Source organism: Myxococcus sp. AB036A, assembly GCF_006547355.1.
Taxonomy (GTDB): domain Bacteria; phylum Myxococcota; class Myxococcia; order Myxococcales; family Myxococcaceae; genus Myxococcus; species Myxococcus virescens.
The window spans coordinates 1-57,671 of record NZ_VHLC01000033.1 but is presented as its reverse complement, the minus strand read 5'-3'; the positions used below and the strand labels follow the sequence as shown (position 1 = coordinate 57,671).

44 protein-coding genes (1 of these 44 running past the window's edge) are annotated in these 57,671 nt (G+C 67.1%); 18 read left to right on the top strand and 26 right to left on the bottom strand.

What is annotated here, in order from left to right; genetic code table 11:
- From FL344_RS15955 to FL344_RS15945, 3 genes are all read right to left on the bottom strand, one after another.
- Positions 1 to 642, bottom strand: partial view of a hypothetical protein gene (locus tag FL344_RS15955; protein ID WP_141619132.1) — the 5' portion only. Its footprint begins 183 nt before the window's first position; the window shows 642 of its 825 coding nt (coding positions 1-642); it begins with the start codon at positions 640 to 642; the stop codon falls past the left edge of the window.
- A gap of 14 nt (positions 643 to 656) precedes the next feature.
- The gene (locus FL344_RS15950; RefSeq protein WP_228557881.1) at positions 657 to 1,460 is read right to left on the bottom strand and encodes a hypothetical protein; all 804 of its coding nucleotides are present in this window, start codon (positions 1,458 to 1,460) and stop codon (positions 657 to 659) included.
- Between the two features lie 61 nt (positions 1,461 to 1,521).
- Positions 1,522 to 3,570, bottom strand: a complete 2,049-nt coding sequence (locus FL344_RS15945) for a serine/threonine-protein kinase (RefSeq protein WP_141619131.1) — start codon at positions 3,568 to 3,570, stop codon at positions 1,522 to 1,524.
- 162 nt (positions 3,571 to 3,732) lie between these two features.
- On the opposite strand from FL344_RS15945, the gene FL344_RS15940 reads away from it, so the two are divergent.
- A complete protein-coding gene (locus FL344_RS15940; RefSeq protein ID WP_090493417.1) occupies positions 3,733 to 4,416 on the top strand; it encodes a GNAT family N-acetyltransferase in 684 nt (227 codons plus the stop codon).
- Positions 4,417 to 4,491: 75 nt separating this feature from the next.
- Here the strand turns inward: FL344_RS15940 and FL344_RS15935 are convergent, their stop codons facing one another.
- From FL344_RS15935 to FL344_RS15895, 9 genes are all read right to left on the bottom strand, one after another.
- On the bottom strand, positions 4,492 to 5,883 hold the full coding sequence (locus FL344_RS15935) for an ammonium transporter (protein ID WP_141619130.1): 1,392 nt from the start codon (positions 5,881 to 5,883) through the stop codon (positions 4,492 to 4,494).
- Between the two features lie 143 nt (positions 5,884 to 6,026).
- Positions 6,027 to 6,311: a hypothetical protein gene (locus FL344_RS15930; protein WP_140795161.1), complete on the bottom strand. Its 285-nt coding sequence runs from the start codon at positions 6,309 to 6,311 to the stop codon at positions 6,027 to 6,029.
- A gap of 619 nt (positions 6,312 to 6,930) precedes the next feature.
- A complete protein-coding gene (locus FL344_RS15925; RefSeq protein WP_228565092.1) occupies positions 6,931 to 8,115 on the bottom strand; it encodes a hypothetical protein in 1,185 nt (394 codons plus the stop codon).
- A gap of 646 nt (positions 8,116 to 8,761) precedes the next feature.
- Positions 8,762 to 9,865, bottom strand: coding sequence for an efflux RND transporter periplasmic adaptor subunit (locus tag FL344_RS15920; RefSeq protein WP_141619129.1), 1,104 nt, complete (start codon positions 9,863 to 9,865; stop codon positions 8,762 to 8,764).
- Between the two features lies 1 nt (position 9,866).
- Positions 9,867 to 13,010, bottom strand: coding sequence for an efflux RND transporter permease subunit (locus tag FL344_RS15915; protein WP_141619128.1), 3,144 nt, complete (start codon positions 13,008 to 13,010; stop codon positions 9,867 to 9,869).
- Positions 13,007 to 14,440, bottom strand: a complete 1,434-nt coding sequence (locus FL344_RS15910) for a TolC family protein (protein ID WP_228565091.1) — start codon at positions 14,438 to 14,440, stop codon at positions 13,007 to 13,009. The genes FL344_RS15915 and FL344_RS15910 overlap by 4 nt, the downstream gene beginning before the upstream one ends.
- Positions 14,441 to 14,663: 223 nt before the next feature.
- The gene (locus tag FL344_RS15905) at positions 14,664 to 15,089 is read right to left on the bottom strand and encodes a hypothetical protein (protein WP_228565090.1); all 426 of its coding nucleotides are present in this window, start codon (positions 15,087 to 15,089) and stop codon (positions 14,664 to 14,666) included.
- Between the two features lie 170 nt (positions 15,090 to 15,259).
- Positions 15,260 to 15,802: a hypothetical protein gene (locus tag FL344_RS15900; RefSeq protein ID WP_141619127.1), complete on the bottom strand. Its 543-nt coding sequence runs from the start codon at positions 15,800 to 15,802 to the stop codon at positions 15,260 to 15,262.
- Positions 15,789 to 16,322: an RNA polymerase sigma factor gene (locus FL344_RS15895; RefSeq protein WP_141619126.1), complete on the bottom strand. Its 534-nt coding sequence runs from the start codon at positions 16,320 to 16,322 to the stop codon at positions 15,789 to 15,791. Before FL344_RS15895 ends, FL344_RS15900 begins: the two co-directional genes overlap by 14 nt.
- Before the next feature lie 481 nt (positions 16,323 to 16,803).
- Between FL344_RS15895 and FL344_RS15890 the strand changes: the two genes are divergently transcribed.
- Positions 16,804 to 17,388 (top strand): hypothetical protein, encoded by a 585-nt coding sequence (locus FL344_RS15890; protein WP_228565089.1) that lies wholly within the window; start codon positions 16,804 to 16,806, stop codon positions 17,386 to 17,388.
- 195 nt (positions 17,389 to 17,583) lie between these two features.
- Here the strand turns inward: FL344_RS15890 and FL344_RS15885 are convergent, their stop codons facing one another.
- On the bottom strand, positions 17,584 to 18,609 hold the full coding sequence (locus FL344_RS15885; RefSeq protein ID WP_141589935.1) for an aldo/keto reductase: 1,026 nt from the start codon (positions 18,607 to 18,609) through the stop codon (positions 17,584 to 17,586).
- Positions 18,610 to 19,032: 423 nt separating this feature from the next.
- On the opposite strand from FL344_RS15885, the gene FL344_RS15880 reads away from it, so the two are divergent.
- Together FL344_RS15880 and FL344_RS15875 are read left to right on the top strand one after the other, a co-directional pair.
- Positions 19,033 to 20,118, top strand: a complete 1,086-nt coding sequence (locus tag FL344_RS15880; RefSeq protein ID WP_141619124.1) for a glucose 1-dehydrogenase — start codon at positions 19,033 to 19,035, stop codon at positions 20,116 to 20,118.
- Positions 20,119 to 20,270: 152 nt separating this feature from the next.
- A complete protein-coding gene (locus FL344_RS15875) occupies positions 20,271 to 22,115 on the top strand; it encodes a glycoside hydrolase family 15 protein (protein WP_141619123.1) in 1,845 nt (614 codons plus the stop codon).
- Positions 22,116 to 22,488: 373 nt separating this feature from the next.
- On the opposite strand, the gene FL344_RS15870 is transcribed toward FL344_RS15875, so the two are convergent.
- Positions 22,489 to 23,427: a LysR family transcriptional regulator gene (locus FL344_RS15870; protein ID WP_228565088.1), complete on the bottom strand. Its 939-nt coding sequence runs from the start codon at positions 23,425 to 23,427 to the stop codon at positions 22,489 to 22,491.
- Positions 23,428 to 23,532: 105 nt separating this feature from the next.
- On the opposite strand from FL344_RS15870, the gene FL344_RS15865 reads away from it, so the two are divergent.
- A complete protein-coding gene (locus FL344_RS15865) occupies positions 23,533 to 24,453 on the top strand; it encodes a pyridoxal-phosphate dependent enzyme (RefSeq protein ID WP_141619122.1) in 921 nt (306 codons plus the stop codon).
- A 147-nt stretch (positions 24,454 to 24,600) separates the two neighbouring features.
- On the opposite strand, the gene FL344_RS15860 is transcribed toward FL344_RS15865, so the two are convergent.
- Both FL344_RS15860 and FL344_RS15855 read right to left on the bottom strand, forming a co-directional pair.
- A complete protein-coding gene (locus FL344_RS15860) occupies positions 24,601 to 25,917 on the bottom strand; it encodes a hypothetical protein (RefSeq protein WP_141619121.1) in 1,317 nt (438 codons plus the stop codon).
- A 408-nt stretch (positions 25,918 to 26,325) separates the two neighbouring features.
- Positions 26,326 to 26,643 carry a hypothetical protein gene (locus FL344_RS15855; protein ID WP_194863126.1) on the bottom strand — a complete coding sequence of 106 codons (318 nt, stop codon included), beginning with the start codon at positions 26,641 to 26,643 and terminating at the stop codon, positions 26,326 to 26,328.
- A gap of 612 nt (positions 26,644 to 27,255) precedes the next feature.
- On the opposite strand from FL344_RS15855, the gene FL344_RS15850 reads away from it, so the two are divergent.
- Positions 27,256 to 27,831: a class I SAM-dependent methyltransferase gene (locus FL344_RS15850; RefSeq protein ID WP_141619119.1), complete on the top strand. Its 576-nt coding sequence runs from the start codon at positions 27,256 to 27,258 to the stop codon at positions 27,829 to 27,831.
- 93 nt (positions 27,832 to 27,924) lie between these two features.
- On the opposite strand, the gene FL344_RS15845 is transcribed toward FL344_RS15850, so the two are convergent.
- The 7 genes from FL344_RS15845 to FL344_RS15815 form a co-directional block, all read right to left on the bottom strand.
- Positions 27,925 to 28,242, bottom strand: coding sequence for a DUF1634 domain-containing protein (locus tag FL344_RS15845; RefSeq protein WP_141589946.1), 318 nt, complete (start codon positions 28,240 to 28,242; stop codon positions 27,925 to 27,927).
- Entirely contained in the window at positions 28,239 to 29,105 is an 867-nt protein-coding gene (locus FL344_RS15840; protein ID WP_141619118.1) for a sulfite exporter TauE/SafE family protein, read from the bottom strand. Before FL344_RS15840 ends, FL344_RS15845 begins: the two co-directional genes overlap by 4 nt.
- A 15-nt stretch (positions 29,106 to 29,120) precedes the next feature.
- Positions 29,121 to 29,867, bottom strand: coding sequence for a GntR family transcriptional regulator (locus FL344_RS15835; RefSeq protein ID WP_228557890.1), 747 nt, complete (start codon positions 29,865 to 29,867; stop codon positions 29,121 to 29,123).
- A gap of 216 nt (positions 29,868 to 30,083) precedes the next feature.
- Positions 30,084 to 31,064, bottom strand: a complete 981-nt coding sequence (locus FL344_RS15830) for a homocysteine S-methyltransferase family protein (protein ID WP_141619117.1) — start codon at positions 31,062 to 31,064, stop codon at positions 30,084 to 30,086.
- Positions 31,064 to 31,342, bottom strand: a complete 279-nt coding sequence (locus FL344_RS15825) for a cupin domain-containing protein (RefSeq protein ID WP_255508208.1) — start codon at positions 31,340 to 31,342, stop codon at positions 31,064 to 31,066. Before FL344_RS15825 ends, FL344_RS15830 begins: the two co-directional genes overlap by 1 nt.
- A 101-nt stretch (positions 31,343 to 31,443) precedes the next feature.
- A complete protein-coding gene (locus tag FL344_RS15820) occupies positions 31,444 to 32,226 on the bottom strand; it encodes an SDR family NAD(P)-dependent oxidoreductase (RefSeq protein ID WP_141619116.1) in 783 nt (260 codons plus the stop codon).
- 75 nt (positions 32,227 to 32,301) lie between these two features.
- On the bottom strand, positions 32,302 to 32,583 hold the full coding sequence (locus tag FL344_RS15815; RefSeq protein WP_194858356.1) for a hypothetical protein: 282 nt from the start codon (positions 32,581 to 32,583) through the stop codon (positions 32,302 to 32,304).
- Between the two features lie 209 nt (positions 32,584 to 32,792).
- Here FL344_RS15815 and gcvA point away from each other — a divergent pair, with 209 nt between their 5' ends.
- Both gcvA and FL344_RS15805 read left to right on the top strand, forming a co-directional pair.
- A complete protein-coding gene (gene gcvA, locus FL344_RS15810; protein WP_141589952.1) occupies positions 32,793 to 33,701 on the top strand; it encodes a transcriptional regulator GcvA in 909 nt (302 codons plus the stop codon).
- Between the two features lie 165 nt (positions 33,702 to 33,866).
- Positions 33,867 to 35,033 (top strand): cytochrome c biogenesis protein CcdA, encoded by a 1,167-nt coding sequence (locus tag FL344_RS15805; protein ID WP_141619115.1) that lies wholly within the window; start codon positions 33,867 to 33,869, stop codon positions 35,031 to 35,033.
- A gap of 10 nt (positions 35,034 to 35,043) precedes the next feature.
- Here FL344_RS15805 and FL344_RS15800 read toward each other — a convergent pair whose 3' ends face one another.
- Complete coding sequence (locus FL344_RS15800) at positions 35,044 to 35,547, bottom strand: TlpA disulfide reductase family protein (protein WP_141619114.1); 504 nt, start codon at positions 35,545 to 35,547, stop codon at positions 35,044 to 35,046.
- A 173-nt stretch (positions 35,548 to 35,720) separates the two neighbouring features.
- Between FL344_RS15800 and FL344_RS15795 the strand changes: the two genes are divergently transcribed.
- Together FL344_RS15795 and FL344_RS15790 are read left to right on the top strand one after the other, a co-directional pair.
- Positions 35,721 to 36,062, top strand: a complete 342-nt coding sequence (locus FL344_RS15795) for a zinc ribbon domain-containing protein YjdM (protein WP_090493369.1) — start codon at positions 35,721 to 35,723, stop codon at positions 36,060 to 36,062.
- A gap of 144 nt (positions 36,063 to 36,206) precedes the next feature.
- Entirely contained in the window at positions 36,207 to 36,575 is a 369-nt protein-coding gene (locus FL344_RS15790; RefSeq protein WP_228565086.1) for a hypothetical protein, read from the top strand.
- Positions 36,576 to 36,600: 25 nt separating this feature from the next.
- Here the strand turns inward: FL344_RS15790 and FL344_RS15785 are convergent, their stop codons facing one another.
- Both FL344_RS15785 and FL344_RS15780 read right to left on the bottom strand, forming a co-directional pair.
- Positions 36,601 to 37,620 (bottom strand): peptidylprolyl isomerase, encoded by a 1,020-nt coding sequence (locus FL344_RS15785; protein WP_228565085.1) that lies wholly within the window; start codon positions 37,618 to 37,620, stop codon positions 36,601 to 36,603.
- Positions 37,621 to 37,814: 194 nt separating this feature from the next.
- Complete coding sequence (locus FL344_RS15780; protein ID WP_141589957.1) at positions 37,815 to 38,861, bottom strand: hypothetical protein; 1,047 nt, start codon at positions 38,859 to 38,861, stop codon at positions 37,815 to 37,817.
- Between the two features lie 346 nt (positions 38,862 to 39,207).
- Here FL344_RS15780 and FL344_RS15775 point away from each other — a divergent pair, with 346 nt between their 5' ends.
- The 8 genes from FL344_RS15775 to FL344_RS15740 all read left to right on the top strand — a co-directional run.
- The gene (locus FL344_RS15775) at positions 39,208 to 40,695 is read left to right on the top strand and encodes a hypothetical protein (protein WP_194863125.1); all 1,488 of its coding nucleotides are present in this window, start codon (positions 39,208 to 39,210) and stop codon (positions 40,693 to 40,695) included.
- A 115-nt stretch (positions 40,696 to 40,810) separates the two neighbouring features.
- Complete coding sequence (locus tag FL344_RS40025) at positions 40,811 to 41,017, top strand: tetratricopeptide repeat protein (RefSeq protein WP_141619111.1); 207 nt, start codon at positions 40,811 to 40,813, stop codon at positions 41,015 to 41,017.
- A 312-nt stretch (positions 41,018 to 41,329) separates the two neighbouring features.
- Positions 41,330 to 44,515: a two-component regulator propeller domain-containing protein gene (locus FL344_RS15765; protein WP_228565084.1), complete on the top strand. Its 3,186-nt coding sequence runs from the start codon at positions 41,330 to 41,332 to the stop codon at positions 44,513 to 44,515.
- Positions 44,493 to 45,149 (top strand): response regulator transcription factor, encoded by a 657-nt coding sequence (locus FL344_RS15760; RefSeq protein ID WP_141619110.1) that lies wholly within the window; start codon positions 44,493 to 44,495, stop codon positions 45,147 to 45,149. Before FL344_RS15765 ends, FL344_RS15760 begins: the two co-directional genes overlap by 23 nt.
- A 107-nt stretch (positions 45,150 to 45,256) precedes the next feature.
- Positions 45,257 to 48,685, top strand: a complete 3,429-nt coding sequence (locus tag FL344_RS15755; RefSeq protein WP_228565083.1) for a hypothetical protein — start codon at positions 45,257 to 45,259, stop codon at positions 48,683 to 48,685.
- A gap of 159 nt (positions 48,686 to 48,844) precedes the next feature.
- Positions 48,845 to 51,448 (top strand): Ig-like domain-containing protein, encoded by a 2,604-nt coding sequence (locus FL344_RS15750; RefSeq protein WP_194863124.1) that lies wholly within the window; start codon positions 48,845 to 48,847, stop codon positions 51,446 to 51,448.
- 43 nt (positions 51,449 to 51,491) lie between these two features.
- On the top strand, positions 51,492 to 56,039 hold the full coding sequence (locus tag FL344_RS15745) for a myxosortase-dependent M36 family metallopeptidase (RefSeq protein ID WP_141619108.1): 4,548 nt from the start codon (positions 51,492 to 51,494) through the stop codon (positions 56,037 to 56,039).
- Between the two features lie 794 nt (positions 56,040 to 56,833).
- Positions 56,834 to 57,671: LppY/LpqO family protein (locus FL344_RS15740; RefSeq protein WP_228565082.1), on the top strand; the 838-nt coding region annotated here is incomplete at its 3' end.

Below are 57,671 nucleotides of genomic sequence, written 5' to 3'. Positions count from 1 at the left end.
GAAGATTTCGCCTTCGGAGTCGGAGATGACGTTGGTCATCTTCTGGGCCTTCAGGTTGCCGCGCGGCCCGATGAAGACGCGGTAGTTCTTCTTCTCCGCCTCGTGGAAGCCACGGTCCACGAAGTAGTAGGCGCCCTTGGTGTCGCGCAGCAGCGCGTAGGGCACGAACTTCTGCGGGTTGGGATGGAAGGTGGCCTTGCGCAGCAGCTCCGCAGCCGGCTCACCGTCCAGCATGGTGAGGGGAATCTTCTTCTCACCGCAGGTCAGGGAGCAGGTGCGCTCCTTGCGGTCAATCTCCACGCTCGACATCACCCGCCAGTCGATGCCGCGGAAGTTGGGGTTCGCGCCCTTGTTGAAGAAGCGCGGGTCCAGGAAGGACGTGGCCGACGTGTAGGGGCCGGGGCGGGGCACCTGGACGAGCTGCTTCTCATTGCCGTAGTAGAGGACGGCGTTGGTGTCCTCGTCGTCAGGCGTGAGTGCCACGAAGTGGCCCTTGCCGTCGGTGCACACCGACGTGGCCTCCAACATCATCTTCTCGCCGAGGTTGGACTCCTTGCCCCAGGGGGGCTGGATGGGCTCGGCCGCCATGACGGCGGTACACGCGAAAGACATCGCCGCGAAGGCGAAACGCTGGAATCGCATCGTGAAGGCTCCGACTACAGGTTCTGCTTGAAGTACTTGGTGGCGAACTTGTCCTGATTGGAGGCGTCGCGAGAGGTCGTCCAGATGACGCGGTCCGCCTCAATCTTGGGCTCCAACGCGGAGCCGAAGCGGCAGCTGACCTGCTTCACCTTCTCCTGGATGGTCTGCTTCGCGATGGCGGACGCCGTACACAGGTCCTTGAGGCTGGTCAGCGGGGTGCCACAGAAGCTGGAGATGCTCAGCTCCTTGAGCTGGTCCTCGTTGATGCTGCTCCAGTCGATGCGGGCGGCCACGGACGTGCCACACGCGTTGTTCATCTCCTGGAGGGTGGCGGCAAATTCCTTGTTGTGGCCGGACTCCTCGCCCTTGCGGTCGAAGGCCATCAGCTTCGCCAGGGTGCCGTCCTTCATCTGCTTCTGGTGCTGCGCGTAGACCTCCTCCGGCTTCAGCGCGGCGGTCTTCTTCTCGTCATAGGCCAGGCGGATGGAGCGCTGGCGGCCGGGCACGTAGAGCTCGTACTTCGTGTCGCGTACGTGCAGGGCCGTGTACTTCCGGCCGTGCCACTGGGTGCTGTAGTTGAACTGCTCGGTGCTGCGGGTGCTCCAGTCGTTCTGCTCGTAGGGGAACACCAGGCCGTCGAACTCCGAGCCCGTGCCCTTCACGCGCAGGATGAACTTCTTTTCGGAACGGGGCGTGAGCGGCACCACGGCCACCTCTTCGCCCTCCGTACCGGAGTACACCTTGCCAGCTTCCACCGGCGCGGCGGCCAGGGCTTGCGACGCCCCCAGCGCGACTGCCGTGACAATCACTGCGACCATGTTTCTCAAGCGAATCACCTCGTGTTGCATGAGGGCCCCCCAACCCGGATGGCCCGCTGTTTCAGAGCTCGATGTCGTGCTTCTGGCAGAACTTCTTGACCTTGGCACGCTCCGCTGACGCGACCTTGGGCCACTCGCTGACCGCACCGCCCAGGTCCTTCTGCTGGCAGTAGGCGCGGGTGAGCAGCGAATACGCCGCGATGGAGCGCTTCGTGCGCTGGCTGCTGCGTGCCAGCGCGATGGCGCGGCTGGCGTCACCCGAGGCCAACGCGCTTTCTCCTTCCTTCAACAGCTTGCGGACCTGCTCGGGAAGTTCTTCCTTGGGCTCGGGACGCGTCACCGGGCGAGAGGTCGGCTTGTCGGGCGGGGTGACAGTGGCCACCACCACCTGCTGCGGGTTCTCTGTGTCCGGCGGAGTCTGCGTGCCATTGGCCTGCTCAGTGCCATTGGCCTGCTCAGTGCCATTGGCCTGCTGCGTGCCGTTTGCCTGCGTGCCGTTGGGCTGCTGCGCATCGTTGGCCTGCTGGCCGTTGGGCTGCTGCGCATCGTTGGCCTGTCGCGCGTCCTGGGGCGTGCGGGCGTCCGCGATGGGCGTCGTGGGCGAGCCCGTGCCGGAGGTGCCACCCTTCATCCACCAGATGAGTCCCACGCTGGAGGCCAGCAGGACCGCCGCGGTGGCGCCGATGAATGCACCGCGCCCCTTTGCCGCGGGGGGCGGCGAGACCGGCGTGGACGGGGCGGACAACTGCGCCGCGGCGGCATCGGCCTCGGCGGCGCCCGGGATGGGAACGGGAACGCTCACGGCTGTGTGGTGCGGAGCGGGGCGTTCCGGCACGGGGATGGCCGGAAGCTGCTTCGAGATGAGCGTGGGCTCCAGGCCCGGCGGGTCGATGAGCGATGCGGCGGACAACTGCGCCACGCCCATCTGCCCCGTGGCGGATGGGCTGAAGCTTTGCGCCTGCACCACGCCCATCTGCCCCGTGGCGGATGGGCTGAATCCTTGCGCCTGCACCACGCCCATCTGCCCCGTGGCGGATGGACTGAAGCCCTGTTGTCCGGTGCCGGGCGTCATCGTGGAATCGAAGCCTTCGCGGTCCGTGTCCGGTGCCACCTTTAGGCTTCCGGGCGGGACGGTGGCGGAGAGTGAGTCCGGGCCCGTGGATGGCAGCGCGATTCCGGACGCCGGGGCCTGGGGACGCGGGGCGGGCTGGTTGCCCGCCGTGGTGGACAGCGAGTGCAGCGGCGTGCCCGTCAGGTCCTCGATGAAGGAGGAGACGTCCGGGTAGCGCTCGTCCACGCCCTTGGCGAGCGCGCGCATCACCGCGGAGATGGCCTCCGGCGTGGCCTCGGGACAGAGCGGGGCCAGGGGCTCGGGCGGCTCATAGACGACGCGGAAGATCATCTGGGCGAGGCTGCCTGAGCCGAACACGGGTTTGCCGGCCATCATCTCGTAGACGATGCACCCCAGCGCGAAGACGTCCGTGCGCGCGTCGATGTCCCGGTTCTTCCCCTGGGCCTGCTCCGGAGACATGTACTGAGGCGTCCCGATGATGGTCGCCTCCTGCGTCTGCACCGTCGTGGAGCTGAGGACCTTGGAGATGCCGAAGTCGAGCAACTTCACGCGCTCGCCCACCACGCCACCGGAGTCGGTGGGCACCAGGAACACGTTGGCCGGCTTGAGGTCGCGGTGGATGACGCCCGCGCCGTGCGCCGCCTGGAGCGCCGAGCCCATCTGCCGGGTGAAGGAGACCACGTCCTCCATGGGCAGGCGTCCGCGCGCCAGGCGCTCCTGGAGGCTCTCACCGCGCAGGTACTCCAGCACCAGGAACGGGTTGCCGTTCTCCAGGGTGTCGTAGTCGAGCACCTCGACGATGTTGGGGTGGCCCAGCCGCGAGGCAATCTCCGCCTCCCGGCGGAAGCGCGCGAAGATTTCGGGCGTCAGGTGGTCGCCGCCACGCAGCACCTTGACCGCCACCTGCTTGCCGGGAAGCCGCAGGTGCTGGGCCAGGTACACCGAGCCCATTCCTCCCCGTCCCAGTAGGGAGACAATCCTGTACGTATTCCGCAGGACCTCATCAATGCGGAGGTCACCGTCAGCGGGTAGGGTCATGGGGCTGGGACTCTCAGGCAGGGCATTCCGGGGAAACTTCGCCCATTCCATCCTCCCACCCCCCCATGAGGCAACCCTCCTGATGTCGCAGCACACCCAGCCGGGTCGTAGCACGCGACGAGACTGTGCGTCTCACCGGCAGCCTGCTAAGGAGGCGGGCGTATGCCGAAGGCCAAGACTCCCAAACCCCCGGACTCACTCGAAGTCCGAGTGCGCCGCATCCACAGGCGGGACCTGAACCGGACCTGGGAGTTCCTCAAGCTCGTCTTCCGGGACGTGAACCGGGAGACGGTGGAGTACCAGCGGCCTCGCTCCAAGCGGCGATTCCTGGAGGTCTACACCTCGGAGTGGATCGAACAGCTCCTCTATGAGGTGGACGGTAGCATCGTCGGTTACTCGGAGTGCGCCTTCGAGGCCACCGGGGACGACAACTGGGTGAACCCCCGCTGGTTCGAGAAGCGGGGCATGCGGCCGCTCTTCGTGGAGGAGCTGGCGGTGCACCCGGACTATCAGGGGCGGGGCGTGGGCAGCTTCATGTTGGATCAGCTCCAGCACCTGGCCCGGACGCGGGGCTGCACGCACCTAGTCCTGGAAGTGGCGGAGAACAACGAGTCCGCCCTGACGTGGTACCGGACGCGGAGCTTCTACAAGCTGGATGCCGCCATCTTCATGGCGCAGAAGGTGCCTGGCGAACCGGACCTGCTGCCGCCGCGCCGGTTGAAGCGCCGGCAGAAGCCCACCGCGGAGACGGGGACGCCCTCGACGGGCCCCATGCCGGAAACCGCGCCCACCCGAGCCGCGGCACGCAAGGGGCGCGCGCCCGCGGCGAGGAAGAAGAGCAGCTGAGGCTGCTCAGGCTTCGAACGGTACCGCCGCCCGGGACTCCGAGCGGCGGCACGCGACACAGGACTTCGGGGTCGTTCAGGCTGGCTGAGGCAGGCGCGAGGTGTCCGGCGCCGGCTCGGGGGCGACCGCCGTCGTCGTGGTGAGCGCGGGCTGTGGCGCGGGCGCGATGATGGACTCGCCCACAGTCTCGCCGTGCTGGCTCAGGTCCAGGCCTTCTTCCTCGTGCTCGCGGGTGACGCGCAGCGGGACGATGCGGTCCACCAACTTGTAGAGCAGGAACGCGCCGACGAAGGAGAACACCGACACCAGCACCAGCGCCAGCATGTGCATCATGAAGGTGCGCGTCTCGCCGTGGATGAGGCCCACGTCCTTGGCCAGCACACCCGTCAGCACCATGCCCACCACGCCGCCCAGTCCGTGGCAGGGGAAGACGTCCAGCGTGTCGTCAATGGAGGTGCGGTTCTTGAAGTGCACCGCCGCGTTGCTCACGAAGCTGGCGACCAGACCCACGAAGATGCTCTGCCCCACGGTGATGAAGCCGGCCGCGGGCGTCACCGCCACCAGGCCCACCACCGCGCCGATGCACGCGCCCATGGCGCTGGGCTTGCGGCCGCGCAGCCAGTCGAAGGCAATCCATCCCAGCATCGCCGCCGCGGACGCCGTGTTGGTGGTGGCGAAGGCCAGCGTGGCCAGCGACGAGGCCGACATCGCCGAGCCCGCGTTGAAGCCGAACCAGCCGAACCACAGCATGCCCGTGCCCAGCATCACGAAGGGGATGTTGGCGGGGGCGTGCGTCGTGTTCTCCACGTGCACCTTGCGGCGGCCCAGCACCAGCGCGCCGGCCAGCGCCGCGAAGCCCGCGGACATGTGCACCACCGTGCCGCCCGCGAAGTCGAGCACGCCCCACTGACGGAGGAAGCCCTCCGGGTGCCACGTCCAGTGCGCCAGCGGCGCGTAGATGACGAGCGTGAAGAGCACCATGAAGAGCACATACGCCTTGAAGCGCACGCGCTCCGCGAACGCGCCGGTGATGAGCGCCGGGGTGATGATGGCGAACTTGAGCTGGAACAGCGCGAACAGCATCAAGGGGATGGTGGGCGCCAGGTCCGGGTGCGTCTCACCACCCACGCCGCTGAACATGAAGAAGGTTCGCGGGTCGCCGATGAGCCCATGGAAGCTGTCGCCGAAGCACAGGCTGAAGCCCACCACCACCCAGATCAGGCTGATGACCGCCATGGCGATGAAGCTCTGCAGCAGCGTGGACACCACGTTCTTCAGCCGCACCATGCCGCCGTAGAAGAAGGACAGGCCTGGCGTCATCAGCAGCACCAGCGCGGTGGCTGTGAGGATCCACGCCGTGTCCGCGGTGTTGATGGGACCTCCTTGCTTCACCTGCGCCGCCGGTTCGACCAGCAACCCCGCCACACCCACACCCACGAGAAGGGCCATCGCCAACCACTTCTTCATTGCGCCTCCACTCGGAAGACTGACGCAATGCAGGATGTGGCGAGTTCGCGCTAGATTCAATCCGGCCTGAGATTATTCTGCGCCTAAGTAGGTTAAAATGGTCCGGATTTAGTCTAGGCTGATGCTTCCTGGCGGGCGGGGGCTCACTTCACCTGGATGCGCCCGTCCTTGATTTCCAGGTCTTCACCGCCCTTGAGGACCACGGTTCCCGCGTCCGTCTTCACGGAGCAGGGCCCGGAGCCCTGGATGGTGACGGAGGCCGTCTGGCTCTTGCCGAACGTCACCGACGTCTTCACGCCGCTACACACCACGGACCACGAGTGGTCGCGCGAATCGCGGTTGTAGTAGCGCACCGTCACCGCGGCCCACGCGGCGGACGACGCGAGCAGGGATGCAACCAGTGTCACCGCGGCGAGCTTCGTCTTCATGCCTTCTTCCCTGAGTCAGGAGCGTTGGTGCCGCGCACACTGGAGCACGGAGTTGGTGCTTGTCCATGCCTCGCACGTGACGGCAGGCCAAGTCATACGACGCATCCCTGACAGTCGCGCGGACAGGCAGATGCTTTGCCTACGTACAAAGTCGCGCTCGCGTAGCATTGACCCGAGGGGGAACGATGACCGTACGGGCCTCGTTCACTCGCGATGACGCCCTGCCCAGGGGGGCTTGGACGCACGCATGAGGCAGCGACCGAACGTGGGGTCGGCACGGGGAGGGCCTCACGCCGAACGGGGAGGCACACCCGGAGCAGGCTCGCGAAGGGGGGCTCGTGTGTGGGGCCGGTGAATCGCCGCAGCGGGTCCCAGACGTCGCGCTCGGTGGGGATGAGCTCCACGTTGGTCATCCCGTGCTCGGGGACGAGGCTGGCGATGTGCTCGGAGACCACCCTGACGCTGCGGGGTCGAAGAAGTCGTCGCCGTTCCAGCGCTTCGGCTCCAGGGTGAAGCCGTTGATGCCGTCCGTCCCCACTTCGCTTGAGACAAAGCAGAACAGTCAGCCTCAACGGAGTCGGTGCGGATGTACCAGCACCGACTCCGCCGAGCGCTGGCGTCAGTGAATGGAGTCGGGGAGGGTCAACGCTCCGCTGACCGTGGTCGCGCTGCCTCTCGGAACATGGTCATACGCGGTCATTGGCTGTCCGGAGCGCGCATAGCCTTCCGAGCGAATCGCGTCGATGTGGAGAAAGAAGGTGCCGGGTGGAAGCAGGTCCGGAGGAATGACGACGGAGGTCGCGTCCCCGGCGAGGTAGATGCGTTCGCCACCCACGCGAGAGGGGGCTCCGAATGACACGACATAGCCGTCGGGCGCGCCGTCCGCAGGCGCCTGCCAGGAGATGACCTGAGGTCTGCTGGTGAGCGTTCTCGGGAGGTATCCGTCGGCCCCATCCACCATCAAGGCACGGGGCGGTTGTACAAGGGGACGAATGGGCTGGCCCGAGAGGTTCGCAACACGGTCCACCCATGCAATTGAGCCGGTGGTGAAAAACTGATTCGCCCCGGGCGCGCGGGGAATGCGAAGGCTCAGGTAGGCACGAACCAGCACATCCCGGTTGGAGGGATAGGGGTTGCCATAGACGAGGGTGGTCTGGACATCCTCCGCCATGGAGGGTGGGCGCAACATCGCCGCGAGGATGGGGCCATTCGTGGGAACCCTCACATCCGCTTCCCCGGGGATGGTGGTGACGATGGAGAGCACGAGAGGACGCGCCTGGGCGCCTGGATGCGTTTGCTCGGCGAGGGCCTTGAAGTCGGAGACCTTCCAGTCCACGGAGAGTGAATGCGTGCTGGGCACAGCTTGGAGGCTTCCTTGGATGGGCATCAGGTGGGTGCCGTCGAAGTCGAGCGGGGCCAGCTGAGCGGAACGCACGATGGCGCTGTATCCGAGTGGAGTGCCATCGGGCAGCGCCTCGGCCTGTCGCGGGGCGTACTGGTGCACCCAAATCCTATCCCCGCGTTCTCGTTCGAAGATTGGAACAGTGTCCGCGTTGTCGACACTCCTACCCGAGTTGTTCCATGAGGTCTGGCCTTCGGCGAGTCCGTCAGACACCGCCAGAATCGCGGAGAGGGGAACTTCTTCGGACATGATTTCCAGCGAGGAGCCCGGCGCCTCGGGGGGCGTTGGGAAGGGGCTGTACTGCCAGGGTTCCAAGTGAGTCAGCGCGATGTCCGCATAGGCGAATGACCTGTCTTGCAGCCGAACATCGGGGCGTCCCATGAGGTTGATGCTCAGGTCCACGTCACGAGCGCGGGTGACGACGTAGTCCGTGCCCACCTTTACGTAATACGTTCCGTCCGGCACGTTCGAGAAGATGAACTCTCCAGGGCCACCGATTCTCCCCGGAACTTCGTTCAGCGAGGTTCCGTCCGCGACGAAGAGGGAGATGGGCGTCCTCTCAAAGTCCTCGGGGCGCATCTCGACTCCGCCGGGCGAGTGGTACCGTCGCATGCGTTGGATGCGCACCTGGAGGGCCGGGTCCTCGTCCGGCCCCGCATCCGGAGAAGGGCCCGCGTCCGGAGAAGGGCCCGCGTCGGGTAATGGGCCCGCATCAGGTAATGGGCCCGCGTCGGGAGTCGGAGAAGACGGTTCTGGGTCCGAGCATCCCAACGCGGTCAGGCAAAGCAATAGAGGTAATGCGAGTGAACGGCTCATCGACATGATTCGTCCAATGAGTGCCCAGAGGCCCGGCCGCCAGCGGGAGGTGTGCGTTGTCTTGCGGCCCCTCGCTTGGAGCGAGCAGCCCGCCGACAGGCGCGGTTGTACATGGCGGTCCTGGAAATATTCCAATCAAAGAGACGAATGATGGGTGTGCAGCTTTATGCACACCCTCCCATCCGCTTCCGGTGCCTGGCCAGTTGACGACTCAGGCCGACCTGGGCGGAGCTCAGCCACCGGCAACGGCCATTCCGTCCTTCATCTCCTCCGACGCCTTCAACACGAGCACGTCTCCAGTCTCAATCGCGCCGAACACCTCGACCTTCTCGCCGGCACGCATGCCGCGCGAGACAGGCACACGCTTCGCCGCGCCATCCTGCACCCGCAGGACGTAGGTGCCCATTCCGCTCTCCACCAGCGCCGTCCGGGGAATCACGACGGTGGGTCCCTGTGAGGAGAGCGCAATGCTCGCGTCGGCGACCATCAAGGGCAGGAGCGCCCCGTCCGGGTTGTCGACGTCTGCCTCGATTCGCTCCGCGCGGAGCTCCGCGTCGAGCGCCCGCGCCCTCCGGGTGATGCGCGCGGAGAACTCGCGCCCCGGGAGCGAGCGTACGGTGAACTTCACGGTCTCATCCAGGTGGACATAGGGGCTGTACGCCTCTGGAATCGACACGTGGAGCCGAAGCTTCTGGACGGCCCGCACCACCAGCATCGGCTTGTGCGAGCCCCGGCCCGAGGGGCCCACGTAGGTCCCGAGCTCCACGTTCCGTTCCGTCACGACGCCATCGAAGGGGGCCCGCATCACCAGGTAGCTCCGCATGGCCAGGAGCTCGTCGTAGTGCGCCTTGGCGGCGACCACCTGCGCGGCATCCGCCTGCTCCTTCGCCCGCGCCTGGTCGACCGCGTCGTGGGCCACGGCCCCCTCGGTCGCGCTGGTCCGCACGGTGCGCTCGTAGCTGGCCTTCGACGCGACATGGAGCGCCTCCATTGCGGCCCACCGCGCCCTGGCGGATGCGAGCTGCGCTTCAATCTCCGGCGCTTCGAGCGTCACCAGCAGGTCGCCCTTCTTGACGATGTCGCCGATATCCACTCGGAGGTGCTTCACGTAGCTGTTGACCTTCGCGTACACGTCCACCGTCTGGTCCGCGACCAGCTCGGCCGGCAGTCGCAGGTTCGACGCCAGCCGGGATGCCTCGACCCGGAAGGTCTCCGTGGCTGCGCGCGCGGTGGGCACGGTGGCCTCCATGGAGGGCTCCGCGGTCCGGCAGCCGCTCACACTCGCCAGCCCGCCGAGGGTCAGCAGGATGCACCAGCGGTTCGCTCGTGTACGCATTTCAGGCAGCTTCCATGGCATGGTGTTCACTCTCCACATCGGTAGGGTCAAGAGACCGGGACGTCGTAGGGACCGCGTCCTGCGCCCAGGCGAACGCGAGCGGCAGGCCGAACAGCACCATCAGCGTCGACGCGCTCAGGCCACCAATCACTGCTCGCGCCAGGGGAGCCATCTGGTCGCCGCCCTCCCCATGCCCGATGGCCATGGGCAGCATTCCCGCGAGCATTGCCAGCGTCGTCATCAAGATGGGGCGCACGCGCAGCGATACGCCTTCGAGCGCGGCGAGGGGCGCGTTCGAGCCCGCCTTCCGGCGCTGCTCGGAGCTCGCCACCAGCAACACGCCGTTGGCGATGGAGACACCGACGGCCATGATGATGCCCATGTAGGACTGGAGGTTGAGCGTGGAGCCGGTGAGTCGCAGGGAGATGACCGCGCCCAGCACGACGGCCGGCACCGCCGTCAGGACCACGGTGGCCAACCGGAACGACTGGAAGCTGGCCGCGAGCAGCAGGAAGACGACCAGGACCGCGACCACCAGTCCGTTTGCGAGGCTGCGCATGGTGTCGTCGAGGACGACGGAGAGTCCCGCCAGCTGCACGTTGACGCCCTTGGGCAGCTCGCCCATGGATGCAATCGCCGCCTGCACGTCGCGCCGGGCCTGCGCCAGGTCCTTGCCGTGGACATTCGCGGTCACCGAGGCGAACGCCATGGTCCCCAGGTTGTGCGTCTCCCCGTACGCGATGCCAGGGGTGATGGTGGCCACGTCCCCGAGCACGGGGCGGCTTGCGTTCTTCAACAGCGGCACCTGCGCCAGGTCCTGCTCGCTGTTCAGCTCGCTCGCGGGCGTCTGGACCTGCACGTCGTATGCGATGCCCATCATGCCTTCGACCCACATGTTCTTGGACGTGTAGCGCGAGGACGACGTGGACGCGGTCAGGGAGCGCGTGACGTCCTGCATGTCGATGCCCAGCTGGGCCGCGCGAATCCGGTCCACCTCCACGTTCAGAGCCGGGTAGCGCAGCGACTGCTGCACCTGCTGGTCTCGCAGATAGGAGATGCCCCGGAGCTTCTCGAGCAGCACCCCCGCGTATTTCTCGTTGACCTTCTTCTTCATCCCGGAGAACCGGACCTCGATGGGATACAGCGCGCCCTGACCGAGAATCTTCTCCGTGATTTCCACGGGCTCGAACGCGACCTGGACCTCTGGCATCGCCTCGCGCACGCGCTGCCGGATGCGGTCCTTCAACGCGTCGATGTCGCCGACGCCGCCCTCGAAGGCGACCTGCAGGAGCGCCTCGTGGGGGCCCGCGTTGTAGAGATAGATGGGGCTGATGGCGAACGATGAGGGGTGCTGGCCCACGTAGGCCGAGGAGATTCGGACCTTCCCGGCGCCCACGACTTCTTCGATGAGGCCCATTGCCTGGTGGACGACCTGCTCGGTCTTCTCGATTCGGGTTCCCTCCGCCGCGCGGAGTCGCAACTGGAGTTGGCTGGAGTCGACTCTTGGCAGCACGTCCTTGCCAATGCGCTGGAGCGACACCACCGCCAGGACGATGAGGCCTCCCACGCCTGCCGAGACGAGCAACCTCCTGTGCGGAAGCAGGCGTTCGATGACGCGACGCACGCGTCCTGGGGAGGGGCTGGCGCCCTCACCACCCGGGGGCGGACCGTGCTGCTTGAGCATCCAGTTCGCCAGCACCGGCACCAGTGACTGCGAGAGCAGGAAGGAGACGACCATCGAGCACCCGATGGCCAATGCGAGCGGCCGGAAGAGTGCCCCGGGGATTCCGCCCATCGTGAGGGCGGGCGCGAAGACAGAGAGGATGCACAGCAGGATGAGCAGCTTCGAGAAGGCAATCTCCAGGCACGCGTCCCACACCGCCACCGCCACTGCCTTACCGCGCTGGAGGTGCTGATGGATGTTCTCGATGGTCACCGTGCTCTCGTCCACCAGGATGCCAACTGCGAGCGCCAGGCCGGCCAGGGTCATGATGTTGATGGTCTGGCCAAAGAGCTTGAGGAACAGCACGCCGGAGATGATGGCGATGGGAATCGTGATGATGACGATGATGGCGGAGCGCACGTCACGCAGGAACAGCAGGACCATCAGCCCCGTCAGCACCGCGCCGAGCACGCCCTCCGCAATCAGCCCCTTCAGGGCCCCCACCACGTAGACGGACTGGTCGAACTCGTAGGAGATGTGCACGTCGTCGGGCAGGTTGCTCTGGATTCGGGGGATGGACTCCTTGAGCTGCTGCACCACGTGCACCGTCGAGGCATTCCCCGCCTTGGCGACGTTGAGATAGACGGAGCGCTTGCCGTTCACCAGGGCGTAGCCGGTGGCGATGTCGGCTCCGTCCTTCACGGTCGCGACATCCCGGACGTAGACGTTCGCCACCGAGCCCTTGAGGAGCGGGATGTTCCCGAAGTCCTCCACGGCGCGAAGGGTGCTGTTGGTCGGCGTGATGTAGGAGATGTCGCCGACGTGGACGTTCCCGGAGGGCGCCGTCACGTTCTGGTGCGCGATGGCCTCCACGACCTGTTCGGGCGTGAGGTTGTGCACGCGCAGCTTCTCCGGCTCGATGTTGATTTCAATCGTGCGCGGGCTGCCGCCGAACGGGGGCGCCGTCGTGAGGCCGGGGATGGAGATGAGGAACGGCCGTGCGGTGAAGTTGGCGATGTCCTGGAGCTGGTTGTTGGTCTTGCTCTCGCTGCGGAACACCAGCTGTCCCACCGGCTGCGAAGAGGCATCGAAGCGGATGATGAAGGGGGGAGGCGCGCCGGGGGGCAGGAACACCTGAGAGCGGTTCGAGAGCGCGTTGATCTCCGCGACCGCTTGCCCCATGTCGGTGCCTTCGTAGAACGAGAGCTTCATCAGGGTCAGGCCCTGGGAGTTCTTCGTCTCGATGTTCTTGATGCCGTTCGTGAACAGCATCATGTTCACGTACATCTTCGTGAAGTACCCCTCCATCTGTGCCGGCGTATACCCGTTGAAGGTATGCGCGATGTACACGACAGGGAGGTTCATCTCCGGCAGGACGTCGACCTTGATGTCTCCGGCCGCACGCACACCAAAGAAGACCATGGCGACGACCAGCACGAGTACGGTGATGGGCCTTCGTAAGGAGACCTTCAGGATGCTCATTGCTTCTTCACTCCACGGACCTGCTGCAGGAATTCGTTGAGGTCACCGGCCGCGGCCGACTTGAGGAGAAGGGCCTGCCAGATGCCGTTCTGGGCGAGCTCGAGGTCGACATCTGCCCGGGTCGCGGAGAACGTCGCCTGGGTGAGTTCGACAATCGTCCCGAGCCCACTGTCGTAGCGGGCCTTGCTCTGCCGGAACCCCTCCGTGGCGGCGTCCCGTTGCAACACGGCGTGCTGGGTCACCTCTCGCGCCAGGTCGAACTTGTGCTCGGCGAAGCGCGCCTGGGCAACCAGCTCCTGGGTGACCAGCTCCTGCTCCTGGTGGAGCGCGCGGGTACGCGCGTCCCGCGCTGCCTCGCTGGAGAAGCTGCGCAGCACGGAGGCCAGGTTCCAGCTCAATCCCAACCCGACAAGGGTGTTGCCCCGATCGATGCCTACCCCGCCGAGGTACCCGCTCGAGAACGCGCCCGGGTCCTGCGCGTAGTTGGAGCGAAAGCCCGAGCCGCGCCCCTGCAACATTCCGAAGGCGAAGAGCGTGGGACGGCCCTCGGCCGCGGCCACCTTCTTTTCCTGCTCGCTGCGGCGGACCTTCCCTTCGTGCTCCGCGAGGACGGGATGCCCGGGCGCGACGTGCGCTGGCGCGCCAGGCTCGGGCGTCGACTGGTGGAACGTCGGCTCGAGCTGGAACTCGCGAAACGGAACGCCCATCAGGACCGCAAGCTCCTTCGACGCCAGGAGCTCGGCGTCATAGGCCTTGAGCTGGAGGGCCCTGGCGTTGGCGAGTTCGGCGCGCGCGAAGGAGACATCCACCCCGGGGACCAATCCGTTCTCGGCGTGGCTCTGGACGGACTCGAGCACGACCTCGAAGCGCGCCACGCTCTGCTTCTGGATGTGGGTGATGCGCTGAGCGGTCGATAGGTTGAGGTACGCGCGGGTGACGCGAACCCCATGCTGGAACCGCGCGAGCTCGAGCTCGCGCTGTTTCAGTTCGTGCGTCCTCTCCGACAGCTCAATCTGCCGGTCGAGACGGCCGAAGGTGGAGACGTTCCAGTGGACGAGCACCGAGTACAAGGCGCCGAACGCCGCGTTCCAGTTCTGCTCCGGCAACGGGGGACTGGTCGATGCATTGGAGGGGCCGCCAGGAGAATAGAGCGTCCCATGCAGGGCATTCACGGTGCCGAACGTCTGCTGCGCCGACAGCACGACGTCGGGGAGGTAGGTCTTCCGGGTGTATGACACATCATGCTCGGCCGCGTCACGACGAGACTGTTTCGCGCGGATGTCGCCGTAGTTGTGAAGCGCGGTGTCCAATGACTCGCGCAGGGTCAACGTTTGTGCCAGGGCTTCGGCCGGAGATAAGGCAACGGCGAGCACGGCGCCGAAGCCTGAAATGGCGGCGGCGCCACGCGAGAGCAATGCAAACCCGTACACGACCTCTCCTTGATGATTCACGCACAGCGACGAGGTGCGCCGAGCCTGCCGTCCGCGGATGCGTGCGAGCGAACTGGCCGACTCGACGTGTTCCTAGGCGCGTCAGGCGTGGAGCGTGACACCTTGAGAGTCGTTGGGGGCCGACGGGGTCAACGCTGCGGGGCTCACGAGGCGGCCCGCACCATTCGTGGGCCGCGTCCGGGACTTCCCAGCGGAGGCAGACCTACCGGGACGCCCCCGCAGCCTGACGCGAGTAGGCGGCGAAGGTCTGGTCGTTCTCGAAGTAGAGCGCGGAGTTGTCCTGGGTGATGCCGATGACGGCCGTCGCCTTGTCCACGGGGCGCTGACTCACCGGGTCCGTCGCGGTCCGGAACGTCGCATCATTCGCGAGCCGGTCCTTGCACATCTCGCAACAGCCGTAATACGTGCGCCCGCTGACCTCGACCGGTATCTGCGGCTGGCCCATGTGCTGGTCGTTCACCATGCAGACAAGGCTGCGGTCCGTGACGAGGGTGAGGTGGCCTTGCTGTCCCGCACTCCGTTCAAGGACTGGAGGCGCTGGCGTCATCTTCATGGTGGGCGCGGCCTGCTGCGTACAGGCCCCCGCGAGCATCATCAGTCCTGCTACAGCCCAGAGATTGGCTCTCATCGTCATGTCTCCCTTTGAAGGGTCTCCGCCAAGTCGGAGTTCACGATTCTCGAGCGGCCGAACGCCTCATGACCTGGCGGAGGCCTGCGCTCCGAGGGAAGTTCGGGGCGATGGTGCGCCTCCGCGCATCGGCGAGCCTTCGAGAATCAAGAAGCGTTTGTTCAGGCGTCTTACTTGCCGAAAGCGCGACGCAAGAGGCCAGGAACAATCCCTGCTCCGAAGCCCATGCCAAGGCCGACGACACCCGATGCGCCCATGCACGCGCAGCCCATGGCGCCGGTAAGGAGCGCGAGTCCGGAGGCGGAGACCCAGAACCAGGGGCCCGCGCGGCGCTGGAGGCTGACCCCCGACACGGCCATGCCCGCGACCACACCGCCGAGCACACACGCAGGGATGCACAGGAAGGAGCAGTTGGCTGTGCCACAGGTGTGCAGGGCGCCGGTGCCGAGCGCGAGCGTGAGCGGGACGAGCCCTGCGATGACGCCAGGCAGGAACGCCTTCTGCGGATCGCGGCCGTGCCAGAGCATCATCGCTCCCATCAGCGCTGTCGCCAGGCCGAACGTGAGAGGTGGCGCGGGCCGGCTCGCGAGAAGGGCGGCAATCGCGGTGACGACGACAATCGGGAGCACGCCCACGAGCGCGCGTCGCAGCCTCGCGAGCTCGTAGGTTCGGCGCACCCGTCGTTGAAGCAGCTGGATGTCAGTCGAGCCCATAGAGCCTCCTGAAAGTCTTTCGGAGCCGGTCCAGTGCGCGCTCCCGGCGCTTTCGCAGCGTGGCGCCAGAGACCGACGCGGCCTCGTCCCAGAACGTGGCGATGAGCACCTCGCGGTCCAACTCGGAGAGCTCTCCCAGGGCGGCCATCGCGGCGGCGGTCAGGTCTCGCTGGAGGAACTCCTCCTCCGCGTGAGGTCCGGCACACGAGGGCATGGCGTCCGCGTGGGATTCGCGACGGCGATCTCGGCGGCGCGCCAGGGTCCGACACTCCCAGCCCGCGATGGCGAGGGCCCAGGGCATCGCCGGACGGGTCTTGTCGAAGTCGGAGGCGCGTTCGAGAATCTTGTGCATCGCTTCCTGGCCGGCGTCAGCGGCGTCTGCTTCGTTCCTGAGCAGGCTCAGGCATAGCTTCTGGATGGGGCCCCAGAGCAACTCGAAGACACGCGTGAACGCGACCCGGTCGCCCTCGGCGAGCCGTGCCATCAGCGCATCGAGTTCAGAGACCGTGCGCACGCTCATGCTGAATGCTTCCGGTTCAGGCCCGTACCTCGAGGGAAGTCACCCTGCTCCCCTGTGAATCGGTCAACCCAGCGACATCGGGGCACGAGCAGGAGCCCTCCGGCCCACGCAAACGACCTGTTCCTGCTCCGGCGCGAAGTCAACAGCGGTCTGCATCAAGAAGGTCCTCTGGGACGGGCCTCGTGCCGTCCTCGCTCCTTCTAGGCGGCACGGGCGATGCGCGTGACAGGCCTTCGTTCGAATTTCCCGGACCGGGCGCAAGGCGTCCCGTCACCCAGGCGCCATCCTGGCAGCGGCCCGCGCCTTCCCTCCCTGGGCATCCGGGCCCCAGGCTGGGTGCGCGCCCCTGGGCCTACCCGGGGTTCAGTCGCTGAGCCTGGGAGGCGCAGGGACGCTGTCACGGAGGGGCTCGGTCGATTTCCTGCAACGGTGTCGCCCGGCCTGTCTCTCCCTGTCAGGAGGGGGTGTTCATTCCCCCACCGTGACTCCTCGGGAGGACGACATGAAGGCGATGACGCGGTACCTGGTGCTTTTCTCCATGCTGGCGGTGGGTTGTGGTGACACGAGCGATGGTGATGGGGACTCCGCACTCAAGTGCGACGCGATCGGGTGGTGTACCTCGTGGGAGTCGGACCAGGCGCCGGTGACGGACGCCCCCGCGCTGAAGGGCGGCTCGGTGACTGACGGGCTGTACCGCCTGGAGCGCGGCTCTGAGGACGCGCGTGCCCTGCTCTTCAAGGGCAAGTCCGTCCTCAAGGTGGGCGGTAGCTGGGGGAACATCCTGGGGACCTGGAAGGTGGATGGGAACCACCTGGTCATCACCACGGCGAGTTCCTGCTACGGGACCAGGGAGGAGGCCTTCAACGAGACCTTCCGTTATGCGTTCGCCGTCAAGGGGGACACGCTGTTCCTGCACGAGGACGAGTTCGAGGACATGCCCATCATGGCCTGGCGCAAGGTGGACTCGCTCTGTCAGGAGAACGCCTCGTTCAACTGCAAGGTGAGCAACTGCACCTGCAAGTACGTGGGGAACTCGTCCTTCGATACCTCGGAAAGGTGCTTCTGAGCCAGGACGTCACGGGCCTCGGGTAACGCCGGGGCCCGCGGTTCAGTCGAGAAGCTGCATCAGGTCCGCGCTGCTTGTCCTGAAGCGTGAGAAACGTCTCCTCCTCCATGCCCTTGCCGCCCGCCTCCAACGCTCGGAGGCGGCCAAGGAAATGGCTTCGGCTCGGACAGCAGCGCGGGATGCTCTCAGCGTGGGTCAGGCGGGTGCCCCTGGCCGCTCGCCCGATTCTTCCGGACGCTGCACCGGGGGCGCCATGAACTCGGGGCCTACGGGCTCGGGCACGGACTCGTTCACCACCGAGTCCGTGTACGTCAGGGCCTCGTCGTCGAGTCTCCAGCCAATCACGTCTCGCAGCGGCTCCAGCTCGCCAGGGTGGCGGGCTCCCCACAGCGCCACCGTGACGCCGGGCTGGTCCAGCACCCAGCGGACCGCGAACGGGAGCACGCCCTTGTCGTAGCGCTCGCGCGCGAACTGCGCGAGCCGCTGGACGGCCTGCAGGTACTGTGCGTAGCGCGGAGGCAGGAACTTGGGGTCGGTCTTTCGCAGGTCGTCTCCTTCGAACCGGGTGTTCTCGTTCATCGTCCCGGTCAGGAGTCCCCGGCAGAGTGCGCCGTAGGTGAGGGTGGCCACGCCGTTCGTGCGGCACCAGGGGATGATGTCCTCCAGGGCTTCCCGCTCGAAGAGGTTGAGCGGGGGCTGCGCCGAGGCGAGCGGCGCCACACGCTGGAACCGCTCCATCGCCTCGATAGAGTAGTTGGAGACGCCGATCGCGCGGATTTTTCCGGCGCGCTGGAGGTCGAGCAGCGCCTGGGCGGTCTCCTCATATGGCGTGGAGAAATCCGGCCAATGGACCTGGTAGAGGTCGACGTAGTCGGTGCGCAGGCGCCTCAGTGAGACCTCGAGCTCCTGGATGACCTGTTGTCGCGACGAGTTGCGGATGACGCCGTCCCCGCGCCGCTCCAGGCCCACCTTGGTGGCCACGACGACCTGCTCACGCCCGCCTCGTTCGGCGAGCGCCCTGCCCACGACTTCCTCCGAGTGCCCGAAGCCGTAGGCCGGCGCGGTGTCGATGAGTGTGATGCCCAGGTCGAGCGCGGCGTGGATGGTCCGCACCGACTCGTCGTCGTCGGCGCCGCCCCACTGCGACCCGCCCATGGCCCAGGTACCCAGGCCCACGCGGCTGGCAGGGGCCGAAATGCAGGAAATCGATGCGTACTCCATGGCTCTCCTCCGTGTGCGTATTGCTGCCTTCGTACGGGGGCTCATCCGGGGGGCGGCGCGGCTTCGGGGCTGGCGTCAGGATGGATGGTGCATCGGCGGTGTCGCTCCGCCGCCCGATCGTCGAATTGCAGCCGTGGGCGGATGAGCGCCCGGCCGGTGGGCAGGGCCTCTTCGGGTTTGCACCGTTGTCCCACCATGCCTGGCTGCGAAACGCCCCCTTCGTGTCATTCGTCGCCCTGGCACATCGGTGTGCACCGCTCACCTGCGAATCAAGCTGTCGCCTGGCGGGGGCAGGGAGCCGACTCGCGCTGCTCGGCTGACGAGGGCGTGGAACTGCCGCACGGTGCGGCTGTCCGGCCCCTGCTTTCCATCGCGAGGGCGTGCCTATTTGAAAGACATACCCGTCATTGAGCGAGGTGCGGCATGCATGCGGTGGCAGTGTTTCCAGGGACGCGTGAGGTTCGCCTCGTCGACCCGCCGGAGCCTCGGCCCGTGACGGGCTCCCAGGTGCTCCTGAAGGTCCTCGAAGTGGGCATCTGCGGCACGGACCGGGAGATCGGCGCCTTTGAATACGGGACGCCTCCTCCGGACTCCGACCACCTCATTCTCGGGCACGAGGCGCTCGCGGAGGTGGTGGAGACGGGCCCGGACGTCACCCTGGTCCGCGAGGGAGACCTCGTGGTCCCCACCGTTCGCCGGCCCTGTCCCCATGCGCGCTGCCGTCCCTGTCGCGCGGAGCGTCAGGACTTCTGTGTCACGGGGGATTTCCGGGAGCGGGGCATCAAGGCGGCGCACGGCTTCCTCCAGGAGTGGGTGGTGGAAGAGGAGGAGCACCTGGTCGTGGTGCCCCGCAAGCTCTCCGATGTGGCGGTGCTGGTGGAGCCGCTCTCCGTGGCCGCCAAGGCCGCGGAGCAGGTACAGGCCATCCAGCGGAGGCTGCCCTGGGAGCGCGCGCGTGTGCGAGCCTTGGCACTCGGCGCCGGACCGGTGGGGCTCCTGGGCGCCATGAGCATGGTGGTGAACCACTTTGACACCTTCGTCTACTCCCTGGAGCCCGCGGCCAGCGAGCGCGCGAACCTCATCCGCTCCTTCGGTGCCACCTACGTCTCCGGACAGGACGTGCTCCTCGGGGAGCTCGGAAAGAAGGTCGGGACGTTCGACATCATCTACGAGGCTGTGGGCGTGTCGAAGGTCGCGTTCGCGGCCCTTGATGCGCTGGGGCCCAATGGGCTGTTCATCTTCACAGGCATTCCCGCGCACGGCGGCTCGAACCCCGTGGATACGGACACCCTGATGCGCAACATCGTGCTGAGGAACCAACTGCTCCTCGGGACTGTGAACGCGAGCCGGAGCGCTTACGAGCTGGCGCTCCGCGAGCTGGAGCAAGCGATGTTCTTGTTCCCTCAGAGCGTGCGCGCCCTCATGACCCATCGGGTTCCCATCCAGGAGGCGCCCGCGCTCCTCACGGGACCCGGTGGCATCAAGCAGGTGGTTCAGCTGGCTTCATGAGTGAGAAGCCCTGGGGCTCCGGCCCGGGGCCTGCTCCGCCGCCGGCCCGGGGCCTTGTGATGGCGGGCCGGCGCGGCTGAGGCTCACTCCGCTGCCCGGGTGCGCCGGGGCGGAGCGTTGCGCGAGCCCGTCTCACATCCCAATGTCCAGACATGTCATCCCCCCTCGAGCACTACGGCCTTATCGGCGACCTGACGACCATTGCACTGGTATCACGGAGCGGCTCCATCGACTGGATGTGCCTGCCGCGCATCGACTCCGATGCCTGCTTCGCCAAGTTGCTCGGCACGAACGAGCATGGCTACTGGAGCCTCCGGCCCGCGGCGGAGGTCCGAGCCGTCCAGCAACGCTACCGGCCGGAGACGTTGGTGTTGGAGACGGAGGTTACCTGTGACGGCGGCCGGGCGCGCATCATCGACTTCATGCCTCCGGGGGAGACTGAGCACGACATCATCCGCATCGTCGAGGGGCTCGAAGGTGAGGTCCCAATGCACTCCGACCTCAGGGTGCGCTTTGCCTATGGCAAGTTGACCCCCTGGATTCAGTGCAACAGCCACCGCGCCACCCTGACCTCGGGGCCGGATGCGCTCGCATACAGCAGCCCGGTTCCGCTCGTACCGGACTGGGATGAGTCCCGCCTGGAAGCGGACTTTGTCGTCCGCGCGGGTGAGCGGCTCCCCTGCTCGCTGACGTTCTATGCGTCGCACATGGCTGCGCCGGGGCACCCGGTCGATGCGGAGCGGGACCTGGTGCGGACTGAGCAGTACTGGCGTGAATGGGCGAGCCGGTGCCGATACAAGGGCTCTTTTCGCGACGCCGTGGTGCGCTCGCTCATCACCTTGAAGGCGCTCACCTATGAGCCGACCGGAGGCATCGTCGCGGCACCGACCACGTCGCTCCCCGAAGAACTCGGCGGAGTCCGAAACTGGGACTACCGCTACTGCTGGCTTCGAGACGCATCCCTCACGCTCGAGGCGCTGATGCGGGGAGGCTACCTCGATGAGGCGCGGGCCTGGCGCGACTGGCTGCTGCGTGCCGTCGCTGGTGCTCCGGCTGAGGCGCAGATCATGTACGGCGTCGCCGGCGAGCACCGTCTCCCCGAGGTCGAGCTGCCATGGCTTCCCGGCTACGAGGAGTCCCGGCCGGTGCGCATCGGAAATGGCGCGTACGGCCAGTTCCAGCTCGACGTCTATGGTGAAACGCTGAACGCGATGTACGAGGCGCGCGTGTACGGGGTGCCGGAGGCCGGCTCACTCCCCTGGGACACGCTGAAGGTGCTCGTCGACTTCGTGGAGACGAGCTGGCAGCGTCCGGACGAGGGCATCTGGGAGATCCGCAGCGAGCGCCAGCTTCACTTCACGCACTCGAAGCTCATGGCGTGGGTCGCGGTGGATCGAGGCGTCCGCTTCGTCGAGCAGTTCGGTGCCAACGCGCCGGAGAAGCTGAAAAAGCGCCTGCCTCGCTGGCGCGCGCTGCGCGAGGAGATCCGCGCCGACATCCTGGCGCGTGCCTACAACTCGCGCGTGGGAGCCTTCACGCAGTCCTATGGCTCGGACGCCCTCGACGCGAGCGTGCTCCTGATTCCGCACATGGGCTTCCTGCGTGCGGATGACCCGCGCATGTTGGGCACCGTCGCCGCCATCGAGAAGGGCCTCACCAAGGCTGGGTTGGTGGAGCGCTACTTGACCGAGACGGGCGTGGACGGACTGGCGGGCCATGAGGCCACGTTCCTCATCTGCAGCTTCTGGCTCGTCGACAACTACACCATGGTTGGGCGCCTCGACGAGGCGGGGGCGCTGTTCCAGCGCCTCGTCTCCATCCGGAACGACCTCGGGCTCCTGGCCGAGGAGTACCACCCCGGGCTGCACCGCCAGCTTGGCAACTTCCCACAGGCGTTCTCCCATGTCGGGCTCATCAACAGCGCTGTGTTGCTAGAGGCCAAGCGGGCAGGGCGGGACGTGTCGTTCGCCGCCATGGCCGCCGCGAGCATGCACTAGGCGCTCGACAACCACTCCCGAGCCCCACTTGGCCAGGGCACGTGCCCCTGTGTCAGGGATGCTGTCGCCTCGGCTGACGTGCCGAGCTGACCACTCGAAGGGAGCCGTGGGTGAGCTCTCAGGCACGGCGAGCGATCCGCTGCCAGCCAAGGAGCGTAAGTGCCTGGCCGCCGCCGAGAAGCGGGTCAAGGAACTCGAGCGGGAGCTGCATCGCAAGGAGAAGGAGACCGCGAGGATGTGGCCACCACCGAGGGTAGCCTATCAGTTGGAGCACCTGTTTGGCAGTTGCCGCTCCCACGAGCGCCGGTCGCCATCTTGTGTCCCACGTGACATGCAGCGCTTGTCGATGCTGCGACCTCCAGCGGGGGCCTGCTCATGTGTTAGCGGTCGTGCGCAGCGCCGCGAGGAATTGCTGCACGACCGGCGAGTTCGCTTGGCCGTCGTACACGAATTCGACGTCGAAGCGGCCGTCGAGCTCGTCAATCGGGACCAGTCGCACCGTGCGCGGGCACGTCGGTGAAATGCTCTCCGGAACGAACGCGTAGCCCATTCCGGCTGCAACGAGTCCGATGAGCGTCGGGATGTCGCTGCCGACCTGCGCGATGCGCGGCGTGAAGCCGGCCCGCCGGCACTGCTCGAGCAAGAACCGGTGATGCGCTGCGGACCGTAGTGGGTCGAACCAAACGAACGGCGCGCCTGCGAGTTCGGCCAGTTGACGAGGCGCGCGGAAGCGCTGGCCCGGTGTGGATAGCATCGCGAGCACGAATCGGTCGCGTAGCAGCCGCATGCCTGACAGATGCGGTGCCTCGCTCTGTCGCCACGCCATGATGCCGCCATCGAGATCGCCGCGTGATATCGCAGTCGCCTGCTCGGCTGATAGCATTGGCGTGATTGACAGCCTTACGTCCGGGCAGGCGCTCCGGAAGGCCTTGAGGACGTTCGACACCATCGGCAACGGGAAGTAATTCGGTAGCACGCCGAGACGCAGCTCGCCGAGCTGCCCAGCCGCGCTGCGCAGCGCACGTTCGCGGCTGCCCTGCAGCTCGGCGAGTAGGCGCGTCGCGTCTTGCAGGAAGCTCGCGCCGGCTGCTGTGAGTGCGATGCCCGTCGAGCGGCGGATGAGTAGTGGGGTGCCGACCGCTTCCTCAAGCTCGCGGATCTGCCGGGAAAGCGCGGGTTGAACAATCCCGACTGCGCGGGCGCCGGCCATCATGCTGCCGGCCTCAGCGACCGCCACAAAGTAGCGCAGATGGCGCAGTTCGACCTGTCGCATGAGATGACTGTCCGTTCCGTCGATATGCTCAATAGGCATGACGGTCTGCACTGAAGAGTATTGGAAAGTATGAGTGGCGCAGCTTAGGTTGTCCAGTGCCACGATAACTGTCCGCATGTTTCGGACGTTTGTCGCACTGCGTTTATGCCACTTCATATTCAGACTCCTTACATCCGTTCGCAAGCTGCATCTCGCCGGCTCGGCAAAGACGTCTTGTTCAAGCTCGAGGCGATGCAGCCATCCGGCTCGTTCAAGCTGCGCGGCGTCGGTGCGGTATGTGACGCGCGGCGCGCGGCAGGCTCCCGTCGCTTCGTGTCGTCGTCGGGCGGCAATGCGGGCATTGCGGTTGCCTATGCGGGGCGCGAACTCGGCGTGCCGGTGCTCGTCGTTGTTCCGGAGAGCACGTCCGCGCGCGCACGCGACTTGATCCGCCTCGAAGGCGCGGAGTTGCTCGTCCACGGTGCGTCTTGGGCAGAGGCGAACATGTTTGCGCAATCCGTGCTCAGCCCTCATGACGCGTTCGTGCATCCATTCGACGAGCCAGAGCTGTGGCAGGGCCATTCAACGATGATCGACGAGATGGCGGAAGCCGGACCGAAGCCCGACGCCGTCGTGCTGGCAGTTGGCGGCGGCGGGTTGCTGTGCGGCGTTCTCGAAGGGCTGGTTCGCAATGGCTGGGGCGATGTGCCGGTTGTCGCGGCCGAGACCCAAGGCGCGGACTGCTATGCGCGCTCGATTGCGCAGGGTCGGCCAGTCGAATTGCCTGCGATTACGAGTGTCGCCACGTCGCTCGGCGCGAAGCGGCCTTGCGACGCGGCGGTTGAGTGGGCGACGCGCCATGCGGTCGAGAACATCGTTGTGTCCGATGCGGCAGCAGTGGCCGCCTCACTGCGGTTTCTCGACGAACACCGGATTCTGGTGGAGCCCGCGTGCGGGGCCGCACTGGCCGCGCTCGACGCGGCATCGACGGTGCTTGCCGCCGCGTCACGCATCGCGGTGATCGTCTGCGGTGGCGTCACGGCGACGGTTGAGCATCTGCAGGCATTGAGGAGCCGGGAGCGATGACAGCGGGTAGAGCGCAACTCATGGCTCGCCCTGAGCCTTTGAGGGCGATTCCGCCTCCGCTTCGCCAGCACGGGCCTTCGCTAGACCCGTGCGCGCCGTGACGGAGCAACCGGATTCAGGGGTGGAATCGTTACTCCGGCCATTTTTTCACTCAACGAGCCTCACAAAGCCTTGCCGAGACAGGGACCACGTCCCTCCTTGTTGGATGGGGGACTCGTACTGCTTGAAGAGATCCGCGTAGGCGCGGTCCGCACCGTTGTTCTTGGCCGACATCGAGAGGGATGCCAGCCCTGGAGGGAGTCGGGTTACAGGCGACAGCTCCGCGGGTAGCTCGAATGGCGTGAACGATGTCCTGTTGCTAGGGGCCGTCAATCTCCAGACGAGTTGGTGGTCGCTGCTTTGAGCGTTGAGATACGCATGCACCACCTGCGCGGTGGGGACCACGTTCCACGCCAACGTGAATCCCTCGGTCCGAGCGACGGCCGGCGCCTCCATGGTGCCGAGTGGAATCGAGGTGAGTTGAAGGGGAGGGGGGATTGTCACGACAGGGGACGAGCCGCCCTCCGTGAGGACCGTTGCGCTCGCGGAGGTGACTCCAGCTGCTCCATCGGAACCCACGATCACTGTCGTGACCACCCGGAGGAGGTCGAATGGCGGGGTGAGCGACATCGAGGGAAGCTGGAGCGGCGGAGCGCCGGTCGCCATACTGCTGAAGAGGTACATGGTGCCGAGTTTGTAATCCATCGTGACGAGGGCCTCCGTGCCGTAGGGTTCGATGTTCTCCACGTTGACCTGCTGAAACTGGTCCTCGGCGCGGTCCAGGGCGATCTCCACGTCGTCAAGTGTCTGCCCGGCCTGGAGCGTGATGTTGCTCTTGAGTCCGAAACGACGTGTCGATTTCACGTACTCCATGGCAAAGAGATGCACAGGCATGACTCCGCTCCCCGAAATATCAATTTCGAACGAGCCGTCTATTGCCGCCCTCGTGGAGTTGCCATGGCCCTGCTGGTCGGCGCTCGCGACGATGACATCTTGGACGACGCTGGTCCTCCCGGTGATGCGCCCCTTGAGGGTGGCTTGTCCCGTCACTCCTCCGGTATCCTCTTTCGTGTATTGCTGGAGCCAGACTTCTGGCTGCTCCAGGGCGAGGTAGGTGTCGGCGAAGGTCTTCTCCGTGGAAACCGCCAGCAGGGTGACATCCTGTGGACCCTGGATGTCGGGATCCACGAAGCGCGCGACACCATCCTGGCCGAGTGGCTGCCGGAACCGGCTCCCATCCCCAAGCAGGACATAGATGCCGACGAGCTGGCTCGGGTCGCCGATGTCCTCCCAGAGTCGCGAGTGGACTGTCAGCGAGCCCTGGATGGGAGCGTTCGATGGCCCTGGCTCGGCAGGTGGCGGCTTGCCAGGTTTGTCGCCGCAGGCCATGAGGAACAGCACAATGAGCGGAAGTAGTCGGTGCATGTGTCGGCTCCGGGATCGGGATGGTCTGGGTCGGACGAGAAGGACATGGGTGCTACCTCGCGAAGCAGTCGGTGTGCCATGCGGCGCCACGGCCGAGGCAGCGTGTTCTCTCGAGGGGTTATCGAAGGGGGTTGCCATGGCCCCGCTTCTCCGAAGGTGGCACCGTGCCTTCGCGGTGCGTACGTGGAGATGCGGTGGGCAGGGAAGACATGCCATGACACCGGAGCATCTTCTGCGCGACCGAGACGTCTCGAAAGCCAGAGGGGGCATGGACTGTCGAGCCATGGTTCGCTTCGCTCGTAAGGCGGAAGTGACTTCCCTGTGTAACTATTCCGGCAGGCTTCCGGCGGCGTCACCACGATGATGACTATGAGCGAGGGATGGACTCCGGGATTGACATCCTCGCTGTTACTCGGAGAAGTCGAACTCGACCTCGACAGAGCCGGAACCCTCCGTGGGGTCGAGCTCCATCAGGCGTGCGCGCATCGTGCCCCAAGCCCAGTACACGGGGAAATTGGAGGTACCATCGTCGGCGGCCGCTATCGCCGTGAGTGTCAAGGTGCAGCTGCCCGTTTGGCTGCCTTCCTCGTGTTCCGAGTCCCATCGCCGGTCATTCGAACTTATGAAGACACCGCAGTCGACCGACTCCGATGGCCCCGTGAACGTGCCGGTCTCGGGCTTCTGACGCACGCGGGTGCCGACTTGGAGGACGATGGGTTCTTCCACGAGGGGATCGAGGAGGAACGAGAAGGTGTTGAATCGTTTGGAGTGGATGAGCGAGCCTCTTGGGCACGCGGCTGTCGCGGTGATGGCGCCCGTCACCCTCGCGGTACACGTGGTGCTGCGTTGCGTAGTCGAAGGTGTGTCCGCCGGCGGCGAGTGACTCTCTCCACAGCCGACCAGAAGCGCGGCGCCCAGTGTGGCCCTACCTAGCGTGATATTCATATGTCCTCGCGTTTCTTTGGTGTGTCGTTGCGATGATTCGACGGGCTCTATGGGAGCGGAAGAAGCATGTGGAGGCGGAGTGGAGTCGCCCCCGCCAACTCGGACACGGTCAAGCCTCGCGCGGTCATCGGCTCGTGGCCTCGAGGGGGCGTCGCCGGAGCCGTGGGCTCGCAACCCACTGGGGACAGTGGCACCGGCGAGACTCCCAGGAGACCTCGCAGCCACCATTCAGAGCGAATGGGACATGAGTCACCTCCGCTCGCGAGTCTCGCCCTGAGGGTGTGACCCAACTGTGACGACGCGAGGGCCGTGCGCCCATCGACGTGCTGAGATGGAGGGCGTGGTGCGATGGCCGTTCACCCTAGAACATATTGCCGAAGGCGAGGTTGATGCGTGCACGAGTACGATTTGATCGCGGACTGGTATGCATCCCAACGCGCAGGCCGCATGGGCGTCCCGGAAGTGACAGCGCTTGCGGCGTCACTTCCGGCCGATGCCTGGGTGCTGGACGTCGGTTGCGGCACTGGACTGCCGCTGACGCGGGTGCTGCTGGAGCATGGCTGCCACGTGATGGGCGTGGATAGCTCCCGCGAGTTGCTGGCGCGATTTCAGGTGAACTTCCCCCACGTGCCCGTGAGCTGTGCGCCCATCCAGTCGTGTGAGCTTCAGGAGCGGGTGTTCGACGCCGCGATCGCGTGGGGAGTCCTGTTCCACCTGCGCCACGAAGAGCAGGAACAGGCGATCGCCAATATCGCGAGGGCATTGAAACCTGGCGCCGCGTTCCTCTTCACCTCGGGCGACGTCCACGGCTCCATCGACGGCGCGCCGATGAATGACGTGCCGTTCCGCTATCACTCGTACAGCGTCGACGGGTATCGCGACCTGCTGCGCGCGCACAGGCTCACGCTGGAAGCGACGCACACGGACGCAGGCGGGAACGTCTACTACCTGTCGCGCAAGACTGGATAAGGTGGCTTCTCGCTTCCTGCTTGCGTCCCTTACGTTCCCGCAGTGGAGGGCCCACTCTCAATCCGGTCCATTTTTCGGGAGCATGTCACAGGCTCACAGCTCGACCATGACCCCGGCCGCGATGACAGCCAGGACGAACACCGAAATCGCGGTATAGATGTAGTCGCGCTCGCGCAGGGACATGACCAGCATCAGCGCCACACGCGCGATGGGCAAGATGATGAACACGGCCACACCGGTTTTCATCACGTCGTAGCCGCTGAGGCTGGGGGCGAGAACACTCCAGAAGTCATGTGTCGCGCCCAAGGCCATCCCGGCGGCAACGAGCGCTGAAGCAAGCCAAGTACCGTTCCAAAGCAGTCCGGCGATGCTCTGCTCGCTTCGAGCAAGGCGATTGGTCGTAGACTTCATGCCGACCCTCCAAGGAACTGAACACCCAGGGCGCTCAGGAGCATCTGAACTGCAAGCAGGGAGAGGATCACCACGAAGGAGATGCGAATCTTCTCAGCGGGCAGCCTCATCAGCAAACGCGCCCCGACGAGCGCCCCGACGACTGAGCCAAGTGCGACAGGCCCCGCAATGCCGATGTCGATATCGCCTCGCACGAAGTAGGCGCCAGCGCTCGCTGCGGCCGTCACGCCGATCATGAAGTTCGATGTGGCAGACGAGACCTTGATGGGCAGCCGCAAGGCGGTATCCATGGCAGGGATTTTGAGCACGCCGGAGCCGATGCCGAGCAGCGCCGAAATCACGCCAGCCCCGTACATCAGCGCCAGGCTGATCGGCACGTGACCAACTTGATAAGGCACGTCGCGGCCCGATGCATGGTCGGGAAAGCTCGAATGCAGGCGTAGCACCGTGGCCAGACTCTTCACGTTCGGCCCGTTGGTATCGACCACTTCCACTTCGCGCCGCCGCGCTAGCATCTGCTTTGCGGATAGCGCCAAGATAAAAGCAAAGAGGCCGTACAGAAACGAATTCGAGACGATGCCGATCAGGAACACGCCTGTCAGCGCGCCGAGTGTGGTGACTGTCTCAAGGACGATCGCAAGCCGAATATTGGTCAGGCGCCTTTTCAGGAGCGGCGCAGCGCTGCCGCACGAACAGGCAATCACCGAGATGATGCTCGCGCCGATCGCCACGTGAATGTCGACGCTGAAGAACAGCGTGAGGATTGGCACGATGAAGATGCCGCTGGCCATGCCAAGCACACCGCCGAGGGCACTCGCGCCAAATGCGGCCGCGAACAGCCAGAAGACCATCGTGGAGTTCATTGACGTGTCTCCGGCTCATGACCGTACGCGTGGACGCCGGGACAAGCGAGTGATGAACCTGATGAGGTCGCCGCGATAGTGGAGCCTCTCGTAGTCGATGGGGCGAGACCCTTCGGTATAGGACGTGCGCTCGATCAGGAAGACCGGGTTGCCGGGCTCCACGGCGAGGGCCTGGGCAACGGTCGGAGTGGCTGTGATGGCTTCAAGCCGGTATTCGGCCTCAATCAGTGGCAGGTGGTATCGTTCTTCGAGCAGCGCGAAGATTGGCTCGGTTTCCAGATCGTGGGTGACGATCTTCTCCCCTAGCTCGCGCGGCAGATAGGTTTCATCGAAGGACATGGCCAAGCCGTCGGCGAGCCGCACGCGTTGGATACGCATGACGAGGCTGCCGGGCGACACGGCGAGTTGCCGGGCAACGTCAGCATCAGCTGGGACGATTTGACTATCCAGGAGCCGAGCGGTCGGGGTGCGGCCGAGTGCCTGCATGTCCTCGACGAAGCCCGTCAGCTCGGTCAGTTCTTGGATGATCTTGGGCTGCGCGACGAAGGTACCTACGCCGCGCCGGATCTCCACCAAGCCACGAGCCACGAGGTTCTCGATCGCTTTTCGGACTGTCGTTCGGCTAACGCCGAACCGCTCAATCAAGCGGTCTTCCGTGGGAAGTTGGCTGCGAGGAGGGAGGACGCCAGCTGCGATTTCAGACGCAAGCGTCAGTTCGACTTTTGCATAAAGGGGGTTGGATTCACGCGTGGCACCCATCATGACATCACGACATCATGATGTCGTGATGTCAATGCTCCTCTCAAGCGAGAAGACGCCCTGATGTGCATGGTCGCTTCCTGATTCAGGACTCGACGAGTCCTTCTCGGGTTCACCCTGCGTGCGTTGGCTGGAGCTGAGCGGGGAGCAGAGGGCGGTCCATGGCACCACTGGCACCAGGGGCCGCCCGGGGCCAGGCAGTTCACAGCGAGCTTGTCGTCATGGGGGCAGAGCGCCTGGCGTGCCTTCTGCCAGGATGCCAGCGAGCGCGGCGATGTGCCGCTCGTCGGTGCCACAACACCCGCCGAGCACGCGTGTGCCGAGTTCCGCATGGACGCGAGCCATCTCCCGCGCAAAAGCGTCCGGGGGCGCGCAGTCGAGCTCCGCGCGCCCGTCGAGCTCCTCGGGCGAGAGTCGAGAGGTGTTGGCCTGCAGGCCCACCACCCGCGCGCCGAGGGAGGGCGAGGCGGCCAGTTGGTGCGATAGGCCCTCGCGGAAGACGGAGGGGTGGACGCAATTCACCATGTACGCGGTTGGGCGCGCGTCGGGCAGGGCGTCGATGCGCGCGACGGCCTCGGCCAGTGGGGTCCCGTCGAGCAGCGTCCCGGTGGGGCGGAGGACGAAGCTCAGCAGGAACGGCGCCCCGGTGCGCGCCATCGCCAGGGCGAGGCCCTCTGCCTCCGAGAGGGCCGGCAGCGCCTGGGCCACGAGGAAGTCCACTCCAGCACGCGAGAGCGCCTCCACGTGGGGCGCATGGAAGGCTGCCGCCTCCTGGCGGGGCAGTGCTTCCGCGGGCTGGTAGGCATCCCCGCGGCACCCGACGAGCCCGCCGATGAAGACACGCGTCTCCCGCTCGCCGAGCTCATCGCGCAGGCCCGCCAGCAGCCTCACCGCCTCGGTGAAGACGTCCCGGCCAGCGAGGCCCGCGCGCGCGAGCCGTTCCGCGTTCGCGCGCCAGGTGGGCGTGAGGAGGAGGGTGGGCAGGCCATGATGCAGGCCGATGTCGCGGTAGTTACGGTAGATGGCTGCGAGCGCCTCGCGTCCCTCTGGCTCAAAGAGGAGGCTCGCGTTGGCCACGTGCGGGTCCAACAGGCCCGCGGGGTGGCGGCGCAGGCGCTCGACCACGGAGCCCTCGGTGAGTATCCGCGGTGCGTTGTGCAGGGCATCAAGGAACGCCGCGTGCTTCGCCAGGCCACCCATTAGCGGGCCCCCTTCATCGTCAGCACCATCCGAAACCTCGCCTCGCCGGACCTCATTCGGGAATATGCCTCGCCTGCCTTCTCGAGTGGCATCGTTTCGATGAGTGGCCGGACGTCGGCGAGGATGCTGGATAGTCGTGCCCCCTCTTCCGAGAACGTCCCCGACATGGCGAGGAGCTCCTCGCTGCCTGGGGGCGCATGCCGCGGAAACCGCGAGCGTTTGGCGTACCGCACGATGCTGGTTGCTCGCGCCTGTTCTCCCCTCAGGCGGTCGAGCATCATCCGCTCGACACTGCCCTGGGGTGACGCCACCCACCGATATGGGGCTGGCGTGATGACCACACGTTTCGAGAAGTCCGGGCCTGGGGCCCCTCCAGAGGTCAGTTGTACTTGTTGCGTCCTGCCATGACGCCGCCGTCGACATCCCAGATTGCGCCGGTGACCCAAGAAGTCTCGTTCGACAGCAGATGGACGATGGTCTGCGCAACATCCTCTGCGCGGCCCACGCGGCCGAGTGGATGGAACCCGTTGAACCCCTGGAGCGCACCGTGAACCTGCTCCTTTGGGATGAAGCCTTCGTAGATGGGGGTCTCGACGACAGCGGGCGAAACAGCGTTGACGCGGATGCCATGTCCGGCCAGCTCCATTGCCAGGTGCTGCGTCAGCGAGTGGAGTCCTGCCTTGGCCATCGAATAGGCCGAGGATGGCGTGGCCTGGATGGCCTGCCTGGCCCACATGGAACCGACGTTGACAATCGCGCCCCCCTTGCGCAGCGCGACCATGGAACGGGCGACGGCCTGCGTGATGAAGAAGAGCGCCTTGTTGATGTCGAGGTACAGGTCGTAATCGCGCTCCTCGTGCTCCAGGAATGCCTTCGGCAGGAAGACACCCGCTGCGTTGACCAGCAGCGTCGCGTCGGCGTGGTCCTTCTGCAACTGGGCCACCAGGGCCTGTCTCTCCGTGCCGGATGTGATGTCCGCGCGCAGGCCCTCCACAGGGCCGGACGAAGCCAGCTCCGCGACGGCGGCCTGGAGCTTGTCGTCTCGATGCCCGATGACGACGGCTCGACCGCCCTCCTCAAGGAGGAGACGAGCCACGGCCTTCCCCATCCCACTGGTACCGCCCACAACGATGAGCTTCTGATTGGTGAATCGCGCACTCATTGGAAATGTGCTCCTTTGCTGGTCCTGGGTGAATGTCGGGCCGCCGCGGTCGGCGGCGGCCCGACATGGAAGGCGTCAGGCGGCCTGGTAGATGCGGACTTCCGGGGCGGCGTCGAGGAGTGGCTTCAGCGCGCTCACGACGTCGGCGGTGAACAAGTCGCTTTGGAGGTAGGCGTTGGCCTGCTGCGCAGTGTCGAATCCATGGAGCACTTGCACGTCCTCGTCACGCACGAGCAACTCCTTCAACTTTGCGCCGACGACCTTCTCGAGGAATGGCGCCTTGTAGCGCTTGTACACGTCGGCGGCCGCGGGCCGGTTGGTGGGAGAAATTTGCAGGGTGATCTGCAGGTAGACCATCGGTTTCCTCCGTCTTGATGTCTGTGTTACGTGAAAGAACAACTATCCATTGTGGGGTTGCCTCGACGTCGGCTCTGGGCTCCACTCCGAGCCAATGCCGGCGCGTCAGACGCTCCTCACATTGGGGCGACGAAGGATTCATGCTCCCGGGGCCTCGTGGCGGCAATCGAGATGTTCTTGGCATCCAGCAAAGGAAATCTTTACCGCCCATGAATGTGCCCGAACACCTCAACGCCCTGCGCGCCTTCGAGGCGAGTGCCAGGCACGAGAGCTTCTCTGCCGCGGCCGCCGAGCTTCACGTGACTCCGGCGGCGGTTGGACAACTCGTGCGAAGCCTCGAGGAGGCGCTCGGCACGCCGCTCTTCCATCGGAGCACGAGTGGGCGCAAGCGGTTGGTCCTCACTGAGGCTGCCCAGCGGGCGTTGCCGGATATCCGCGCGGGGTTCGAGCGGCTGAGCGTCGGAGTTGCGAGGCTGAAAGAAGGCTCGCCGGTCGGGGTGCTGACGGTGACGGTCAGCCCCGCCTTCGCGGCCAAGTGGCTACTGCCGCGCCTGGAGCGTTTCCAATCCGCATGGCCAGAGCTGGACGTTCGGCTCGATGCGTCCATCGACCTGCTCGACTTCGCCGCGCGTGGTGTGGATATCGGTGTTCGCTACGGAGCGGGGGACTGGCCCGGGTTGGTCTCGGAGAAGCTTTTCGACGAAGAGGTCTATCCCGTCTGTTCCCCTGCGCTCCTTCGGCAGGGCCGCCGTCTGCGTCGGCCTTCGGACCTGGGCGGCGTACGACTCATCCACGACCGCTCCGTGGATTCCCGGGCGGGATTCGCCACGTGGGATGCCTGGCTTGAGAAGGCGGGGGTGAAGGACGTCGAGACGAAGCGAGGCCTTCGTATCAACAACTCCGCTGCGGTACTTCAGGCAGCAATCGACGGGCAGGGCGTGGCGCTGGCTCGCAGCATCATGGCGCATGACGACGTCGCGGCCGGACGGCTGGTGCGCCTGTTCCCGGAGGTCGAGTTCCCTTCCAGACTCGCCTACTACGTCGTCTACCGACCCGAGTGCGCCACTCTCGCGAAGTTGGTGGCGTTTCGTGAATGGCTCGTTCGCGAAGCGTCCTAGCCCCTGTCGGTGAGCGCGTTGGCGTTGCATCGAGCAGGGGCCGTCAGGCCGCATGGGCCGTCTCCGAAATGGAGGCGCCGATACTCGTCGACGGCCTGACCCGCCTGGCTCCTTGAAGGCGCGAAGCCGGGAACTTTCGCGGCTCGAGGCCGTGTCCTCGAGGACATGAGCCTTGGCCTCCCCGGCATCTTCCTCGCGGGCCTGCTGACATTCCTGTCGCCCTGTGTCCTTCCACTCGTCCCGCTCTACCTGTCCTTCCTCGCGGGTGTGTCCCTGTCGCAGCTGCGGGAGGCGGGCAGCGGCGTGCGGCGGCCATGGGGTGTGGCGCTGGCGTTCTCGTTGGGGCTCGGCTCCGTGTTCGTCGTGCTCGGCATGGCGGCCACCGCCATGGGCGGGCTGCTCGCGGAGCATCGGAGCGGGCTCCTTCAGTTCGGAGGGCTCGCGCTCTTCCTGGTGGGGCTCAAGCAGCTTGGGTTCATCCAGATTCCCTGGATGGACGGTGAGGTGCGGCCCCTGCTCGGACGGGTGCGGCGGGGTGGCAGCCTGCTGGGCGCTTTCCTCTTCGGGGCCGCCTTCGCCCTGGGGTGGACGCCGTGCATCGGGCCGGTGCTCGGTGGAGTGCTCACCTATACCGCCTCCTCCACGTCGGAGCCCCTCATGGGGGCGCTCTACCTCGGCACCTATGCCGCGGGTCTCTCCGTTCCGCTGCTACTGGTGGCGGCCGCCGCTCCGGTTGCGCTGCGGTGGATGGAGCGCGCGAAGCGGCACCTGCGCAAGTTCGAGGTCGCCACAGGGGTGCTGCTCGCCGGGTTGGGGGTGCTGCTCTTCACCGACTCGTTGGCGTTGCTCGTGCCCTCGGCGGAGGGGGGAGAGGCTTCCGCCCCCGTGATGGAGCGTCGCGCCTCGTCCGCGCCGGCCGCCTCGGAGCCGGCGTGCACTTCCGAGGAAGGTGGCGATGGCACGTGCGCGCTCCCGGAGGAGGGGAGTGTCCCATCCTTCATCGGTCCGTCCGCGCTGGCCCGGGTTGAACGCCCGACGATGGTGGAGTTCGTGAGCCAGAGCTGCCCCGTCTGCCAGCGGATGGAGCCCACGGTGGCCCTGGCCGAGCAACACTGCTCGGGAAAGGGCGTTGAGGTTCTCCGCCTCGATGTGGGGACAGCGGAGGGCCGGCGGGCCGCGGCCCAATATGGCGTTCGCGGCGTTCCCACGTTCCTCTTCCTGGACGCCGCGGGCCAGGAGGTGGCGCGCCGCGTGGGTGAGCAATCCCTGACCTCCCTCTGGCAGGGACTGGAGGTCATCGCGGGCGGCCGCTGTGCGGGGCTCCTCCCGTAGACGCCAGTCGCTACGGCGCAGCGAGCAGCGCCTCCAGGCGCCGCGCGTAGAACCCACGCGAGCGCTCGCCGTTGACGGCTGCCACCACCACGCCCTCTCGGTTGATGAAGACGGTGGCGGGCACGGTGGAGATGCGCAGCGGGCCCAGCACTTCCCCCTTCGCCGTGGCCACGGTCATGCGCACTCCCAGCTCGGCCGCAGTCTGGCGGTTTCGCGCCTCACTGGGATTGAGCGAGAGCGCGAGGAAGCCGACGCCGCGCGCCTCGTACTCACTCCTCAGGGCTTCGAGCTCGGGCAACTCCCGAGCACAGGCGTGTCAGCCTGGGGCCCACACGTTGATGACCCAGGGACGGCCCAGCAGCGCCGCTCGGTCGATGCGCTCTCCCGCCAGCGTCTCGGCCCGCAGGGTCTCCGGCACCGGCGTGCCGGGGCGGTCATAGCGGTCATTTCGGTCACACGCTCCCTGCATCAGGGCGAGCGAAAGCAGGAGCGGGAAGCCAAGGAGACGGCGCATGGGTTTCTCTATGCACACGGAAGCACGCCCGCGCATCTTCTTTCCGTGCGGGAGTTCCGGCGGTCGGGGTGTTCCGGAAGGACAGTTCCATCAGGAGCTCTGTTGGTGGAACGGGAGCCCTTCGGCTCGCTGCTCGTGTATATGCCTCCGCTCCTCCTTCCTCTGGAGCCGATATGAGCGCCCTGCCCGCGTGCCCGAAGTGCAACTCCGCCTACACGTACGAAGACGGCAGCCTCTACGTCTGCCCGGAGTGCGCGCATGAGTGGTCGACCGTCGCTGCCGCGGCGCCGGGGGAAGAGAAGCGCGAGGTGCGTGACGCCTACGGCAACCTGCTTCAGGACGGCGATAGCGTCACCGTCATCAAGGATTTGAAGGTCAAGGGCTCGTCGACGGTGGTCAAGGTCGGCACCAAGGTCCGGAGCATCCGCCTCGTCGACGGCGACCACGACATCGACTGCAAGATCGACGGCATCGGTGCGATGGGGCTCAAGTCGGAGTTCGTGAAGAAGGCGTAAGTGGGCTTGCGCCGCTTCCGTGGATACCCTGGACGAGGCAGGGCGGTGTCCGACTTGACGGAAGGAAAGTAGCCGCGAACCGTCCCGGGCTGCACTAGAAGAGGCTGCCAGGTGCACCGCACCCCGTCCCTGGAGCCGCCCCACGTGCAGCCCTCAGCCCCCCAACGTCATCGAGAGCCGCCCCGCTCCTGGTGGACGCGCTTCCTGGACTTCATGGAGCTGTCCTCTCCCGAAGGGCGCTGGGGGCTGGGGCTCGTGCTCAGCCTGCTCGTCATCGGCTTCTGGCCGTTGTTGCTGCTGGCTGTCCTCGACGTGAGCGGGACGCCGCGCAAGGTGCTGGTCGCGCTGGGGCCCGCGTCAATCTGTCTGGGGTTCGCCCTGCTCATCCTGGTGTGCGGCTACCGGTATGGTGAGTCGCTCCGGTGGTCGCGCGCCCAGACGTGGGGGCTCGCCGCGCTGTTCCTGGGCATGGGCCTCGCGGGTGGCGCGGGGCTCTGGTTCAGCGAAGGCTGAGCGCGCGCTCCTTGCGAGGGCGCCCTCAGCCCTCCTGCTCGGCGCCTTCGAAGGTGACCTTCGCCTTGTTCATGACGTGCTCCACCGCGAGCAGGTACCAGCCCATCTCGGCGAGTTGTTTCGTCGTCTCGGGCGACTCGCGCAGGGCGGCGTGCGCATCCGCGGCGGTGAGCCCGAAGGGCTCCAACTGGTCGCGCACCAACTGCTCGAGCTTCTCCGGGGTGAGCTGAAGCTTCTGCTCCTCGGTGATGGCCTTCAGCACGATGCCGATGTGCAGCCGACGCTCGACGTCCGCGCGCGTGGTGGGGTCCGTGAGCCAGCCCTCGAGCGCTTCCCGCTGCTCGTCGACGTCGAACTGGTGTTCGAGCATGCCCTGGCCCTCGGCCTGGACCCAGCGGCGGCGCAGCTCCTCGTCCACCAGCGCGCGAGGCAGCTCCACCGGAGCACGCCGGGCCAGCTCGTCCAGCACCATGTCCCGCGCCTGGACCCAGAGCTGTGCCGCCGCCGCGTCCTCCAGCTCGTCGCGCAGGTGGGGCATCACCTCGCCCAGCGTGCCGCCCAGCCCGAGCTTCTCGAGGAACTCGGGGGCGCTCTCCGGTGGCAGCGTCACCTCATGGGCGGCCAGGACGTCCACCAGGAAGCGCGCGGGCTTCCCCTGGAGCGCCTCCACGGGGTACGTCTCCGGCAGCTCCAGGGCAATCTGCAGGGACTCGCCCACCTTGGCACCCTCGGCTACGGACTCGCTGAAGCCGGGCAGGGCCTCGATGGGGGCCAGCTCCGTCGTCATGCCGAAGCGCGCGGAGAAGGGGATGAGCTTTCCGTCGCAGTAGCCCACGATGTTGAGCCGCACCTCGTCGCCCAGCTCCAGCGACTCGCCGGGTTGACGCTCGCGCGAGGTCGCCAGGGCGCGGCGCTTCTCGTGGAAGGCGCGCAGCAGGTCTTCCTCGGTCAGGTCGTCCGGGGTGGGGACCCGCACCGAGATTCCCTCCAGGGAGGGCGCCTTCACGGTTGGAAGCTCGAGGGCCTTGGCGGAGGCGAGGCTCACCACCGGGCTCATCTTCAGGAGGCGCTCGACTCCACGACCTGGTCCTTGCGTCCCTTGCTTGCGGCTCACGAATGCTCCCGGGAGATAGGCCTGCCAGCGCCCGCGCCAATGGGGGGAAAAGCGACGGCTCGGCATGGACCAAGGCATAGTCCAGCCGAGCCGCTCTGACAAACCCCGAAGGGTGGGGCGCTGCTCTAGAAGAATGCGCCCACGATGCTGGACACCGTGGAGACCGCGGCGCCCACCTGGCTGACAATCGGGATGTTGGTGGCCGCGGCGACCGAGCCCACCGCCGTGATGACGGACGTCACCTTCTTGCCCGTGCTCGCGTTCTTGTCCATCAGCGTCGCGCCAGCGTTGGCCACGTCGACCGCGGCGATGGCCACGTTGACGCCCGGGGCGAACCGGCCCAGCGCCTTGGCGGCGGTGCCGGCGGCGGCCTTCGCGCCCTGCTTGAGGGCCGCCTCACCGGCCTCCTTGCCCGCCGTCTTCAGCGCGGCCTTGGCGGCCTGGCGCGTGCCGCTGCCAGTCAGGCCCTGGGCCAGGGTGCTGGTCGCCTTCGCCGTCTCGGCCGCGGCGGACTTGACGGCCCGGCTCACGCCCCTGGCGGTGCCACCCTCGAAGATGCCCTTGGTGGCGGTGTCCTTGACGGCCTTGAGCACGTCGTCGCTGGCGTTGGGGAGCGCCTTCTTGAAGGCGTCGACGGCCTTCTTGCCGGCCTCCAGCTTCTCCTTGAAGACGGTACCGCCGAGCACGCCGCCCATCACCTTGCCGCCGACGATGCCGCCCGTCGCGGCGGACAGGCCCGCCTTGGTCGCGTCGAGCGTCGAGCGCGTGGCGGTGATGATGTCGTCCTTGCTACCGGTGCGGATGGCCTGGCGGATGTCCTTGACGGCCGTGGCGCCCGACATCACCGCGCCAGGGATGCCCGCGTAGCGCGCGGCGGCCTTCATGCCGGCGCCCAGCTTGGTCAGGCCCTTGAACTCGCCCGCGGCGTAGGTGGGGTTGCTGACGAACGCCCGGTTGGCGCCGGTCAGCAGGCCCTCAGCGCCGTTCTTGATGTTCTTGATCTGCTGGAAGGCGTCCTTGCCGTACCCGAAGGCCTTCGCGCTCTGGGTGGCAACGGCCGTGGCGCCCTTGATGAGCCCCTTGTTGTCCTCGACGGTCTTCTGGACGTCCTTGGCTACCTTCTGGACGTTGGCGCGGGCAGAGTTGAAGGTCTTGCGGATATCGAAACCCATGGTGGGCCTCTCGAAATTGAAATGGACGAAATCGTAGGGATTATCGCGATCACCCCGCCGGAGTTGCGTCGGGACCGACAATCCCGAAGATACCTCAAGGGCAGCGCCCATGGCGGCGCTGGGGAGCAGCTGTCCCGAAGCTGAACCATGCTCTCCGGGTCCTCTTGGCGAACTCCGACGCGCGTCCCACTGTCCCAAGGCTTCGAGCCGGGGAGGAGAGGACATGCGAGCAAGGAGTGGATGTGCTCTGGTGTGGCTGGGACTGGCGGGATGTGGGGGACTCCCAGCCGAAACTGTCGAAACAATCGAAACTGGCGAGGTCACCGCGCAGGCATGTCCCGCCAGCGTGGCCTCGCGCGTCAAAGTCGTCGTTCCACCGGGGTCCGGCTCCTCCGTCAACGGGCCCTACCCGGAGTTCCTGGTCGACGTGCAGGGGCAACTCTACTTCGCCACCAACTTCTTCGACGGACGCGCCGTCTTGTGGCGCAGCAATGGCACGGAGGCCGGCACCGTCCAGGTGAAGTCGTTTCCCCCCGCCTCCGTGGCAGACCCCCGGATGAGCAGCCTGGTTCCGGTGGGAAACAAGGTCTTCTTCCAGTTCGATGATCCGGGCACCGGGAAGGAGTTGTGGGTCAGCGACGGCACCGGGGCAGGGACCCACCTCGTCAAGGACGTGACGCCCGGCCCCGCCGGCACCCGGTTCGCGTTCACCGCCGCGCAGAACGGGCGGCTGACCTTCATCCGCGAGTGGGCGTTCGCGCCCGGCAATCCCCAGGTGGAGGTGTGGCGCTCGGACGGGACCGCGGCGGGCACGGTGGAGGTGGCGAACTTCGGCACGCTCGGGGAGCTCGTCGCCCCGACGATGCTGGGCAACACCCTGCTCTTCTTCCTGGACACCGGCACTGGCACCTCGCTGTGGCGCTCGGACGGGACCACTGCGGGCACGGTGCATCTGGGGAACTTCGGTCCCCTCGCGACCGACCGATACACGTCGTTCGAGGTGGGCAATGCCTTGCTCTTCTTCGTGGTCACGCCCGGTCAGGGCACCTCGCTGTGGCGCACCGACGGCACACCGGCCGGCACCACCTGGGTCAAGAAGCTGGATGCGCAGGCGGTGCCCATCGAACAGACGGGCTTCGCCGGGAACCTGGGCCTGTTCCTGTTGAGAGACGGCCCCAACACCGAGGTGTGGAAGACGGATGGCACGCCGGGAGGCACCGTCCGCCTGGAGGCGTTCGGCAAGTTCGTCAACCTGCTCGGTGCGCTGAACACGTCTGTCTATCTGTATTCGATGAACCCCAGCACGAAGCGGCTGCGCATCGAAAGTGTCTCCCTATGGGGTGGAGGCAAGACCTCCGTCACGACCCTCCCCAATCCCTATTCGGACCAGGAGGGCGCGTACCCCAGCGTGCAGCGGACTGCGACCTCCGGCGGGAAGCTCTACTTCTCCGTGGCCATTGGCACCTCGGGCCCTGCGCCACGGGAGGTGTCGCTGTGGGCGTTGAATGGCGCGGCGGCGACGGTCCAGCTCTCCCGCACCCTGAGCACGGGCGACGAATACGCCTCCCCGCTGTTCCCCACGGGCACGGGCCCCGTCCTCTTCGCCGCGTCGAAGGGTGGCTCGGGCACCGAGCCCTGGTTCACCCAGGGGAGCCCGGCGACCACCGGCCAGCTCGCGGAGATCCGCCCCGGAGCGGGCTCCTCCGTCCCCGATGGGTTCACCCTCCTGGGCAACCGCATCTACTTCCGCGCCGTCGACGACACGAACTCCTTCCAGTTGTGGTCCATGCCCGCCACCTTCTCCTGTCCCGCGGGACTGGCTGAAGCGGAGTAGTCCCCGCTGCGGCGAGCGCAGCGACAGCGTTGGCAACCTCTCCTCGGATGGCTGCCTGAAACTCGGGCTCAAGGAGCTGAGCCGATTGGGGTGTATGTGAAATGCATTGCGTCGGATGCGCCGACGGCGCCGCGATGGATGCGGCGCCAAAGCAACGCTGAGGACGATGCCCCTTCTTCAGGGCACTGAGGCTGGGGGCAGAGCAGGCCGCCTCGCGGACGCAATCGAGCGCTACCGCCGCGCACTGGAGTTCGACCCGAAGAACGCCGACGCTGTCCGAAGCCTCAAGGAGCTCGAGCAGCCCGCGGCCAAGGCTCCCTGAGCTCCTGCTCGGCGCCTCGTGCCGCTGACACCTGGCCACGCTGGGCGTGACGCAGCGCGGGCGACGTCACGTCACCGTGACACTCGACTCAGCTCGCCATCTTCGGGCCCGACTCCCCGTTGCTGGCGCTCCTTCTGGCTGACATAGGAATCTCTTCGGGTCGTTTCACGTTCGTTTCTTCGGCGGCTCGTTTCCCGTGAGGCAAGGCTGTCTCGACTTGGACGAATTCACCGGAAGGGTGGCCCTGGTGCGCGCGTGAGCTCGTCACGAAGGTTCTCCTTGCGCACGGCTCCCGGATGGCTGGGAGTCCTCTTGTTCCTCCTGTTGTGCCCTGCCGTCGCGCCGGGGGCTCAGGAGCTCGGGTTGATGCAGGTGGGCGGCGCGCGCCCCTTCCAGGCCGAGTACATCACCGAGGTCCTCTACGACCGGGTGGGGCTGCTCTGGATAGGAACTCGCGAGGGCCTCTACCTCCACGACGGCCAGCGTTTCCGCAAGTTCCAGTACGAGCTGGGCAACCCTGCTTCCCTGGCAAGCAACGCGGTGCGCACCCTGCACGAGGACGCCCAGGGACGGCTGTGGGTCGGCACGATGACGGGTGGCTTGAGCCTCGTGGACCGGGCTCGCTGGTCCTTTCGGCACTTCCGTCACGACTCCAGCAACCCCGCCAGCATCCCCCATGACGGCGTGTTCACCCTGGCCGACGCCGATGATGGGCGCCTGTGGGTGGGCACCCACGCGGGACTCGCGCTGCTGGACCCGGAGACGGGAGTGGCGGAGCGGATTCCGCTCCAGCCTGGCGGGGGCCAGGAGTTCGTGATGGCCCTGAAGCACGACCGCACGGGGGCGCTCTGGGTGGGCACGCTCGCGCGAGGCCTGTTCCGACGCGGGCCCGGCGCCACGACGTTCGAGCCCATCTCTTCCGAAGAGCGAGGCCCTGGCTCCAGGGACATCTTCAGCCTCGCGGTGGACCCGGACGGCGGGATGTGGGTGGGCACCCGTGAAGGGCTCTACCGGGTAGAGCCCGACGAGGCCTACCTGCGCCGCGCCCAGCTGTCTCCACCGGAGCTCGCCCAGAAGGTACAGGTCGTCACGGAGCTCGAGCCCGATGGACACGGGACGCTGTGGATTGGCTCCTTCGGCGGTGGACTCCTCCGCGTGGACACGGCGACGGGCGAAGTGCGTGAGGAGCGTCTCCCGTCCGCGGGGCCTGGCTACGAGCACCGCATCGACGAAGGCGCGCTCACGTTCGATGCCGCTGGCAACCTGTTCATCGGCACGTTCGGGATGGGCTTGTTCTACGCGCCCTTCCGGCAGGAGACCTTCAGGACCCTGCGAGGAAGGGCCGGGGACTCGGCCTCCGGGCTGACGAGCGAGGACGTGTGGGCGGTGATTCCGGATGGCGACAGCCACCTGCTCGTGGGCAGCTTCGGTGGAGGCGTGGACCGGGTGGATGTTCGCTCGGGGCAGGCCGTCCCACTGCCTGGGCCCGTGTTGGATGGTGTCGACACTCGAGGCGTCCTCAGCCTCCTGCTCACCCGCGACAGGGAGCTGTGGGTCGGCATCTCGATGGGCGCCTATCGCCTGGACCCGGCGACAGGCCAGTTGCTCAAGTTCTACCGTCGCACGGAGCGCGGGGCGAGCGACCATCCTGGCTTCGTCAACACGCTGCTGCAGGACGCTCGTGGCCACGTCTGGCTGGGCAGCGGGGGACAGGGGCTGCAGCGCTACCGGCCGGAGACCGATGACTTCGTGGCCTTCCGTCACGAGCCCTCGAATCCTCGCTCCCTCTCCGATGACTTCGTGACGGTGCTGATGGAGGACCGGCGCGGGCGCTTCTGGGTGGGAACGCGCTCGGGCGGACTCAACGTCTGCTCGGCCAGCGAGGACGCGGTGGAGTGCATGCGTCTGGGCGCTGACTCGAAGCTGCACCTGAGCCACTACTACGTGAGCACGCTCATGGAGGACCCTTCGGGCGCCATCTGGGTGGGGACCGTGGGCGGAGGCCTCCAGCGGGTGTCTCTCGACGACTCCGGGCTGCCGGTGTCCGTGGACCTCTGGACGAGCACCGACGGGCTCATCGACAACAACGTGATGGGCATGGCGCGTGCCCCCGACGGGGGCATCTGGGTGGGGACTCGCGCGGGCCTGTCACGGCTGGACGTGGCCACGGGGGCATTCGAGAACTACGCCGCCTCGGATGGTCTGCCCACTGACGCGTTCAACCCGGAGGCGGTGACGCTCCTGGGCGGCCGGCTCTACTGGGGGAGCTCGAAGGGACTCGTGGACCTGGACCCCTCGGTGCGCCCGCCCCGCGAGCCCTCGCCGCCGCTCATCCTCACCTCCATCGAGGGGCTGGAGTCGCACGCTCTCCCGAACCAGCCGGTGTGGGACCTCCCTGGCCTGGAGGTCCCCTGGCGCCAGCCATTCTCGCTCGAGTTCTCGCTGCTCGACTATGCGCGCAACGGCGTGGAGTACGCCTATCGCTTCACGGCGGAGGAGCCCTGGCTCTCGCTGGGGACGCGCAATCAGCTCTCGTTCCACTCGCTCCCTCCGGGGGAGCACTCGCTGCGGCTGCGCGCGCGCAGCCCAGGCCGAGACTGGGTCGAGATGCGTCCGTTCACCCTCCGCGTGGCGCCGCCCCTCTGGCAGCGGACCGATGTGCGCTTCGGCGCGCTGGCGGTGGTCCTGCTCTCGGTGGTGGTGGGGCTGGTGTGGCGGACTCGGCTGCTCGTCGGACGCAACCTCGCGCTGCGCACGTTGCAGGCGGAGCGCGAGCAGGCGCTCGAGGAGGCAGAAGCCGGGCGTGAGCGCCTGCGCCGCCTCACCATGCGGCTGGAGGCCGTGAAGGAAGAGGAGCGCAAGCACCTCGCCCGCGAGCTGCACGACGAGTTCGGCCAGGCGCTCACGGCGGTCAAGCTCAACCTCGGGTTGATGAACACCTCCGCGAGTCCCTCGGTGACGCGCCTGCCCGAGGTCGTCGCGCTCATCGACCGGCTCATCGGGCAGGTGCGGGCGCTCTCCGTGGACCTGCGCCCGCCGCAGCTCGATGAGCTCGGGCTGGTCGCCGCGCTCGAGTGGTATCTGCGCGAGGTGGCCCGGCGCAGTGGCGTCGAGCTCGTGTTCACCGCGTCGTCGGCGCCTCCCTCGCTGAGCAAGGGGCGGGACATCGCCGTCTTCCGCATCATCCAGGAGGCGGTCACCAACGCCCTCCGACATGCCTCCGCGCGCCGCATCGACGTGCGGCTGGAGACCGTGGGGCGCGTCATCCGGCTCGAGGTGCGGGATGACGGCAAGGGGTTCGACGTCAACCAGGTCCTCACGGGCCGGGGGCCGGGCAGCTTCGGCGTGTTCGGGATGCAGGAGCGGGTGCGCGACTTGGGGGGACACTTCGAGGTGACCTCGCGTCCGGGGGAGGGGACGCGCGTGGTGGCCGAAGTGAGGGCGGACGTGCGGGAAGACTTTTCCGGAGGACCAGATGCGCGTGTTGCTGACGGATGACCACCAGTTGGTGCGGGCGGGCCTGCGTGCACTGCTGGAGTCGCTGGGTGGGGTGACGGTGCTCGCCGAGTGCGGCGATGGGCATGAGGCCCTGACGCTCACGGACAAGCTGCAGCCGGATGTGTTGCTCCTGGACCTCTCGCTGCCGGGGCTCAATGGCATCGAGGTCGCCCGGCGCGTGCCGAAGCTGAGCCCCTCCACGCGGATCCTCATCCTCTCCATGCACACCTCGGCCGAGTACGTGGCCCAGGCCTTGCGCGCGGGTGTGGCGGGCTATCTCGTCAAGGACTCGGCGGTGGAGGAGCTCAAGGTGGCGCTGGAGTCCGTGAGACAGGGCCGCACCTACCTGAGTCCCGCCATCTCACAGACCGTGGTGGAGGGCTTCCTGCGCATCACCGACGAGGAGCGGCCCGCGGCGAATCCGCTGGACCGGCTTACCTCGCGGCAGCGGGAAATCCTCCAGCTCATCTCCGAGGGAAACGGCACGCGCGCCATCGCCGAGCGGCTGCAGGTGAGCGTGAAGACGGTGGAGGCGCACCGGACGCAGTTGATGGAGCGGCTGGCCATCTATGACGTGCCCTCGCTCGTGCGCCTGGCGGTCCGGTATGGGCTCGTCCCGGGAGAGTCGTCGTGACGTAGGGGATTCCTGAGGGGCGGTTAGGGGGCTCCCCGATGGTGGGGCTCTCCGACGAGGCCGTAGGGTCGTCGTGCGTCCCAAACCGTCATGGAGATCCCCCACCCATGAGACTGATTTCACGCTCCTCCGTCTCCAGCGCCGCGCTGGTGGGCCTGCTGAGCGTCGTGCTCACCGCCTGCGGCTCCGACCCGAAGCCCCCCGGTGAGCCCGATGCCGGAGGCGGCGAAGTCCCGTCCTACTCCGTGGGCGGAACGCTGTCGGGCCTGCGTGACGGCACCCAGGTGGTGCTGCACAACGGCGACGAGTCCCTGCGCGTCACCACCAATGGTTCCTTTGCCTTCAGCCAGAAGGTCGCGCGAGGTGCGGCCTACGCCGTCACCGTCCAGACGCCGCCTGAGGGCGCCTCCTGCACCGTGGAGAGCGGCAGCGGCACGATGGGCAACGCGGACGTCACCAGCGTCGCCGTCACCTGCGGCACGAACACCTATCCGGTGGGCGGTGTCGTCTCTGGTCTTCCCGAGGGGGCCTCGCTCGAGCTGCGGAACAACGACGGGCCCCTGCTCACCGTCTCCGCGAATGGGCCATTCCAGTTTCCCGCGGAGGTCGTCGACCTCGCCGGCTACTCGGTGACGGTGCAGTCGTCTCCGGAGGGCCATGATTGCGCAGTGGAGCGCGGCGCCGGCACGGTGATGGGCTCGGCTGTCACCGACGTGGCCATCGCGTGCGCGGCGCGCACCTTCGGCGTGCGCGGCTCGCTGTTTGGCCTGACGCAGGGGCAGTCGGTGGTGCTGAAGAACAACGGGGGCGATGCCCTCACCATCACCGCCAGCGGGCAGTTCGCCTTCGCGACGCCGGTGGCCTTCGGCGCGAGCTACGACGTCACCGTCGAGGCGGTGTATCCGGTGGCCTGCACCGTGAGCCGGGGGACTGGAACCATGCGCAACCAACCGGTGACGAACGTGAGCGTCAGCTGCAAGACGACACGGTTCTCGCTGGGTGGCACCGTGACGGGCATCCTTCCCGCAAGCTCGGTGGAGCTCACGAATGGCACGGAGTCCATCCGCGTCAACGCGGACGGCGCCTTCGCCTTCGTCGGGCCGGTGGATGACCTGAGTGGCTACTCGGTGACGGTGCGCTCGCCGCCCATGGGCCAGGCCTGCGACGTGCGCAACGGGACGGGCACCGTGAGCGGGGCGAATGTGACCAGCGTGGTCGTGACGTGCTGGGCGTTGGAGTATTCGGTGAGCGGAAGCGTGGCGGGACTCTCGGGGGGACAGTCGGTGGTGCTGAAGAACAACGGAGGGGATGCGCTCACCGTTGCGTCAAATGGCTCCTTCACTTTCCCGACGCCGGTGTCCTACTGGAGCACGTATTCCGTCACCGCCGAGGCTCGCTACCCGCTGGTCTGCAGCGTGCCGAATGGCACGGGTCGAATCGGGGTAGGGGGCATCGCGGACGTGGTGGTCTCCTGCACCACGCGGTCCTTCACCGTCGGAGGTGAGGTGGCGGGGCTCGTCGAGGGAACCGCGCTGGAGCTGTGGAACAACGAGCAGGAGCGTCTCACCGTTTCCACGAATGGGCCCTTCGTCTTCCTCCAGCCGGTGGCGGACCTGAGCGCCTACTCCGTCTCGGTGAAGACCCAGCCGGAGGGGCAGTCCTGTGAGGTGCGGCAGGGCACGGGCACGCTGGGGGGCGCGGCCGTCACGAGCGTGTCGGTCGTCTGCTCGCCGAGGTCCTATCTCGTGCGCGGCACCGTGGCGGGGCTGGGGGAGGGGCAGTCGGCGGTGCTGAGGAACAACGGAGGGGATGACCTCACGGTCTCCGCCGATGGAGCCTTCGCCTTCCCGACGCCGGTGGCCTTCGGCGCGACCTATTCCGTCACGGCCCAGGCGACCGCGCCGCTGGTGTGCACCGTGTCGAACGGTACGGGCACGATGGGCGAGGGGGACGTCACCCACATCGAGGTGCTCTGCGGCACGGCGTCGTATCCCGTGGGTGGCACCGTGAGCGGCCTGGCCGAGGGCGCCATGCTCGAGCTCCAGAACAACGGCGACGAGGTGCTCCCGGTTTCGGCCAATGGTGTCTTCACCTTCGCCCAGCAGGTCGCGGAGCAGGGCAGCTACTCGGTGACGGTGAAGACGCAGCCGGAGAACCAACGCTGCGCCGTGAGCTCCGGCGTGGGGACGGTGAGCGGTGCGCCCGTCACGGACATCGTCGTCACGTGTGAGAACGTCTACCAGCTGCGCGTCAGTGTTTCGGGGCTGACCGGCACGCTGGGGCTGACGTCCGGCACGGACGCCCTCACGGTCGCCACCGACGGGGAGTCTTCGTTCCCGCTGCCGCTGCGTCCTGGCGAGGCGTATGCGGTCGAGGTGAGCCGTCACCCGATGGGACAGACCTGCGAGGTCTCGGGCGGAACGGGCACCATGGGCGAGGCCGACGTCACCGTCATGGTGGTCTGTGAGGCGAACGCGATGGTGGTCCGGGTGGGCGCGGGCGCCGCGGCCCTCAACACGAATGCCACGGAGGTCTTCATCGATGAGTACCGCCCCATGGGTGGTGCTCCCGTGCGCACCTTCGCCATTCCCGCCTCGAGCGCGGCGGGGGCGGCCCGCCTCACGGTGGCCGGCAGTGATGTCCACCAGGGTTTCCTCTCGCGCTCGGGCAATGGTCGCCTGCTCACCTTCACGGGCTTCGATGCGGACGTGGGCCTGGCGAACGTCTCGGGCACGGCCGCAACGGAGACGCCTCGGGTCATCGGGCAGCTGGACCTCGCGGGGACCTTCACCCTCCCTGTGCGTCTGAGCGATGCCTATGACCGAGACCAGGTGCGCTCGGCCTCGACGGTGGACGGCACCGGCTACTGGCTGTCGGGTCGAAGCGGCGGCATCCGCCATGCGCTGCCTGCCGAGAACACCACGGTGTCCACAGCCATCTCCACGGGCGTGGAGGACACCCGCTTCGTGGGTCTGTTCGACGGCCGCGTCTACTTCTCGCTCGGAATCCCTCCGAGCCCGAATCCCCAGGGCTACAACCAGGGCATCCTGACGTTCCCCACCGAGCAGCCCACCGCAGCGGTCGCGCCGAACCAGCTCCCCTCGCTCTCGACGACGTTCAACGCGTCCGGCTTCGCGCTGCTCGATGAACGTCCCGAGGTGGCCGGTGTGGACACCGCTTACGTGTCCATCAACCTCAACCAGAATGCGAGCCAGGGCGGGACTCCGGACACGTTGCGCCTGGAGAAGTGGACCTTCGACGGGGTGAGCTGGAGCAAGGTGTCCAGCTTCGTGCCCACCTTCGCCGTCGCGGGGACCACCACCGTGCGTATCGCCACCCATGGCGTCTCGGCGGTGCGGACTCCCCGAGGAGTTCGCGTCTACGTCACCACGTACCAGTCGGGTGGTGGTGGCGCGGGCAACCTCCTGGTGTCCTTCCTGGATGATGGAAGCTCGTTCACGCCGTCCGTGCATGTCGTGGCCACGGCGCCGGCCAACACCAGCTTCCGGGGCGTGAGCGCCAGCCCGCTGCCCTGAGTCGTGAAGCGCGCGGCATCAGCGCCCCTAGGGGGTTCCTGAGGGACTTCCAGGGGCGCCCCCGATGGTGCGCGCCACCCGAATCCGTACCGTTTCGTTTCCAACTCCATGGTTGCTGTTCGTCGTACGCGCGGCGGTTTGCTGCAGAGAGGTCCATCCATGTCAGTGCGTTCCCGTTGTCGTCTGCTTCACCCCGCGTTGCTGGGGCTGGTCGCGGCGGCAGTCCTTGCCGGCTGCAGTAGCGACAAGTCCTCCCCCACCGTGAAGTCCCTGCGGATTACGCCCGAGCGCTTTTCGCTCGCCGTGGGCATCGGCGCGGACGTCACCGCGACCGCCACCTTCTCCGATGGCAGCACGCGGGACGTCACGCGCGAGGCTTCGTGGTCCTCGACGGATGCCGCCATCGGTACGGTGTCCTCCGAGGCGGGCGCCGCGCCCCAGGTGCGCGCGCTGGCCAAGGGGCAGACGACGCTGAGCGCGACCTACTCCGACGTCTCCGCGCAGGCGCGGCTCGACGTGACGGATGCCACGGCTGTCTCTCTCTCCATCGAGCCGAAGGACTTGTCGCTCGCCGCGGGCCTCACGCAGCAGCTCGCCGCCACGGCTGCGTTCTCGGATGGCACCTCACACGGGCTCACCAGCGACATCACCTGGTCCTCCTCGAACGATGCGATTGCCGAGGTCTCCGAGAGCGGCCTGGTTCGCGCCGGCTCGCCCGGCGAGGCCACCCTCAAGGCCCGGTTCGGCTCGCTGGAAGCCACCGTCAAGGCGACCGTCACCGCGGCCGTCGTGACGTCGGTGGCGGTGACTCCGGGTGACGCCTCGATGGCTCGGGGCAGCACGCTGATGCTGACCGCCATGGCGACGCGCTCGGATGGCACGACGGTGGACGTCTCCAATGAGGCCACCTGGAGCTCCAGTGACGCGAGCATCGTGTCGCTGAACAAGCGCGTCGCGAGCGGCGCCGCGCTGGGGGAGGCCCAAATCACCGCGACCTTCGCGAGCGTGAGCGGCGGCACCGAGGTGACGGTCTCCGAGGCCGTCGCGCTCGCCGTCACGCCGGCGGCGAGCATGCTGATTGAAGGCCACCCGAGCCAGCTCCACGCCGAGGCCACGCTGTCCAACGGCCGTACCCAGGATGTCACCGCGAGCGCCGCCTGGACGAGCGACATGACGGACGTGGCCGTGGTCTCGATGACCGCGTCCACGCGTGGGCAGGTGACGCCGGTGGGGCAGGGCTCCGCCACCATCGCCGCGACCTTCAACGGACTTCGCGGTACCGCCCAGGTGAGCGTGTCGAAGCTGAGCATCTCCAGCGTCGTCCCGACGTTCCAGACGATGGAGGATGGGGTGGTCTCCTTCACGGCGCGGCTCACCAAGGCCCTGCCGCCCTCCACGCGACTGCGGTGGCGCGTGTCGGTGATTCGCCACAACCCGCCGGCCGATCTCCACCTGCCGCCCACCGACAGCCCCGTGGTGGGCCAGCCGGTGCGCTACTTCTCGGGCGCCGCGGGTGAGGTGGCCGACCGGCCGGAGACGTGGACGGGCGGCTCGGAGACCGACGCGAGCGGCGCGGCGTACATGAGCCAGGAGTCGGGCTTCGAGCTGGGGGCGACGGAGCTTCAGGGCGCGGAGGGCCACACGTACTCCTTCCGCACGCGGTTCGCCATCAAGGGCGACTACACGTTCAACGTCGAGCTGTTCGAGGTCGGCGCCGCGGGCGAGCTGGCTCGAATCGGGGATGCCGCGGAGCTGCACGCCACCGTGGGCACGATGCGCGCGACGGACGCCTCCGAGCTGCTGCTCTTCGCCGCCTCTTCCTCGGCGGAGGCCCAGACCGAGGAGGAGTCCTTCCCGCAGGCGTTCGCCGTGCGCCCGGATGGCTCCCAGTTCCGTCAAATCACCCAGGCGCCCACGCCGTTCTTCTCTCCGCGAGACGTCCACTCGGAGGTGATTCGTTCGCCGGACCGCAAGTCGGTGGTCTGGGTGGACGGGCGAGACAAGTTCGGGGGCATCTACTTCCAGGGGCTCCTCTACATCGCGGACGCGGATGGCGGCCGGGTGCGGCGCCTCACCCAGGCGAGCTCGTCGCTGTGCGGAGAGCGCATGCCGGAGTTCTCGCCGGATGGGCAGTGGATTTCGTTCATGCGGTCGTGCATGCGCGACCCGTACCCGGGACGTGATGGCCTCGAGTTCACCTTCATCATCCGCGCTGACGGGACGGACGAGCGGCGTGTCCTCATCAATGGCATCAACGACATGCCGTCGCCCACCCCCATCTGGCCGCTGGTCTTCTCCTCCTTCTCGCGCGACAGCAAGACGCTCTACACGGTGCAGTACGCGATGAAGGGCGCCCAGCTCTGGGCCTACTCGCTGGAGGATGGGAGCGCGCGCTCCATCATCGACTTCTCCGTCCAGGGGCAGGAGATGGCCTCCATCATGCGGTTCCCGATGGAGCTGCCCAACGGCGACCTGCTGTACCACTACTGGAACGAGGACGTGAAGTCGGACACGTGGCTGGAGCGCATCAGGCCCGACGGCACGGGCCGCGAAATCGTGCGGCCCCTCAGGCGCGGCAGCAGGGGCGAGTTCCTCCAGTCCCTCTTCACGCTCTCTCCCGATGGCACGAAGGTCGCCTACACCGAACGGGACCCGGTGACGGGGACCAACACCATCATGGTGTCCAACCTCGACGGCTCGGAAGCCGTCTCCATGGGGAACCCTCCGGCCTACTTCGTGCGGCGCATCTTCTGGGCTCGCTAGCGCGCGTGCCGAGCACACCCATTCCTCTTTCGAGGTCCATCTCGTGAAATCACTCTTCAAGAACCTCGCCGGTGTCGCGCTGGCGTTCGCGGGCACGCAGGCGGGTGCCGACTCCCGTCCCAACTACGATGCACTGCTGGAGCGCTCGCCCGCTCCCGGAGCCCGCTCGCTCCTGGAGGACAGTGAGAGTCTGGGCGGACAGGTGCTGCACCGCGAGCCCCGGCTCGGCGTGCCGACCTTCGTCTGGGCCTCGCGGCCCGCGCAAGGTACGGCGTTTCCCCCGTCGCTTCGCGCGGCCAGCGACTACGCGCGGATGTCTCCGGCGACCGCGGCCCGGCTCCAGCTCGATGCGCTGGCTCCGTTCCATGGCGGCCGGTCGCTCTCGCAGGTGGGGACGTCGGTCGCCAGCGTTCGCCGGAGCCCGCTGGGCTCCTCGGTGGTGACGCTGCGGCAGGAGGTGGATGGTGTCGAGGTGTTCCGTGGCACCGTCAGCCTGCTCCTCGACAAGGAGAACGTGCTGGTGGCCGCCTCAGGTCACCTCTCGCCGGACGTGGGGCAGGGCAACAAGAGCCCCGCGCGCGCATTCCGGATGGGGGCTCCCCAGGCCGTGGCCGCGGCGTTCGCGGACCTGACGGGGCAGTCGCTCGATGCCGGCCTGTTGCGGCTCACGGGCGGGGCCTCGGGCCGCTACTCGCATCATGAGCTGGTCCCCTATGCCCGGCCGCTCCCGGTCGGGCTGCGCATCCCCGCTCGAAGCAAGCCGGTGCTCTTCCAGCTTCCCGAGGGACTGCTCCCCGCCTACTACGTGGAGCTGAACACGGGCGCAGCGGGCTCCTCGGCCTCGGACTACTACTCGTATGTCATCGCCGCGGAGGACGGCCGGGTGCTGTTCCGCAAGAACCTCACGGAGGACGCGGCGCACAGCTACCGCGTCTGGGCGGATGCCACGTCTCCGTTCACTCCGTTCGCCGGACCGTCGGGCAACTCGCACATCCCGCACCCGACGGGGACTCCGGATGGCGAAGTACCGCTCTTCGTCGAGCGCAACCTGGTGACGCTCGACAACGCGCCCTTCAGCCGCAATGACCCGTGGCTGCCCGTGGACGCCAAGGAGTCGGTGGGCAACAACGTGGACGCGTACGCGGACCTGGCCGCGCCGGACGGGTTCAGCGAAGGGGACATGCGCGCGGCCCTCTCAGGGCCCGCGACGTTCGACTATCCGCACAGCTTCAACCTGCTGCCGTACGAGACACCCCAGCAGATCCAGTCCTCCGTCACGCAGCTGTTCTATGTGAACAACTGGCTGCACGACGCGTACTACGACGCGGGCTTCAACGAAGCGGCGGGCAACGCCCAGCATGACAACTACGGGCGCGGAGGGCTTGGGGGTGACAGCATCAAGGCGGAGGCGCAGGACTTCGGTGGCGTGAACAACGCCAACATGTCCACCCCGGCCGACGGTGCCCGCCCGAGGATGCAGATGTTCATCTTTCCCGGAGGCACCGCGCAAAGCTCTGTCGAAGTGACGGCCCCCGAGAGCATCGCGGGACCGTATACGTTCGTCCCCTCGCAGTTCGCCCCCCGCGTGTTCTCGGTGTCCGGCCGCGTGGTCGAAGGGCTCGATGCGGAGAACGCCGACGGGCCATCCACGACGGATGGCTGCACCGCGCTCACCAACGCCGCGGAGGTGGAGGGGAACATCGTCCTCATCGACCGAGGCACCTGCAGCTTCCATCGGAAGGCACTCACGGCCCAGGCCGCTGGGGCCATCGGGGTCGTCATTGCCAATGTCGATGGCATGGACATGCCCGAGGGGATGGGCTTCGAGAACGGGCTCTCGCCGTCGCGCATTGGCGCGGTGCTGATTCCGAAGGGGGACGCGGACCGCATCCGGGGGAAGCTCACGGAGGGGGTGCAGCTCTCGATGATTCATCGCCCCGAGGGGGACCTGGACGGCACCATCGACACGAGCATCGTGGCGCACGAATGGGGGCACTACATCAGCAACCGGCTCGTCCATGACGGAGCGGGCCTGGGCACCAACCAGGCGCGCAGCATGGGAGAGGGGTGGGCGGACTTCCACGCCCTGCTGCTCTCGGTGCGCGAGGAGGATGCGCAGGTCGCCTCGAATCCGAACTGGACGGGCGTCTTCCCGGTGGGCGACTTCGCGACGCGGAACATGAGCGCGGATGCCGCCTACTTCGGGATTCGCCGCGTGCCCTACTCGGTGGACTTCCGCAAGAACCCGCTGACCTTCAAGCACATCTCCAACGGAGTCCGTCTTCCCAGCGGCGTGCCCTATGCCTTCGGAGCGGATGGGCGCAGCAACGCCGAGTACCACAACGCCGGCGAAGTCTGGGCGACCATGCTGTGGGAGTGCTACGTCGGGCTGCTGCGTGACTCCTCGCGGCTGTCGTTCAACGAAGTCCAGCGGCGGATGATGAGCTACCTCGTCACCGCGTACACGCTGACCCCGGCCTCGCCGACGTTCCTGGAGGCTCGCGACGCGCTGCTCGCGGCGGCCTATGCGGGAGACCCGGCGGACTACCAAATCTTCGCGGAGGCGTTCGCTCGGCGTGGCGCGGGAATCGGCGCGGTGGCGCCGGACCGGGCCTCCACGAGCCATGCGGGCGTGGTGGAGAGCTTCCGCACGGGCGCTGACGTGGCGTTCGTCTCGGCGGAGCTCACCGAGGACGGCAGCGAGAACACCTGTGACGCGGACGGGTATCTGGACAACGGCGAGAGCGGCGTGCTGCGCGTCACGCTGCGCTCCACGGGCACCGCCCCGCTGCAGGCAACGAGCATCAATGTCTCGTCGAACAGCGAGGCCGTGCAGTTGGCCAATGGCGGGGCGGCGAGCTTCCCCGCCATGGGCCTGTACGAGACGGCCACGGTGGAGGTGCCGGTGCGGCTCTCGGGCGCGGCGCCTCGCTCGGTGGTCCACTTCAACATCTCCTACCGCGATGCCAACGGGGTGGCTGCCAGTGACAAGACGGCGACGCTGACCGCCAAGGTGGAGCAGGACGAGCTCCCTGGAGCTTCGACGACCGAGAGTGTGGATGCGCGGCTGCTGCCCTGGACGATGACGTCCGCGATGGGCGGCGTCTCCTTCACCGTGAACGAGGATGCTGGGACGGAGCGCTCCTTCCATGGAGAGGACGTGGGGCGCGCCGCGGACTTCGCGCTCGTCTCGCCGCCGCTCCATGTGGGCAAGGCGGGCTTGTCGTTCACCTTCCGCCACCGCTACGCCTTCGAGACGTCGAGTGGAGAGTACTTCGACGGCGGTGTCCTCGAGCTGTCGGAGGATGACGGCCAGACGTGGACCGATATCGGAAACCGCATCACCTCCAACGGGTACAACGTCACGCTCACGAACTACGAAGGGAACGTCAATCCGCTCACCGGGCGCCGAGCCTTCGGCGGTGCGAGCTTCGCGTTCACGCAGAAGCAGATGGTGACGTCGAGCGTGAACCTGGGCACCGCCTTCGCGGAGAAGGTGGTTCGCATCCGCTTCCGCATTGGCACGGATGAGGCGGCCGGGGGCTTTGGCTGGTTCATCGATGACATCGCCTTCACGGGGTTGGCGAACACGCCCTTCACGGCGCTGGTGGACGAGCAGGGAGTCTGCACGACGGGCCAGGTGGATGCGCAGGCGGGCGAGGACCTGGCGGTCGATGAGCTGTCCGTGGTGCAACTGCGGGGCAGCGGCAGCAGCCTGGCGGGTGGTGCGCTCACGTACCGCTGGGAGCAGGTGGCGGGTCCCTTCGCCGCGATGAGTGGCGCGGACACGGCCACGCCCAGCTTCACCGCGCCGGAGGTGCTGGCCGATACCATGCTGACCTTCCGCCTGACGGTGCTGGACGGCGGTCTGCGGGACAGGGACACGGTCCAGGTGCTCGTGCGCCAGGTGAACAAGGCGCCGGCGGCGTCCGCGGGCACCGCGCAGACGGTGGACGAGGGGAGCACGGTGACGCTCCAGGGAAGCGCGGAGGACCCGGACGGCGACGCGGTGGTCAGCCAGCAGTGGACGCAGGTCTCCGGTCTGCCCGTCACGCTGACGGGCGCTGATACGCTGACCCCGAGCTTCACCGCGCCCGCGGTCGCCAAGGGGAGCGCGGAACTCGTCTTCCAACTCGTGGTGAGTGACGGGCAGCTGAGTGGCGAGGCCGCGCAGGTGAGTGTGACGGTGCGCCACGTGCCGCTCGCGCCCACCGTGAACGCGGGGGATGATGTGTCCACCTTCTCGGCGAAGACCGTCACGCTGACGGCCACGGCCGCGGACCCGGAGCAGGGGACGCTGACCTACGCGTGGAGCCAGAGCGAGGGCCCTACCGTGACGCTCCTGGATGCGACGCAGGCGCGTGTCCAGTTCACCGCGCCTGAGGTCTCGGCCGCCACGGAGCTCGTCTTCGTGGTGAAGGTCTCCTCGGAGAGTGGCCTGTCCGCCGAGGACCGGGTCACGGTGACGGTGAGCCCGGCGCCCCCGGCGCCGAAGGAGTCCAGCGGTTGCTCGTCCACCGGGACGACTGCCGCGCTCCCGCTGGCGATGGCGTTGCTCTCGCTCCTCGCGTGGAGGCGGCGCGAGGACTGACGTCGTCCTGACGTTGCATCGAGGCAGTGAAGAGGGGCGGTGGCACATGCGCCATCGCCCCTCTTGTTGATTCTCTCATGCGCGGTGTGTGCCCCTTCGGTCCTGCTCGGGAAGAGGGGCCGAGGTGAGCGACAGCGATGATGCGCGGGATGCGCGGCGACTCACTCGTTTGGAAGCCGAACTGCCTCCTGAGAGGGCTCCAGCGCATCGTCGCGCCGACCCATGACGCAGCGACCGAATTCACAATCCCTTGTGATTCAGGGGCTTAAGCACGAAGGCCCCGCGATTTTCACCGCGAGGCCCGTGTAAAACAAAAGGGCCCTACCGGTGGGTCGGGCCCTTAGTTCAGCTCTTCGAGCGAAGCCCTGCGCGAATTCGTTCCGTCAGAGGACTCAAGGGGCCGATTGAATCTCCGCCAACTACATTGCCGGTGACCTCTCGTCCACGTTGCCGCTCTGGCGGCGCTGCTCTACTTGAAGAGCGCGGAGAGTCGCGCATCGCGTGGGCGCGGAAGGTGGGGGGAGGCTGAATGGTAACCGCGCCCAGGAATGCCTAGCCCCTTCTCCGCTTCCACTGCCAGCCCGCCCATTTCCACAACACGCTCGGCGTGTAAGTCGCTGGGCGCGCAGTCCGCCTCGATGCGCAGGTCGTCCGGCTCGGCTTGGCACGCCCTGCGCCATGCGCGCGCAGCCTCTTGAGGGTGGGGGATGGCGCAGGCGGTGCCTTTGTGATTCCGACCCAAGCAGCCCGCGCGGACATGTACGCCTGGCAGTACTGCCCGAGTTGGAGGACTCATGATGATGCTGAGAAGCGAATGCTGGAAGTGCCTGGCGCTCGTCGTGGCCTTGCTATTCACCGGCATGGCTCATGCCCAGCAGCGCAAGGGCGCCCCACCCCAAGACGTGGGTATTGACACGGCGGATATTGAGCGGAGAACCGGCGCGAAGGGCGAGTTGACCGCCGACGAGGGCGTCTTCAAGGTGAATCTGCCCCGCACCGACCTCAAAGTGAGCGCGGCCGGCGTGAAGCTCACCCCGCCCCTCGGCCTGACCGCCTGGGCCGCCTTCAAACGCGTGGGGGACGCCACCATGGTGATGGGCGACATCGTTCTGCTTGAGGACCAGGTGAACCCGGTGATGGACGTGGCGCTCCAGAACGGGCTGGAGGTCACGGCCCTGCACAATCACTTCCTCTGGGACAGCCCCAAGGTGATGTTCATGCACGTGGGCGGCATGGGTGAGGCCGGCCAGCTCGCCGACGCGGTGGGCAAGGTGTTCGCCCGGCTGCGCGAAACGCGGGGCGGCAAGGGCCGGGTGCCACGCGCGTCCATCGACCCCGCCCGCTCGAAGCTCGATGCCGCGCAACTCGATGCGCTGGTGGGCCAGAAGGGCACCTACAAGGACGGTGTCTACAAGGTCACCGTGGGCCGCACCGTGCGCATACATGGGCATGAAATGGGCAAGGCGATGGGCGTCAACACCTGGGCGGCGTTCGCTGGCACCTCACAGCAGGCCGTCGTGGATGGGGATTTCGCCATGCTGGAGAGCGAACTGCAGCCCGTGCTCAAGGCCCTGCGGGCGGCGAACATCGACGTCGTCGCCATCCATAACCACATGACGGGCGAAGCGCCGC

What these genes read in the sequence shown, in the direction of transcription:
- gcvA (WP_141589952.1), top strand. Translation starts at nt 32,793, where the DNA reads ATGAATGTGCCCGAACACCTCAACGCCCTGCGCGCCTTCGAGGCGAGT.
- FL344_RS15780 (WP_141589957.1), bottom strand. Translation starts at nt 38,861, where the DNA reads ATGGGTTTCGATATCCGCAAGACCTTCAACTCTGCCCGCGCCAACGTC.
- FL344_RS15900 (WP_141619127.1), bottom strand. Translation starts at nt 15,802, where the DNA reads ATGGGCTCGACTGACATCCAGCTGCTTCAACGACGGGTGCGCCGAACC.
- FL344_RS15920 (WP_141619129.1), bottom strand. Translation starts at nt 9,865, where the DNA reads ATGCGTACACGAGCGAACCGCTGGTGCATCCTGCTGACCCTCGGCGGG.
- FL344_RS15915 (WP_141619128.1), bottom strand. Translation starts at nt 13,010, where the DNA reads ATGAGCATCCTGAAGGTCTCCTTACGAAGGCCCATCACCGTACTCGTG.
- FL344_RS15820 (WP_141619116.1), bottom strand. Translation starts at nt 32,226, where the DNA reads ATGAGTGCGCGATTCACCAATCAGAAGCTCATCGTTGTGGGCGGTACC.
- FL344_RS15885 (WP_141589935.1), bottom strand. Translation starts at nt 18,609, where the DNA reads ATGGAGTACGCATCGATTTCCTGCATTTCGGCCCCTGCCAGCCGCGTG.
- FL344_RS15750 (WP_194863124.1), top strand. Translation starts at nt 48,845, where the DNA reads ATGTCAGTGCGTTCCCGTTGTCGTCTGCTTCACCCCGCGTTGCTGGGG.
- FL344_RS15875 (WP_141619123.1), top strand. Translation starts at nt 20,271, where the DNA reads ATGTCATCCCCCCTCGAGCACTACGGCCTTATCGGCGACCTGACGACC.
- FL344_RS15950 (WP_228557881.1), bottom strand. Translation starts at nt 1,460, where the DNA reads ATGGTCGCAGTGATTGTCACGGCAGTCGCGCTGGGGGCGTCGCAAGCC.
- FL344_RS15865 (WP_141619122.1), top strand. Translation starts at nt 23,533, where the DNA reads ATGCCACTTCATATTCAGACTCCTTACATCCGTTCGCAAGCTGCATCT.
- FL344_RS15840 (WP_141619118.1), bottom strand. Translation starts at nt 29,105, where the DNA reads ATGAACTCCACGATGGTCTTCTGGCTGTTCGCGGCCGCATTTGGCGCG.
- FL344_RS15880 (WP_141619124.1), top strand. Translation starts at nt 19,033, where the DNA reads ATGCATGCGGTGGCAGTGTTTCCAGGGACGCGTGAGGTTCGCCTCGTC.
- FL344_RS15930 (WP_140795161.1), bottom strand. Translation starts at nt 6,311, where the DNA reads ATGAAGACGAAGCTCGCCGCGGTGACACTGGTTGCATCCCTGCTCGCG.
- FL344_RS15935 (WP_141619130.1), bottom strand. Translation starts at nt 5,883, where the DNA reads ATGAAGAAGTGGTTGGCGATGGCCCTTCTCGTGGGTGTGGGTGTGGCG.
- FL344_RS15905 (WP_228565090.1), bottom strand. Translation starts at nt 15,089, where the DNA reads ATGAGAGCCAATCTCTGGGCTGTAGCAGGACTGATGATGCTCGCGGGG.
- FL344_RS15795 (WP_090493369.1), top strand. Translation starts at nt 35,721, where the DNA reads ATGAGCGCCCTGCCCGCGTGCCCGAAGTGCAACTCCGCCTACACGTAC.
- FL344_RS15845 (WP_141589946.1), bottom strand. Translation starts at nt 28,242, where the DNA reads ATGAAGTCTACGACCAATCGCCTTGCTCGAAGCGAGCAGAGCATCGCC.
- FL344_RS15830 (WP_141619117.1), bottom strand. Translation starts at nt 31,064, where the DNA reads ATGGGTGGCCTGGCGAAGCACGCGGCGTTCCTTGATGCCCTGCACAAC.
- FL344_RS15895 (WP_141619126.1), bottom strand. Translation starts at nt 16,322, where the DNA reads ATGAGCGTGCGCACGGTCTCTGAACTCGATGCGCTGATGGCACGGCTC.
- FL344_RS15835 (WP_228557890.1), bottom strand. Translation starts at nt 29,867, where the DNA reads ATGATGGGTGCCACGCGTGAATCCAACCCCCTTTATGCAAAAGTCGAA.
- FL344_RS15860 (WP_141619121.1), bottom strand. Translation starts at nt 25,917, where the DNA reads ATGCACCGACTACTTCCGCTCATTGTGCTGTTCCTCATGGCCTGCGGC.
- FL344_RS15755 (WP_228565083.1), top strand. Translation starts at nt 45,257, where the DNA reads ATGAGACTGATTTCACGCTCCTCCGTCTCCAGCGCCGCGCTGGTGGGC.
- FL344_RS15815 (WP_194858356.1), bottom strand. Translation starts at nt 32,583, where the DNA reads ATGGTCTACCTGCAGATCACCCTGCAAATTTCTCCCACCAACCGGCCC.
- FL344_RS15870 (WP_228565088.1), bottom strand. Translation starts at nt 23,427, where the DNA reads ATGCCTATTGAGCATATCGACGGAACGGACAGTCATCTCATGCGACAG.
- FL344_RS15825 (WP_255508208.1), bottom strand. Translation starts at nt 31,342, where the DNA reads ATGCTCGACCGCCTGAGGGGAGAACAGGCGCGAGCAACCAGCATCGTG.
- FL344_RS15945 (WP_141619131.1), bottom strand. Translation starts at nt 3,570, where the DNA reads ATGACCCTACCCGCTGACGGTGACCTCCGCATTGATGAGGTCCTGCGG.
- FL344_RS15805 (WP_141619115.1), top strand. Translation starts at nt 33,867, where the DNA reads ATGAGCCTTGGCCTCCCCGGCATCTTCCTCGCGGGCCTGCTGACATTC.
- FL344_RS40025 (WP_141619111.1), top strand. Translation starts at nt 40,811, where the DNA reads ATGCGCCGACGGCGCCGCGATGGATGCGGCGCCAAAGCAACGCTGAGG.
- FL344_RS15760 (WP_141619110.1), top strand. Translation starts at nt 44,493, where the DNA reads ATGCGCGTGTTGCTGACGGATGACCACCAGTTGGTGCGGGCGGGCCTG.
- FL344_RS15940 (WP_090493417.1), top strand. Translation starts at nt 3,733, where the DNA reads ATGCCGAAGGCCAAGACTCCCAAACCCCCGGACTCACTCGAAGTCCGA.